This is a genomic window from Methylobacterium sp. 1973, from assembly GCF_040545035.1.
Lineage (GTDB): Bacteria > Pseudomonadota > Alphaproteobacteria > Rhizobiales > Beijerinckiaceae > Methylobacterium > Methylobacterium fujisawaense.
Genome location: NZ_JBEPLA010000020.1, coordinates 1 through 53,291 on the forward strand (window position 1 = coordinate 1; position 53,291 = coordinate 53,291).

General features: G+C 69.2%; 56 protein-coding genes and 2 pseudogenes (1 of these 58 running past the window's edge). 28 read left to right on the plus strand and 30 right to left on the minus strand.

The features are described from left to right. Positions 1-531: 531 nt before the first annotated feature. The 3 genes from ABIC70_RS25980 to ABIC70_RS25990 are packed head-to-tail and all read right to left on the minus strand — an operon-like array spanning position 532 to position 2,668. Positions 532-1,275: an SDR family oxidoreductase gene (locus ABIC70_RS25980; RefSeq protein WP_043384639.1), complete on the minus strand. Its 744-nt coding sequence runs from the start codon at positions 1,273-1,275 to the stop codon at positions 532-534. Further along, on the minus strand, positions 1,272-2,201 hold the full coding sequence (locus ABIC70_RS25985) for an NADP-dependent oxidoreductase (RefSeq protein ID WP_354441878.1): 930 nt from the start codon (positions 2,199-2,201) through the stop codon (positions 1,272-1,274). The genes ABIC70_RS25980 and ABIC70_RS25985 overlap by 4 nt, the downstream gene beginning before the upstream one ends. After that, positions 2,201-2,668: an ester cyclase gene (locus ABIC70_RS25990; RefSeq protein ID WP_051976139.1), complete on the minus strand. Its 468-nt coding sequence runs from the start codon at positions 2,666-2,668 to the stop codon at positions 2,201-2,203. Before ABIC70_RS25990 ends, ABIC70_RS25985 begins: the two co-directional genes overlap by 1 nt. Positions 2,669-2,739: 71 nt before the next feature. On the opposite strand from ABIC70_RS25990, the gene ABIC70_RS25995 reads away from it, so the two are divergent. Next, a complete protein-coding gene (locus ABIC70_RS25995) occupies positions 2,740-3,663 on the plus strand; it encodes a LysR family transcriptional regulator (protein WP_354441880.1) in 924 nt (307 codons plus the stop codon). Positions 3,664-3,672: 9 nt separating this feature from the next. Here ABIC70_RS25995 and ABIC70_RS26000 read toward each other — a convergent pair whose 3' ends face one another. Continuing rightward, on the minus strand, positions 3,673-4,563 hold the full coding sequence (locus ABIC70_RS26000; protein WP_043384636.1) for a LysR family transcriptional regulator: 891 nt from the start codon (positions 4,561-4,563) through the stop codon (positions 3,673-3,675). A gap of 91 nt (positions 4,564-4,654) precedes the next feature. On the opposite strand from ABIC70_RS26000, the gene ABIC70_RS26005 reads away from it, so the two are divergent. Further along, a complete protein-coding gene (locus ABIC70_RS26005; RefSeq protein ID WP_043384633.1) occupies positions 4,655-5,593 on the plus strand; it encodes an NAD(P)H-binding protein in 939 nt (312 codons plus the stop codon). Between the two features lie 465 nt (positions 5,594-6,058). On the opposite strand, the gene ABIC70_RS26010 is transcribed toward ABIC70_RS26005, so the two are convergent. Continuing rightward, positions 6,059-6,931 carry a methyltransferase domain-containing protein gene (locus ABIC70_RS26010; protein ID WP_354441883.1) on the minus strand — a complete coding sequence of 291 codons (873 nt, stop codon included), beginning with the start codon at positions 6,929-6,931 and terminating at the stop codon, positions 6,059-6,061. Positions 6,932-7,037: 106 nt separating this feature from the next. Next, entirely contained in the window at positions 7,038-8,651 is a 1,614-nt protein-coding gene (locus ABIC70_RS26015; RefSeq protein WP_354441885.1) for a GMC family oxidoreductase, read from the minus strand. Between the two features lie 641 nt (positions 8,652-9,292). Between ABIC70_RS26015 and ABIC70_RS26020 the strand changes: the two genes are divergently transcribed. From ABIC70_RS26020 to ABIC70_RS26045, 6 genes are all read left to right on the plus strand, one after another. Then, positions 9,293-9,973 carry a Crp/Fnr family transcriptional regulator gene (locus ABIC70_RS26020; protein ID WP_043352864.1) on the plus strand — a complete coding sequence of 227 codons (681 nt, stop codon included), beginning with the start codon at positions 9,293-9,295 and terminating at the stop codon, positions 9,971-9,973. 22 nt (positions 9,974-9,995) lie between these two features. Beyond that, a complete protein-coding gene (locus ABIC70_RS26025) occupies positions 9,996-10,517 on the plus strand; it encodes a FecR domain-containing protein (protein ID WP_043352866.1) in 522 nt (173 codons plus the stop codon). Positions 10,518-10,531: 14 nt separating this feature from the next. Next, a complete protein-coding gene (locus ABIC70_RS26030) occupies positions 10,532-12,403 on the plus strand; it encodes a CHASE2 domain-containing protein (protein ID WP_354441888.1) in 1,872 nt (623 codons plus the stop codon). A gap of 100 nt (positions 12,404-12,503) precedes the next feature. Continuing rightward, on the plus strand, positions 12,504-12,848 hold the full coding sequence (locus ABIC70_RS26035; protein ID WP_075381747.1) for a hypothetical protein: 345 nt from the start codon (positions 12,504-12,506) through the stop codon (positions 12,846-12,848). A gap of 408 nt (positions 12,849-13,256) precedes the next feature. Then, positions 13,257-14,441, plus strand: a complete 1,185-nt coding sequence (locus ABIC70_RS26040; protein ID WP_354441890.1) for a DUF3095 domain-containing protein — start codon at positions 13,257-13,259, stop codon at positions 14,439-14,441. Between the two features lie 80 nt (positions 14,442-14,521). Further along, positions 14,522-14,644, plus strand: coding sequence for a hypothetical protein (locus tag ABIC70_RS26045; protein ID WP_287090208.1), 123 nt, complete (start codon positions 14,522-14,524; stop codon positions 14,642-14,644). A 360-nt stretch (positions 14,645-15,004) separates the two neighbouring features. On the opposite strand, the gene ABIC70_RS26050 is transcribed toward ABIC70_RS26045, so the two are convergent. Then, the gene (locus ABIC70_RS26050) at positions 15,005-15,649 is read right to left on the minus strand and encodes a hypothetical protein (RefSeq protein ID WP_182592115.1); all 645 of its coding nucleotides are present in this window, start codon (positions 15,647-15,649) and stop codon (positions 15,005-15,007) included. A 4-nt stretch (positions 15,650-15,653) separates the two neighbouring features. After that, on the minus strand, positions 15,654-16,298 hold the full coding sequence (locus tag ABIC70_RS26055) for a hypothetical protein (protein ID WP_354441892.1): 645 nt from the start codon (positions 16,296-16,298) through the stop codon (positions 15,654-15,656). A gap of 92 nt (positions 16,299-16,390) precedes the next feature. Between ABIC70_RS26055 and ABIC70_RS26060 the strand changes: the two genes are divergently transcribed. Then, the gene (locus ABIC70_RS26060) at positions 16,391-17,374 is read left to right on the plus strand and encodes a glycosyltransferase family protein (RefSeq protein WP_354441894.1); all 984 of its coding nucleotides are present in this window, start codon (positions 16,391-16,393) and stop codon (positions 17,372-17,374) included. Between the two features lie 37 nt (positions 17,375-17,411). On the opposite strand, the gene ABIC70_RS26065 is transcribed toward ABIC70_RS26060, so the two are convergent. Both ABIC70_RS26065 and ABIC70_RS26070 read right to left on the minus strand, forming a co-directional pair. Then, positions 17,412-18,596 (minus strand): glycosyltransferase family 4 protein, encoded by a 1,185-nt coding sequence (locus tag ABIC70_RS26065; protein ID WP_354441896.1) that lies wholly within the window; start codon positions 18,594-18,596, stop codon positions 17,412-17,414. Next, complete coding sequence (locus ABIC70_RS26070) at positions 18,596-19,636, minus strand: glycosyltransferase family 4 protein (protein ID WP_354441898.1); 1,041 nt, start codon at positions 19,634-19,636, stop codon at positions 18,596-18,598. The genes ABIC70_RS26065 and ABIC70_RS26070 overlap by 1 nt, the downstream gene beginning before the upstream one ends. Positions 19,637-19,729: 93 nt before the next feature. On the opposite strand from ABIC70_RS26070, the gene ABIC70_RS26075 reads away from it, so the two are divergent. From ABIC70_RS26075 to ABIC70_RS26105, 7 genes are all read left to right on the plus strand, one after another. Then, positions 19,730-21,781 (plus strand): HAD-IIB family hydrolase, encoded by a 2,052-nt coding sequence (locus ABIC70_RS26075; RefSeq protein ID WP_354441900.1) that lies wholly within the window; start codon positions 19,730-19,732, stop codon positions 21,779-21,781. Continuing rightward, the gene (locus ABIC70_RS26080) at positions 21,771-22,655 is read left to right on the plus strand and encodes a glycosyltransferase family 2 protein (protein ID WP_354441902.1); all 885 of its coding nucleotides are present in this window, start codon (positions 21,771-21,773) and stop codon (positions 22,653-22,655) included. The genes ABIC70_RS26075 and ABIC70_RS26080 overlap by 11 nt, the downstream gene beginning before the upstream one ends. A 22-nt stretch (positions 22,656-22,677) precedes the next feature. After that, a complete protein-coding gene (locus ABIC70_RS26085; RefSeq protein WP_354441904.1) occupies positions 22,678-23,823 on the plus strand; it encodes a glycosyltransferase in 1,146 nt (381 codons plus the stop codon). A gap of 41 nt (positions 23,824-23,864) precedes the next feature. Continuing rightward, positions 23,865-24,806 carry a glycosyltransferase family 2 protein gene (locus tag ABIC70_RS26090; protein ID WP_354441906.1) on the plus strand — a complete coding sequence of 314 codons (942 nt, stop codon included), beginning with the start codon at positions 23,865-23,867 and terminating at the stop codon, positions 24,804-24,806. After that, positions 24,803-25,861: a glycosyltransferase gene (locus ABIC70_RS26095; protein ID WP_053608602.1), complete on the plus strand. Its 1,059-nt coding sequence runs from the start codon at positions 24,803-24,805 to the stop codon at positions 25,859-25,861. Before ABIC70_RS26090 ends, ABIC70_RS26095 begins: the two co-directional genes overlap by 4 nt. A gap of 64 nt (positions 25,862-25,925) precedes the next feature. After that, on the plus strand, positions 25,926-26,600 hold the full coding sequence (locus ABIC70_RS26100) for a class I SAM-dependent methyltransferase (protein WP_043352913.1): 675 nt from the start codon (positions 25,926-25,928) through the stop codon (positions 26,598-26,600). A gap of 137 nt (positions 26,601-26,737) precedes the next feature. Beyond that, the gene (locus ABIC70_RS26105; protein ID WP_354441909.1) at positions 26,738-27,160 is read left to right on the plus strand and encodes a response regulator; all 423 of its coding nucleotides are present in this window, start codon (positions 26,738-26,740) and stop codon (positions 27,158-27,160) included. A gap of 247 nt (positions 27,161-27,407) precedes the next feature. Here the strand turns inward: ABIC70_RS26105 and ABIC70_RS26110 are convergent, their stop codons facing one another. From ABIC70_RS26110 to ABIC70_RS26120, 3 genes are all read right to left on the minus strand, one after another. Beyond that, positions 27,408-27,713 carry a hypothetical protein gene (locus ABIC70_RS26110; protein ID WP_043384692.1) on the minus strand — a complete coding sequence of 102 codons (306 nt, stop codon included), beginning with the start codon at positions 27,711-27,713 and terminating at the stop codon, positions 27,408-27,410. A 267-nt stretch (positions 27,714-27,980) separates the two neighbouring features. Continuing rightward, on the minus strand, positions 27,981-28,544 hold the full coding sequence (locus ABIC70_RS26115; RefSeq protein WP_502916041.1) for a chlorite dismutase family protein: 564 nt from the start codon (positions 28,542-28,544) through the stop codon (positions 27,981-27,983). 210 nt (positions 28,545-28,754) lie between these two features. Next, positions 28,755-29,684, minus strand: a complete 930-nt coding sequence (locus ABIC70_RS26120) for an AraC family transcriptional regulator (RefSeq protein ID WP_354441911.1) — start codon at positions 29,682-29,684, stop codon at positions 28,755-28,757. Between the two features lie 93 nt (positions 29,685-29,777). Here ABIC70_RS26120 and ABIC70_RS26125 point away from each other — a divergent pair, with 93 nt between their 5' ends. Then, the gene (locus ABIC70_RS26125; protein WP_354441913.1) at positions 29,778-30,521 is read left to right on the plus strand and encodes an SDR family oxidoreductase; all 744 of its coding nucleotides are present in this window, start codon (positions 29,778-29,780) and stop codon (positions 30,519-30,521) included. Positions 30,522-30,874: 353 nt separating this feature from the next. Here ABIC70_RS26125 and ABIC70_RS26130 read toward each other — a convergent pair whose 3' ends face one another. The 8 genes and pseudogenes from ABIC70_RS26130 to ABIC70_RS26160 all read right to left on the minus strand — a co-directional run bounded on the left by ABIC70_RS26130 (position 30,875) and on the right by ABIC70_RS26160 (position 36,767). Then, entirely contained in the window at positions 30,875-32,116 is a 1,242-nt protein-coding gene (locus ABIC70_RS26130) for a cytochrome P450 (protein ID WP_354441915.1), read from the minus strand. Further along, positions 32,109-32,969: an FAD-dependent oxidoreductase gene (locus ABIC70_RS26135; RefSeq protein ID WP_502916042.1), complete on the minus strand. Its 861-nt coding sequence runs from the start codon at positions 32,967-32,969 to the stop codon at positions 32,109-32,111. Before ABIC70_RS26135 ends, ABIC70_RS26130 begins: the two co-directional genes overlap by 8 nt. Positions 32,970-33,287: 318 nt before the next feature. Then, complete coding sequence (locus tag ABIC70_RS26140; protein WP_179698969.1) at positions 33,288-33,503, minus strand: ferredoxin; 216 nt, start codon at positions 33,501-33,503, stop codon at positions 33,288-33,290. Positions 33,504-33,556: 53 nt separating this feature from the next. Then, positions 33,557-34,108: pseudogene (locus tag ABIC70_RS28410) on the minus strand (MptA/MptB family glycosyltransferase); the annotation flags it as partial. Beyond that, entirely contained in the window at positions 34,105-34,848 is a 744-nt protein-coding gene (locus tag ABIC70_RS26145) for a TIGR04282 family arsenosugar biosynthesis glycosyltransferase (protein WP_354441917.1), read from the minus strand. The pseudogene ABIC70_RS28410 and the gene ABIC70_RS26145, both read right to left, overlap by 4 nt. A 19-nt stretch (positions 34,849-34,867) precedes the next feature. Then, positions 34,868-35,398, minus strand: a complete 531-nt coding sequence (locus ABIC70_RS26150; RefSeq protein ID WP_354441919.1) for a hypothetical protein — start codon at positions 35,396-35,398, stop codon at positions 34,868-34,870. Beyond that, positions 35,395-36,168 (minus strand): molybdopterin-dependent oxidoreductase, encoded by a 774-nt coding sequence (locus tag ABIC70_RS26155; protein WP_354441921.1) that lies wholly within the window; start codon positions 36,166-36,168, stop codon positions 35,395-35,397. Before ABIC70_RS26155 ends, ABIC70_RS26150 begins: the two co-directional genes overlap by 4 nt. After that, positions 36,165-36,767: a cytochrome b/b6 domain-containing protein gene (locus ABIC70_RS26160; protein WP_354441923.1), complete on the minus strand. Its 603-nt coding sequence runs from the start codon at positions 36,765-36,767 to the stop codon at positions 36,165-36,167. Before ABIC70_RS26160 ends, ABIC70_RS26155 begins: the two co-directional genes overlap by 4 nt. Before the next feature lie 230 nt (positions 36,768-36,997). Between ABIC70_RS26160 and ABIC70_RS26165 the strand changes: the two genes are divergently transcribed. Both ABIC70_RS26165 and ABIC70_RS26170 read left to right on the plus strand, forming a co-directional pair. Then, positions 36,998-37,984 (plus strand): AraC family transcriptional regulator, encoded by a 987-nt coding sequence (locus ABIC70_RS26165; protein WP_354441925.1) that lies wholly within the window; start codon positions 36,998-37,000, stop codon positions 37,982-37,984. A gap of 358 nt (positions 37,985-38,342) precedes the next feature. After that, complete coding sequence (locus ABIC70_RS26170; protein ID WP_354441927.1) at positions 38,343-39,461, plus strand: alpha/beta fold hydrolase; 1,119 nt, start codon at positions 38,343-38,345, stop codon at positions 39,459-39,461. A gap of 60 nt (positions 39,462-39,521) precedes the next feature. On the opposite strand, the gene ABIC70_RS26175 is transcribed toward ABIC70_RS26170, so the two are convergent. From ABIC70_RS26175 to ABIC70_RS26185, 3 genes are all read right to left on the minus strand, one after another. Continuing rightward, positions 39,522-40,292 (minus strand): SDR family NAD(P)-dependent oxidoreductase, encoded by a 771-nt coding sequence (locus ABIC70_RS26175; RefSeq protein WP_043755458.1) that lies wholly within the window; start codon positions 40,290-40,292, stop codon positions 39,522-39,524. Between the two features lie 2 nt (positions 40,293-40,294). Further along, positions 40,295-40,453, minus strand: coding sequence for a hypothetical protein (locus tag ABIC70_RS26180; protein WP_354441929.1), 159 nt, complete (start codon positions 40,451-40,453; stop codon positions 40,295-40,297). 77 nt (positions 40,454-40,530) lie between these two features. Then, positions 40,531-41,220 carry an SDR family NAD(P)-dependent oxidoreductase gene (locus tag ABIC70_RS26185; protein ID WP_354441931.1) on the minus strand — a complete coding sequence of 230 codons (690 nt, stop codon included), beginning with the start codon at positions 41,218-41,220 and terminating at the stop codon, positions 40,531-40,533. Between the two features lie 100 nt (positions 41,221-41,320). Between ABIC70_RS26185 and ABIC70_RS26190 the strand changes: the two genes are divergently transcribed. Continuing rightward, on the plus strand, positions 41,321-42,253 hold the full coding sequence (locus tag ABIC70_RS26190) for a LysR family transcriptional regulator (RefSeq protein WP_354441933.1): 933 nt from the start codon (positions 41,321-41,323) through the stop codon (positions 42,251-42,253). Between the two features lie 13 nt (positions 42,254-42,266). Here the strand turns inward: ABIC70_RS26190 and ABIC70_RS26195 are convergent, their stop codons facing one another. From ABIC70_RS26195 to ABIC70_RS26205, 3 genes are all read right to left on the minus strand, one after another. After that, a complete protein-coding gene (locus tag ABIC70_RS26195) occupies positions 42,267-42,983 on the minus strand; it encodes an SDR family oxidoreductase (protein WP_354441935.1) in 717 nt (238 codons plus the stop codon). Between the two features lie 27 nt (positions 42,984-43,010). Beyond that, positions 43,011-43,685, minus strand: a complete 675-nt coding sequence (locus tag ABIC70_RS26200) for a peroxiredoxin-like family protein (RefSeq protein ID WP_354441937.1) — start codon at positions 43,683-43,685, stop codon at positions 43,011-43,013. Positions 43,686-43,781: 96 nt separating this feature from the next. Then, positions 43,782-44,417, minus strand: a complete 636-nt coding sequence (locus ABIC70_RS26205) for a glutathione S-transferase family protein (protein ID WP_354441939.1) — start codon at positions 44,415-44,417, stop codon at positions 43,782-43,784. A gap of 122 nt (positions 44,418-44,539) precedes the next feature. Between ABIC70_RS26205 and ABIC70_RS26210 the strand changes: the two genes are divergently transcribed. Continuing rightward, entirely contained in the window at positions 44,540-45,445 is a 906-nt protein-coding gene (locus tag ABIC70_RS26210; RefSeq protein ID WP_274925848.1) for a LysR family transcriptional regulator, read from the plus strand. A 96-nt stretch (positions 45,446-45,541) separates the two neighbouring features. After that, the gene (locus ABIC70_RS26215) at positions 45,542-46,312 is read left to right on the plus strand and encodes an enoyl-CoA hydratase/isomerase family protein (protein ID WP_179698093.1); all 771 of its coding nucleotides are present in this window, start codon (positions 45,542-45,544) and stop codon (positions 46,310-46,312) included. Positions 46,313-46,380: 68 nt separating this feature from the next. On the opposite strand, the gene ABIC70_RS26220 is transcribed toward ABIC70_RS26215, so the two are convergent. Further along, positions 46,381-47,361: an alpha/beta fold hydrolase gene (locus tag ABIC70_RS26220; protein WP_354441942.1), complete on the minus strand. Its 981-nt coding sequence runs from the start codon at positions 47,359-47,361 to the stop codon at positions 46,381-46,383. Positions 47,362-47,645: 284 nt separating this feature from the next. Further along, positions 47,646-48,563, minus strand: a complete 918-nt coding sequence (locus ABIC70_RS26225; protein WP_354441944.1) for a LysR family transcriptional regulator — start codon at positions 48,561-48,563, stop codon at positions 47,646-47,648. A gap of 129 nt (positions 48,564-48,692) precedes the next feature. Here ABIC70_RS26225 and ABIC70_RS26230 point away from each other — a divergent pair, with 129 nt between their 5' ends. The 6 genes and pseudogenes from ABIC70_RS26230 to ABIC70_RS26255 all read left to right on the plus strand — a co-directional run bounded on the left by ABIC70_RS26230 (position 48,693) and on the right by ABIC70_RS26255 (position 52,428). Then, complete coding sequence (locus ABIC70_RS26230) at positions 48,693-49,547, plus strand: alpha/beta fold hydrolase (RefSeq protein ID WP_354441946.1); 855 nt, start codon at positions 48,693-48,695, stop codon at positions 49,545-49,547. 332 nt (positions 49,548-49,879) lie between these two features. Beyond that, positions 49,880-50,361: pseudogene (locus tag ABIC70_RS26235) on the plus strand (transposase); the annotation flags it as partial. Positions 50,362-50,577: 216 nt separating this feature from the next. Further along, entirely contained in the window at positions 50,578-50,880 is a 303-nt protein-coding gene (locus ABIC70_RS26240; RefSeq protein ID WP_354441948.1) for a hypothetical protein, read from the plus strand. Positions 50,881-50,916: 36 nt separating this feature from the next. After that, positions 50,917-51,582 carry a glycoside hydrolase family 19 protein gene (locus ABIC70_RS26245; RefSeq protein WP_354441950.1) on the plus strand — a complete coding sequence of 222 codons (666 nt, stop codon included), beginning with the start codon at positions 50,917-50,919 and terminating at the stop codon, positions 51,580-51,582. Positions 51,583-51,584: 2 nt separating this feature from the next. After that, on the plus strand, positions 51,585-51,995 hold the full coding sequence (locus ABIC70_RS26250) for a 3TM-type holin (RefSeq protein ID WP_354441952.1): 411 nt from the start codon (positions 51,585-51,587) through the stop codon (positions 51,993-51,995). A 94-nt stretch (positions 51,996-52,089) separates the two neighbouring features. Continuing rightward, positions 52,090-52,428, plus strand: a complete 339-nt coding sequence (locus ABIC70_RS26255) for a hypothetical protein (RefSeq protein ID WP_043351545.1) — start codon at positions 52,090-52,092, stop codon at positions 52,426-52,428. A 652-nt stretch (positions 52,429-53,080) separates the two neighbouring features. On the opposite strand, the gene ABIC70_RS26265 is transcribed toward ABIC70_RS26255, so the two are convergent. After that, positions 53,081-53,291 carry the 3' portion of a hypothetical protein gene (locus tag ABIC70_RS26265; RefSeq protein WP_274925853.1) on the minus strand. 155 nt of this gene lie beyond the right edge of the window, so the window shows 211 of its 366 coding nt (coding positions 156-366); its start codon lies beyond the right edge, outside the window; the stop codon is at positions 53,081-53,083.

A 53,291-nucleotide genomic window follows, 5' to 3' on the forward strand; every position in this document is an offset into this window, starting at 1 on the left:
TCACCCCGAACGCATTTGCAACCCGGTCCCAACAGGACCAGAACCAGAACGGACTCTGGTTATGAACGGGGGCAAACACGGGGCAAGGTCACGCGGGTTACATCCTCGCGGCACCCGTGAGGGCCCCCCCTTGATGGCCCGCGTTGGCCTGCTCGGGCGGATCATGCTGGTCTTGCTGGGCGCGCTCTCGCTGCTGGTCGTGGCAACTTTCGGCATCGACCAGTGGCAGCGCGGCCAGGAACGGTCGCCCTACGCCACCCGGTTCCCCCGCCTCGACCAGGCCGGCGGCATCATGGGCCTCCTGGGGGACGCCGACCCGGCGCAGAGGCCCGCCATCCTGCGCGCCATCAACGGCGAGGCGCTGCGGGCCGACATCGTGGATGCCCCGCCGGACGAGACAGCTGGCACCGCGGCTTCGCCTGGCATGGCGACCACCGTTGGGGCGGCTTCCGGCATGGCGGTTGGCACCGGCGCTTCTGAAGTTTCAGGGCACGCCCCGGCGCGAACGACGGCCGTGGTCCTGCAACGCGGTCAGGCCATGCCTCCGTTCGCGCGGATCACCTGTCCCGTAACCCAGGACGCCTCGGGCCCGGCAAGAAAAGCCGCGACGCCCGCAATGTCGTCCGGCTGCCCCAGCCGCCCGAGCGGCGTCATCCGGGCATAGCCTTCCAGGCGGTCCGCGCCGTTGGCCGCCGTGAGCAAATCCGTCTCGGTCGGTCCCGGTGCGACGGCGTTGACCGTGATCGAGCGAGCCGCGAGTTCCTTGGCGAGGCAACGGGTCAGGGCCTCGACCGCCGCTTTGCTGGCGCAGTACGGTCCGTATCCGGCCGGGGCCATAGCCAGGACGCTGGTCGACAGGTTGACGATCCGGCCCCCGTCCCGGAGCCGCGCGCAAGCCTGCCGGCAGCCATTCACGACGCCACGGACGTTGACGGCCATGAGACGGTCGAAGGCAGCCCCGTCCAGCCCAGCCAGCGGCATCGGCGACATCACCCCGGCGTTGTTGATCAGTACGTCCAGGCCGCCGAAGCGTGCCGCGGCCTCGTCGAAGAGGCGCGCGACGTCCTCTTCACGCGTGACGTCGCCTTCCACCGCGACCGCATCGCCGCCGCGGCCGCGGATCTCGGCCACGACGGAATGGGCGGCGCCGGCATCGGAGCCGAAGCCGACGGTCACGCCGAAGCCCTCGGCGGCGAGACGCCGGGCGATGGCCGCGCCGATGCCGCGGGATGCGCCCGTCACGATGGCCCCGCGCCCGTGTCCGAACCCGCTCATCGCCCGCCTCCGGTCGTCATCACGAGCTTGCCGATCGTGCGGCCGGCGACGTAGTCGCGGTAGGTCGCCGCCGATTCCTCGAAGCCGAAGACGGCCGGAGCCTCCGGATGCAGGACACCCCGTGCCGCGGCATCGGCGATGGCGGCGAGCGTATCCCGGCGCGTCTCCAGGACGAGGAAGGCAGCGTCGATGCCCCGAGCGACAACGGCCGCCTCGTCCGCAGGCGCCACGATGGCCGCGAGCTTGGCCCCCGGATGCATCGCCGCGATGACCCGGTGCTGGATTTCCCCACCGGCGCAATCGAGGACGCAATCGGCCTTGGCCGCCACACGAAGGAAATCGGGTTCGTCGGGGCGGACCCAGCGTGCGGGGGAGGCCGGGTCGGTTCCGCGCGGTTGGCCGGCGCAGGCGACGACCTCCACCCCCGCGGGAGCCAGCTGGATCGCGGCGCGCCCGACTGCGCCTCCCGCCCCGAGGATCAGCAGCACCGCCCCTTCCGGGACGCGGAGGTGATCGAACAGAGCTTGGTACGCGATGCCGGCCGGGGTCGGAAGGCAAGCGGCGATGCTCGCGTCCAGTCCCTCAGGGCGGCGGGTCACGCAGCGGGCAGGGACGATGATGGCTTCAGCCAGGGCACCGCCCGCCACCGGGTCGCTGCGTCCGAGGACGGCATCACCCAGTCGGAGATCCGTGACCGCCTCACCGAGTGCGTCCACGACACCGGCGAAGTCCGTGCCTGGCACGTAGGGGAATGCCAGCGGGAACCAGCCCGTCATGTCGCCGTGCGCCAGCTTGGCGTCGAGCGGGTTGAGGGCCGCGGCCTCCACCCGGATGCGGACCTCCCCGGGCCCGGGCCGGACATCCGCGGCGGTGCCGAGGTGCGCGGACGGGACCGGCGCGTAGCCGTCGATCAGAAGGGCGCGCATCAGCCTTGCCTTCCGGGAAGCGCCGGGAAGGCCCCGGCTTGCGAGAACAGGCCGAACAGGTCCTCCAAGTGCCATGTGCGGCGGAGCCGGTCGCCTTCGAAGTCGTGGAACTCGTGCAGCACGAACGCGACGCGGCGGCCGCTTGCCGGAACCCCGAAGAGGGGGCCGGCATGGGTGGCGGACACGCGCGCGCGGACCGCAGCCCGGTCCCGCTCGGCCAAGACGTCGACGATCTCGACGACGAGGTCGGGGAACGCGGTGAGAAGCATCCGGAAAACCGGCTTTGCGCCCTCCGGCCCGGGGCCTTGGCCCGGTGCGAGCGGGATATCTTCCCAGTCCGGCGTCGTGGCCCCGTCAAGCAGGTTGACGTCGCGGCGCCCAAGAGCGCCGTAAAAGGCTTCAAGCGCCGTGCGCTGTCCGTGGGTGAGCACAAGGGCCGCGCCATCGGGAATGCGGGGGTGGGGCATCTTTGATCTCCGTTCCAATCCCGGAGACGTAAGATGGTGTAGGTCATCATTGAAACGCATGGTGTTGATGTGTGAACATCCACGCCATGGATTTCCGTGGGCTCGACCTGAACCTGATCGTGGCGTTCGATGCACTGATGGAGGAGCGTCACGTGACGCGCGCGGCGCGTCGCATCGGTCTGACCCAGCCCGCCATGAGCGCGGCGCTTGCCCGGCTGAGGAAGGCGACGGGCGACGAGTTGTTCGTGCGCGGCCCCAAGGGCCTGGCCCCCACCTCCCGGGCGCAGGATCTCGCCGCCCCGTTGAAGGGTGCGCTGCGGACGGTCGGTGAGGCTCTGGCGCTGCGCGACGACTTCCGTCCGGCCGAGGCGTCCGTCGTCTTCACCTTGGCGCTCTCCGAGCATCCCGCCCACGTCCTGTTGCCGCCGCTCGCGGAGGCGTTGGCGGCCGCGGCGCCGGGAGTGGACCTGCGCATCCGGGGCTTCACGGACAGGAACGAGGCGGTCCGCCTGCTGGACGAGGGGTTGGCCGATGTGGCGGTTGGCGTACCTCCCGGCACCGAGGCGCGTATCCTGGCGCGGCCCCTGTTCCGCGAGCGATTCGTGTCCGTCGCCAGGGCCGGCTCGCCGGCCGCCGAATGCCTCGGCGACGCGGCGGCCTTCGCTGCCGCCCGGCATGTCCTGGTTTCCCCCGAGGGCGACGGGTTCGGCGCCGTCGACGAGGCCCTTTCCGAACGCGGCCTTCGCCGGCGGCTCGGGGTGGTGCTCCCCCAGATGTACGCGGCACCGGCGCTCGTGGCGCGCACGGATCTCGTCGCGACGCTGATGGAAGGCGTCGTGACCGGCTCGGGCATGGCACCTCTCCTCACGGTCAGGCCCTGCCCCGTCGAACTCGCCCCAGTAGAGTTCCACCTGCTCTGGCACAGGCGCTCGGACCGGCACCCGGCCCAGGCATGGCTGCGGGATCTCCTGGTGTCGTCGGCGCCCAGCGGCTGAGGGCGGCCTCTACCGGGAGCAGTAGGCTTGAAAAGACTCCACGAGGTGGTTGAACAGGGCGTCGATGCGGGCGCTGCGCCGGACGTCCTCGTGCGCCACGATCCAGGTGTCGAGGTCGAACACGACGCGGTCCGGTAGGACGCGCACGAGATCGCGCTCGCCGACCGGCACCTGCACCACGCCGATGCCGAGGCCGGCGCGGATCGCGGCGAGTTGTGCGGGATGGCTGTCGCTGCGCAGGGCGACGTGCAGCGGCCCGCCCGCCTCGCGTCCCAGGGCGTCCAGGATCGCGAGGTAGGCCGGCATGCGGTCGGGCCCGACCATGGCGTGCCGGGTAAGGTCCGTGACGGTCTCGGGAATGCCGTTCCGGTCGAGGTAGGCCGGCGACGCGAAGAGCCCGAGCGGGATGCTGCCGACGTGGCGCGCCACGAGCGAGTTCTGGCTCGGCCGCGCCATGCGAACCGCCACGTCCGCCTCCTGGCCGGGTAGGTCGGTGTTGGTGTTGGTGAGGAGGAGTTCGACCGCGAGGCGCGGGTGGCGCTCTCGCAAAGCCGCCAGCATCGGCGGCACGACCTCGATGCCGACGAAGTCCGAGACGCTGAGTCGGACCGGGCCGGCCACCTCGGACGCCGCTCCCTTCGCCTCGCGCCGGAACGCTTCGGACGCGTGAGCCATGCGCCGGACGTGCCCAACCAAGCCGAGCGCCTCGGGCGTCGGCGCCAGCCCGTTCACGCCGCGGACGAAGAGCGGTTGCCCGACGGCCCGCTCCAGCGCCTCGATCCGGTGCCGGACAGTGGGCTGGGTGAGGCCGAGGGCTCGCGCCGCGGCCGAAAGGCTACCGGTGTCGAGCACCGTTAGGAAGGCGCGTTGATCGTCCCAGTCGCAATCCGCATTGCTCATCGAAATTCGATAGGCTGACCATCGAAGCTCGTCAATTTACCGGACCTCTCGTTCGACGCATCAACGCGGGGACGAACGGAGGAACAGGACGATGAGAACGGCTCTGGTGTTGGGGGCGACGGGCGGCGTCGGCGGTGCGGTGACCCGAGCGATGCTGGCGCGTGGGTGGCACGTCACTGCCTTGGTACGTGATCCGAGCCGAGCGGCGGCTGCCTGGAGCGCCCCGGTCGCACCGGGTTGGCAAGCTGGCGACGCCATGAACCGGGCGGACGTGGTTCGCGCCGCGGAAAGGACGAGCGTCATCGTCCACGCGGTGAACCCGCCCGGCTATCGCGGGTGGGATCGGCTAGTCCTGCCGATGCTCGACAACACGCTCGCGGCGGCGCAGGAGGCTGGCGCCCGGATCGTCCTGCCGGGCACAATCTACAACTACGACCCGACCCTCGCCCCGGTGATCGACGAGACGACCACGCAGCATCCGCGAGGGCGCAAGGGCGCGATCCGCGTCGAGATGGAGAAGCGCTTGGCGGAGGCCGCCCCGGAGGTGAGGAGTCTCGTCGTGCGAGCGGGCGATTTCTTCGGACCGGGGGCGGGCCAGAGTTGGTTCGCGCAGACCCTGGCGAAGCCGCCGCTCACGCGCATCGTCAATCCCGCAACGCGGGACGTTGGCCATGCCTGGGCGTACCTGCCCGACCTCGCTGAGACCATCATTCACCTGCTGGAACTGCCTGCAGATCGCCTGCTGCCATGCGAGCGGCTCCAGTTTCCCGGCCACTACGATGCCGATGGTCGCGCGATGGTTGCTGCGGTCCGCCGGGCTTCGGGTCGCACCGACCTGCCCGAGCGCCGATTCCCCTGGGCGCTGATGCGCGCGCTCGCACCGTTCGGTGGGTTCCCCCGAGAAGTCATGGAGGTCCGTCCGTTCTGGGCGCACGCGATGCGCCTCGACGGAAGTCGATTGATGGAACTCCTCGGCGACGTGCCGTGCACTTCGCTGGATACTGCGGTTGTCGACGCATTGAGAATTTGAGAGCTTCAGGATGACCGCCTCACCTTCACCTTAGTCAGTTCGTTTCAATGTCGTTCGATCTGGCGGCGAACAATCTCCGCTGGGGCCCCTTACTTTCGGTGAGCTTGAGCGCAATCGCCGGACGTCCGCTTTCTCCGGTCTGCACTATAAAGCGGAAGGGCGGCAAACCACCCAACCCAGTCATTCAGGGGCGCCCGCCACCACGACGGGATTTGGCCGAGACCCGCCGGTCCGCTCTGGGGGGCCAACTGCACCGGAGCGGACACTCGAAGCGGTTCAGGCAGAGGCCTCAGGGTGCGCCCCATCAACCGGATCGCGCCTTCGAAAGTCATTCGCAGGCGCGACGCGGCAGCGGCTCTCGAGCCGCCCGATCGTCGGTCCTGATCGCGCTGCCTTGGACCCGGTCGGTACTGGCCGGCTTGATGCGCCCCGTCGCGGCAGGCCACCGCCTCGACGGAAAGCGTTCTACGCGCGTCGTCCCATCATGAGCGTGACCGGCTGTCCCGCAGAAGTCTCGATGGCGGTGAATTTACGGGAGCGAAGTTCAGCCTCCATCGCAGCACACGACCATAGGTGGCCGCCGCTTCGGGCCAGCCGCAGGGCTGCAAGCGCGGCGCCGACCGGATCCGGAGGCGGAGCGTAGAGACCGACAACAAGGTATCCCTTCGGCTCAAGGGCAACCGTTAGCCGGTCGAGCGCTGTCCGAGCCGCGTCCTGGGAGAGGAAGGGTGCCGGAAGCCACGTCAGCGCGTAGCCGGCTGGATCATCGAACTGGGTCACATCCTGCAGGCGGAGATCGATACGGCTGCGGAATGGGCTTGCCGCCACGTTCGCACGGGCCAGTTCGAGGGCCGGCTCCCAGATGTCCAGGCCCACGACACGCAGCGAGGGCCACTGCGCTGCGGCTTCGAGAGCAATGCCGCCCACACCCGTGCCGACATCCAGGAAGCGCCCGGTGAGGGCGGCCGCGAGCGCCGGGCGGTCGGCCGCCAGGGCCGCCAAGCGCCGTACGACGACCCGCGAGGCTTGGCCCTGAGCCTGCAACATCGCAGGATCGCGGACCTGCCAGACGGGCGGTCGCTCGGGACACTCCAACAGATCCCGCGCCTCCTGCAGGGCGTGCGTGACGGAGGCCAGGGACGCGGAGACCTGCGCCTGATCAAGGTCACCGAGGCCGCCCGGCACCACGGCGGCGACCACGTCGTGCAACCGGCGCGCGACCTCGGGATGAATATCCGGCGCCTCCTGCCGCACGCGTAGGGCTGCACCGATCGCGGCAAGGCCTCTTGCCGCATCGCCCATCTGCCGCAGCGTGTGTTGAACGTCTTGGAAAGTCATCGGCGACCGCCAGAATGATGTTCACCACGACGCGGCATGGCGCCCGAAGCAGAAGAGCCGGACCCGTCAGCCGCAGAACCCGGCCGGGCCGCGACCCGCAGGGTGATCACAGGCCGTGCGCCTGAGCGATCATCTGTGCCGCCCGCTCTCCGATGATGGCGCAGGGGGCCTGCGTGTTTCCCGCCGTCACACGCGGCATGATCGAAGCATCCGCGATGCGCAGAGCGTCGATCCCGTAGACGTTCAGCGATGCATCGACCACCGACATGGCATCGCGGCCCATCTTGGCCGTGCAGCTCTGGTGCCAGTAGGTCACGGCGGCATCACGGATGAAGTCTTCGAGTGCGTCTCCCCGGATGTCGCCCGGCATGGCCTCTCCGCGGACATGCGGACGAAACGCCTGGGCGTTGCCCAGCGCGCGGCACAGATCCACGCAGGCGACGGCCGTCGTCAGATCCGCGGGATCGGACATCATGTTGGCCTCGATCGCCAACGGCACTCCGGGATCGGCACTCGTCAGCCGAAGCCGGCCGCGGCTCGCCGGGCGCGCCAGACCGGCGAACATCGTCCAGCCCTGCGCCGGCACACCGCGCGCCGCGGTCCGATCGCTCGGCACGGGAAATTCGACCTGGCAGAAGAGCACGTCCGGCGCATCGAGCCCGGGGCGGCTCGTCCAATACAGGGTTGCCTCGCTGCCGCTGTTACGGGGGGCGATGGGTTCGGCATACTCCCAGATGCATCCGAACGAGACATGGTCCTGAAAGTTCTGGCCGACGCCCGGCAGGTGCTGCACCACCGGGATGCCGAAGCGCGTCAGCTCCGCATGGTCCCCGATGCCGGAATGCATCAGAACCTTGGGCGTCTGGATGGCGCCCAGGGACAGCACCACCTCGGCCCGGGCTCTGATCTCCAGGACCTGCCCGGCGCGGACCACTTCGACGCCGACCGCGCGCCGCTGCTCGATCAGGACGCGCCGCACGGTCGTGTCGGTGAGGACCGTCAGGTTGGGGCGGTCGAGCCAAGGATGGACATAGGCCCGGTAAAGCGATTGGCGCCGGCCGTCGCGAACCAGCATGTCCGAAATCGAGGCGCCGCCCGGCCCCTCCATCATCTGGCCATTCGGATGCGCGAAGGTCGGGATGCCGACCTCGCGGGCCGCATCGAGCATCGCGTGTGCGATGGGGCTGGGATCCGAGGCGGGCTGGACCCAGACCGGCCCGGACTCGCCGCGATACCGCGGATCCGGTGAACCCTGCCAGTTCTCGATTCGACGATAGATCTGGAGGACGTTGTCGTAACTCCACTCGGCATCGCCCGCCTCCGCAGCGAAGTAATCCCAGTCACTGCGATGCCCGCGCGCCCAGACCATCACGTTGATGCTGGAGCCGCCCCCGAGACCTTTGCCCATCGACATCGATAGGGCACGACCGTTCAGGTGCGGGTTCGGCTGCGCCTCAAATCCCCAATCCCGCTCGCTGCCCAAGTTGGCCGGCCATTGTGCGGGGTCGAGCACCGTCTCGGCATCGTCGCTGCCTCCGCCTTCGATCAGCAGCACGCGCAGGTCGGGATTTTCCGCGAGGCGCCGCGCCACGACCGAGCCCGAGGATCCGGCGCCGCAAATGATGACATCGTATTGCGAGCGCAGGTCGGCGACCAGGCGCTGCTGGTTCTCCTGCGCGCGCCGGGATGAATCGCGGTCCTCGCGACGAGACTGGCTCATGATAGGCAACATCCTTCTAATGCTGCGCTGCCGTTGCTGAGGAACGGAGCGTTTTGTCCCGCCAACACGGCGGGTCCCGCGAAAATGATCCTGAGCCGCAGGAATTCGGGTCGTATTCTATGCCTTCGACCCCCGCGACTGTGATCGACGTCACACTGGAAGCGCGGGATGAAGTTCACGAGGGCCTGTTCGCTTCGACTCCCGAATGCGTTACGGAGATCTTCGCAGATCTGCATGTCGCGCTTCGCGTGATAGGCTCGGTTCGCCCTCACGCCATTGTCGTCGATCTTGCCGACGGAGATGCGTTTTGGTCCGGCCTTCTGAAAAGCCTCGGGGCGAACCGATCCTTCGGTCACAGCCGCATCCCGGCTGCGGGAACCTCCGACATAGCAGCGCCGTCCGAAGGTTCGGCGGGCAGCCCGGATCGCGTCTCCCCGAGATGCGGTGGCGGCCATACGCGATCGCTGGCCGATAGCCGGTCCTCGTGGAACGGCGTGGCCAGCCGGGCTGTGAGTTTTGTCACGGACCCGCCCGCCGGTCAGAGGCGACACGGTGCGGCATCATGCTGACACCAGGCTGCGCCGCGGAGAACTTTGCGGAGCGCACACGAGCCTGGGTCGGCACAGTCGAGAGAGGATGTCGTGAGCGCGCCGAACAGGCTTGTCGGGCTCTTGGCCGCCAACGCGTTCTTCGCCGAGCTGGGCCAAGACGCTCTACAAGCCATCGCCGGCCTTTGCCGGATGCGCAGCGTTGCGCGTCACGAGATCCTCTTCCAGAAGGGGGACCCAGGCGATGCCCTCTACGCGATCCGTCGCGGGCAGATCCGCATCGCCACCGGCACCGAGGACGGCCGGTCCGTGACGCTCAACCTCCTCGGCCCCGGCGATGTCTTCGGCGAGATCGCCCTGCTCGATGGCCATGCCCGCACCGCAGAGGCCATCGCGCTCGAGACGACGGATCTCTTCGTCATCGACCGGCGGGACTTCCTCGAACTCCTGGCGCACGACGCGGCCCTGGCGGCGCGGATCATCGGCTTCCTGTGCCGACGGTTGCGCTGGATGAGCGAGCGCATGGAGGAGGCGACGCTCCTTCCCCTCGATGCCCGGCTGGCGCGGCGTCTGGTTATGCTGTCCGAGGATTACGGCGCAGAAATCCAGGTGACACAGCAAGAACTCGCCGCTTACGTTGGCGCGGCGCGGGAAAGCGTCAATCGCGTCCTTCAGGATTGGCGTCGATCCGGCATCATCGATCTTGGGCGCTCACGCGTGCATGTGAAGGTCGCGCCGCGTCTGGCGGCCCTCGGCGCGCCCTCACGGCTCTGAGGCGGCAGAAGGGATCCACCCCATGAGGAATCTCGCGCGCGTCGTGACCGCATTCGCGGCCGTCGTCGTCCCTGTCACCGTCCATGCCCAGACGCGCTGCACGGAAACGACCCGCTTCGACCCGCCTCTGCGGATCCTGCGATGCACCGACGGGCTCACGCTCGAAGCCGAGCGAGCGGCCACGTTACGGCCGGTGGATCGGGACGGCGACGGGCAGCTCGAGGGAGCGGAGATCGGCGGCAGCGCCGTACTCGTGACCCTGCCGACGCGCTCGAAGACGCGCCGGGGCGGCTTCCAGATCCTCACCCCCCACGCGATTGCCTCCGTGCGCGGCACGATCTACGCCGTCGATGTGACCACCGCCAAGACGGCGGTTTTCGTGGCTCGCGGCCGCGTCGCCGTCGCGCGCCGGAACACCCCGGCCGTGTTCGTCACGCTCGGCCCGGGTGAGGGCGTCGATGTCGGTGAGGATCAGGCCCCCCTGGACGTGCGACGGTGGCCGCAGGAGCGCGTCAGAAGCCTGCTCGAGCGCTTCGGGCGGTGAGAGCCGCGGGTCCGGTGCCGCGGCTTGAGTCGATCTCGCGCCCCGGGCGGACCAAGCGACGCTTCGCCCTCCTCATGTTCGTGGCCGCGCTGGGGTGGAGCGGCTGGCTCGCGCACCTGCACATCGCCGGACGGGCAACGCCCCTCGATTACCTGGAGGCGGCGGCGACGGACCTGCGCATGCGCCTGGCCGGTCCACGCATGCCGCCCAAAGATGTCGCGATCGTCGCCATCGACGACGAAATCGTCCGCCGGGAAGGAGGCTTTCCCATCTCGCGCACGACGATGGCGCGGCTGATCGAAACGATCGCCGCGGCCCACCCCCGTGCGCTCGCCGTCGATGTCCTGTTCCTCGAAGACGGGCGCCAGCCCGAGGCGGATCATGCCCTCGCCGCCGCCCTCCGCAAGGTGCCCGCCGTCCTGTCGGCGGCAGCCGTCTTCGACGAGGCCACGAACGAAGGGGGCATCCCGGTCGCCACCGCCGTGCATCGCCCGATCCCGGTGATCGGCGCGGCCGCGCTGACGGGACTCGTCAACCTGTCCGAGGACGCCGCCGGCGTTCCGCGGCACCTTCCTCTCGTTGCCAGGGCGGACAACGGCGTTGCGGCCCATTTCGTCCTGCGCACAGCGGCCCTGGCGGCCCGGAGCGATCCGGTCCTGACCGAGGGACAGGTCCGGATCGGGCCTGCCGTCATCCGGCTCGACCTCGGCTATCATCTTCCTCTCCGTCCCTACGGGCCGCGACGCACGATCCAGACCTTGAGCGCCGCCGCACTTCTCGATGGAACGGCACCCGTCGCCGCTCTGGCGGACCGTGTCGTGGTGATCGGCGCGACGGCACTCGGGGGCAGCGACACCTTTGCGACGGCGTTCGATCCCGTGATGCCCGGCGTCGAACTGCTGGCGACCGGCATCGCCCATCTGACCACGGGCGACGGACTCGTGCGCGATGCGCGCGTTCGGCGGCTCGACGGGGTGGCGGCCGGGATTCTCGCGGGCGCCGCCGTGCTCCTGATCGCGCTGGCCCCACCGCTCCCAGCGGCCATCCTCGTACTCCTCCTCCTGGCCGCCTGGTTCGCTCTGGGCACCGTCGCCTTCAGCCAGGGCATCTGGATGAGCGCCGCCCTGCCGCTCGCAGCCGCTGGCCTGCCGACGCTCCTGTGCGCGGTGGCGCGCCAGACGCTGGATCGCCGCCAGGGCCTGAGGCTCGCGCGATCGGAGCAGGCCCTGCGCCGACTTCAACCCGCCGCGCTCGCGGAACGGCTCGCCTGGGACCCGACCTATCTGGCCGCACCCCTCACGCGCGAGATCCCGGTGCTCTTCATCGATCTGACCGGCTTCACCGGCCAGAGTGAGCGCCTGGGCCCGGTCCGCACCCGCGCCCTCCTCAAGACGTTCCACGATCTCGTGGACGAGACCGCCTCGTCGCACAAAGGCCTCGTCGTCAACTTCATGGGCGACGGCGCGATGGTCGTGTTCGGCGCCCTGGACCCCGATCCCGCGAAGGCGGAAAACGCCGTGCGGGCGGCCAGCGATCTCATCGTCCGGACCCGCGACTGGATCGCGCGCGATCCCGAACTGGCAGGCGCCGGACGGGCGCTCGACGTGCGGATCGGCGCGCATTCCGGACCGGCGATCCTCTCGCGCCTCGGCAGCGACACCAATCAGCAGGTCACGGCGACGGGTGATACCGTCAACGTCGCGAGCCGCCTGCTGGCCGTGGCGTCGGAGGCCAAGGCCCGCCTCGCCGTCAGCGCCGATCTCCTGACGGCTGCCGGCATCGTTGAGCCGGCCGGCCTCTTCGACGAGCGGCGGACGGCTTCCATCCGCGGACGGTCCCAACCCATCGCGGTTTGGTTGACGCGCGAACCTGCGCGGCTGCCATAGATCCCGCGCCACGCCGCGTTTCCGGGCCTCTGTGACCGCGGTCACAGCGGCCGGCCATCGTCGGGCGCAGAGTGCTGTCACCCCAACAGGGAGAAGCACGATGAAGACGACTTCGACGAAGACGATGATGGTCGCAGGTCTCGCGCTGGCGACACTGGCCGGCGGTGCCGCCAGCGCCGATGCCCGCGGGTTCGGTCACGGCGGATTTGGTCACGGCAACTTCGGCCATCACGGCGGCTTCGGCCATCGCGGATTCGGGTACGGTCGCTTCGGAAACGGCGGGTTCGGCCACCATCGATACTTCCACCACCGTGGCTACCGTCGGCACTTCGGCGGGTTCGACTGGAATTATCCCACGGGTGGCTACTTCCTGAGCTCGGATTTCAGGGATTGCCGCGTCGTCTACAACCCCTTGTTCTTCGGACATGAGCGCGTCTGCAGCTGACGGAGCATCCGTCTTCGGCTGATTGAGGCCCCGGTGCGCGATCGGCCGCCGCTGCACCCGCAGCGGCGGCCGGTTGGCCGACGTCGTCACACCACCGCTTGCCGTGACGACGGGATGGGAGCCGGCACCCCGGACCCATTCGTCCCGAAGACGCCGCTCGAATATCGAAAGTCAAACCGCAACCGCATTAGACATGAGCCGAGCGGCAGCGCGGAGCGGTCGTGGGTTTGTCGCCGCCGTAGCGCGTTCGCTTGAAGGCGTGCACGCGACCGTGGTGATGGTGGTCCCACCAAGGAAGATGTCGGTGCCGCGTTCCGGGCGCGCCGCGCGTCCGAGGCTGTGCCGGGGAGCAGGGCGATGACGGCGACGAGGACATCGGGACGTGCAGAGGAGCCAATCGAACCCGCAATGGGCCGCACGACCCCTGATTTCTACGCGAGCCTGCCCCGGTTTACCGCTTTCTCCAGCCTCATGGATCCAGGCCTCTATCGGCCGCTTCCCACGACCTGGTGGCTGGGTGTGACCGATGTCGTCGGCTCTCAGCAGCAGATCGGGCTCGGCCGCTACAAGGCGGTCAATGCGGCCGGCGCAGCCATCATCGCGGCCGTTTCGAATGCCCTCGGCCGGCGCGCGTTCCCGTTCGTCTTCGCCGGCGACGGGGCAAGCTTCGCGATTGCCCCGGAAGACGTAAACGCCGCCAGAGAAGCATTGGCCGCAACGGCCGTCTGGGTCCGCGAGGCGCTGCAGCTCGAGTTGCGCACCGCTCTGGTACCGGTCTCCGCCGTACGCGATCGCGGGCTCGACGTGCGCGTCGCGCGCTACGCGCCCAGTGCTCACGTTTCCTATGCCATGTTCAGCGGAGGCGGCCTGCCCTGGGCAGAGGCCGCCATGAAGGCCGGCGACTATGCCGTCGCACCGGCTGAGCCCGGCAGCCAGCCCGACCTGACCGGCCTCTCCTGCCGATGGCAGTCAATCCGTCCCCGCCACGCGTTGATTCTCTCGCTCATGCTCGTGCCGCAGCACAGCGGCGACGCGCCGGCCTTCCGGCAACTCGTGCAAGAAATCCTGCACAGTGTGGAGATCAGTGCCGAGGTCGCACATCCGATGCAGGATGAGGGACCGCAGATGCACGGACCGTGGGCGGGCCTGGATCTTGAGCTGCGCGCCATGCCGGGCTCCCGTCGGAGCCGCCTCTGGCGCAAGCTTCGCCTCGTGGCACGATCGATCCCCGAATACCTGATCTACCGCATGGGCTTGCGGGTGGGAGGGTTCGATCCGGCCGCGCTTCGGCACGAGATCGTCGGGAATACGGACTTCCGCAAATACGATGATGCGCTGCGGATGACGCTGGACTGCACAGAGGCCTTCGCGGATCAGCTGGAGGCGCAACTCGCCGGTGCAGAGGCGCGGGGGATCTGCCATTTCGGGCTGGAACGGCAATTGGCTGCGCAGTTGACCTGCATCAGCCCTCCGGTGCCCGGCCGCGGGCACATGCACTTCATCGATGGCGCTGGCGGAGGCTACGCCGCGGCCGCCGCAAGGCTGAAGGGTCGGGCGGCAAGCGTCGGGGCCGTGGTGCCGACCAGCCCGTGAGGGGGCTGTGAAGCGTGGCTGCTGCCGGATGAAGCGCGGGCGCTCGGGACGACCTACCTCGAGCGGCGTTCAGGATCACTGTGCAGCACCGCATCGGCGAGCGTTTGGTCGATGACGGGACCTTCGCGGTCGGCGCCAGCCTGATCGGTGCCGCTGCCTGCGAGCGGCGACCGGTGGAAGGCGCGAAAATCTTCACCGTGTAGGAGCTTCTCCGGCCTGGGATCTTTGCGGAAGGGATGTCCGCTTCGGAGCGTCCTCGAAACACGCTGAATGACCGGGATGGACGCGAAGCCGAATGTCCGCTCCTGCGCGCATTTGTGGGTCGGCGTGACGTGGTCTGGCCGAAACCTGCCATTCCGCTTCGGAATGCCGCCGCCCGAAATGCGGACATTCTCCTTGCCCGACTGCGACCCACTGGCACGCGTAGGATCATGCGAGAACGTAGCCCGTAGGCAAAGGGCAGCTTCGGAGCTTCTGTCCAGATAGGTCGTCTTTACCCGCGGCCGACCTGATCACGATAACGCTTCAGAAGTTGTAGCCGAGACGACGTCGGGAATCCTCCATCAGCTACGCGTCCACGCAGCATGCACGGCTCCAGTCGCCGTATCCGGCTTCGCCGCTCCGATGAAGATCACGACCGGGCCATGGGAATCGCGCCGGGGGTCATAGAAATCGAGCAGGCCGGGATGGAGGCGCTGGATGAAATCCGGTTGCCGCCCGCTCCGACGCAGCAGGTGGTCGATGACGACCTGATCGCCATGCACCGCGTTCGGCACGGGGCCGCAGGATCCTGGGCTCATCCAGCGGTCGGGGTCGGCCGCGAAGGTCGTGTAAAGCGATGCGAGCTCGTCCCCGGACCAGCGCAGCAGCGCACTGGAGAGGCGCCCCGCGTGGAAAAAGTCCTCCATCGCAGCGAGGCCGGGCTCGGCGAGGGCATCGGCTGGGCCGGTCAGCACCGTATCAAGGTCGCACAGGAGGGTCGGACCCGTGCTGAGACCGGGCCGGAACGCTTCCATCTTCGCCCACCAGGCCGACCAAGCGTGCCGGAGCGGGATCGTCTCCACGCCCGCGACGGCCACTGGCAGGTCCGTAAGACAGACGATCCGTTCGAAAGCCGGGGCATGGCGGCGGATGCCGCCTGCGAGGCGGGCGACCCAGGTGGCGTCGTAGCGCCCGCCGCCCTTCAGGACGGTGATCAGCGTGGTCATAAAGCTATTGCTCGGTCAGAGATGGTGGATGCACTCGGATGCGTCCGGCCGCCTCGCCCTCGGCGAACCATGCGCGCTCGGCCGCCCAGGGATGACCGGGCCAGCCGTCGAAACCAAAGCCGAAGACCTGCGCCGGTCCTGCACCCGCCGGGCGGCCGAGCAGCAGCGCGAGCGTCACGAGGAAGCCGGTGCTCGGGTTCGGGTGTCCCGCCGTGCGCGGGCCGAGCAGGGCGTGAGCCTGCTGGTGCAGCGTCTCGGGCAGGAGGAAGACCGGGCGGCCCAACGGTTGCAGCCGCGCCAGAAGCTCGCGGGTCCAGCAGATCGGCTCGGGGACGTTGTGCTCCGCCGGCAGCATCGGGAAGGGCAGGATGAAGGCCTGCGCGGCGCGGACCACCGGGCGCTCGAGGAAGCGCCGGTCCGCCAGCCATTCCCGCGGCTGGCCGCCGCGGTTGACCAGGGCGAGATGCGTGACGCGGTGGCCGGTGCCGCCGCCGAAGCCGAGCGCGTTGTTGAAGCGGACCACGCTGTCCGCCGCATCGATCGCGGCTGCGCACGCACCCGCTCCGGGCGCGTTGCCCACGATGGCGAGGGACCCGTCGGCGGGCAGGCCGGCGCGTCCGGCAGGGAGGGAGTCGACGTCCGGGTTCACGTGCGGCAGGGGTTATGGGAACCGCGGAGGTAAGGCGCGGGCCCGACGCATCCAGGCCCCTCTGTTGGATCGCGGGCGTGGGAGATGGGATCATGCGCCGGTGTTTCGTCTGTGCCGCCGCCATGATCGGGCCGAGCGACCGGACCCTGTCCTATCCGGGCGGCGCGCGCCGCGCCTTCCCGCTGGCCTGCAACGCCTGCGGGGTTCTGCTCGCGCACGGCGCGGCCCCGAAGGCCTGCCGCGCGCATCTGGCCCGAAGCCTCGCCGGTTCCGTCTTCGCGCCCGACCCGGAGGCGCCCTACGGCCTCGACCTCTATACCCTGCGTAGCGCCGCGACCCGTTGGCGGCTCGGCGTCCGTCCCCGCGACGCGGCCGGCCGCGCGGAACTCCGACACCCCCACGGTACCCGGGCGGCCGACGCTGAGCTGTTCGCCCTCGAAGCCGCCGACGGGCGCCCGGTGTCCCTCGGTCTCCTCTGCCGTCCGGCGGACCGGGACGCCGTCCTGGCCTCGCTGCCGGCGCAGGCTGCCTGGACGGACGACGTCGCGATCCTGATCGACGGGCCGGCGCGGGCGGCGGTGCCGGTCCCGGTCGCGGGCTTCGCCGCGGGAGCGGTGCGCGTGGCCGCCCGCCCCCTGGACGGGGATTTCGCCGCGCAGCGCAATGCCCTCCAGGGCCTCGCCCGCCACGGCTGGATGCTGCAGCTCGACGCCGACGAGGCGCTCGGCCCGGCGACCGGCCGCTTGCTGCCCGCCCTGGCGGCCCTGGCCGAGGCGGAGGCTGTCGCCTCGATCGGCCTCGCCCGGGCGAACCGGGTCGACGGCGTCCTCTCGGACGTGTTCCCGGATGTCCAGTATCGGTTGAACCGCACCCATCTTGTCTACGCCGGCCGCGTCCATGAGCGCCCGGTTCTCGACCGCGGCTGGCCCGGGAGCCTCATCGCCCTGCATGGCGGCATCGAGCATCGCCTGAGCGCGGCCCATGTCCGGGCACGGTCGCGGCGCTACGAGGCGCTCGATCCCGGGCGCGGACGCCCGGAGGAAGAGGCCGCGTTGCTGCGCCCCTACGCAGACTGACGGGTCGGAGCGGACCGGATCTGCTGCGGCTGCACGATCAGCCGCCCCGCGCCGCCGTGATCGCCCGTTCGTAGAGCGCCAGTGTCTCGCGCCCGAGGCTCGCCCGGCTGAAGCGCCCGGCCGCCGCCAGGGCGCGGGCGCGATAGGCGCGGCGCAGGTCCGGATCGGTGAGGAGCGGACGCAGGGCGTCGGCGAGGGCCGGCCCGGTCGCGGCCGCGGCCAGGGGGCCGGCGCCGGGCACGCCGACGAAGGCGCGGGCGCTCGCATCCTCGGCGCAGGCCACGACCGGCCGGCCGTAGGCGAGCGCTTCCTGGTAGACGAGGCCGAAACTCTCGTAGCGCGAGGGCGCCAGCACCGCGTGAGACTCGGCGTAGGCCGCCGACAGCGCCCGGCCGTCGATCCGGCCCCGGGCCCGGATGTGCGGCCGCGCCACATCGGGCAGATCGGCCGGGAGATCGTCCGGCGGCACTCCAACGAGGTCGAGCCGGAAGGCGGGCAGCGCGCCCCTCGCCCACTCGGCGCCGAGGATCGCGACCGCGCCGAGAAGGGCATCGAACCCCTTCCGCGCCTCCGCCCGCCCGACGAAGAGCAGGCGGATCGGTTCCGCCGCCTCCGGATAGGGGGCGCCACTCGCGGCCTCGGCGACCTCGGGGGGCAGGCTGAGACCGATCACCGCCTCGGGCTGCCGCCCGGTCAGCCCGTAGCAACGGGCGATCACCCCCGCATGCGTCGCGGTGTTTGCGATGAGCCCAGCGCTCGCCTGAGCCTGCCGACGCTCCAGGCGGTCAGCCGTCCAGCCGTCGAGGCGGTTCCGCAGGCTGCCGGCCGGGTCACGGGTGAAGGCGGCCGGCGTGGAGCTGCGGGTCACCAGCGGCAGATCCCGCCGGCCGGCGAGCAGGGCAGCCGGCGCATACCAATTGGTCGCCTCGATCACGGCGAAGGGCCCTCGGCGATGCGCCTCGAGCACGGCACGCCGGAAGGCGAGCGGGGCGGCGAGATGGCCGGCGGAGCCCCAGAGGCGCAGGCGCGCGAGGGAGCTGCCAGGCGCCAGGGCGAGGCCCGACACGGTGACGCCGCCGATCCGTTCGTGTCCGGTCCGGTCGAGGGTGAACACCGTCACCTCCGCGCCCGCCTGCGCAAGGCTCTCGGCGATCTCTCGGGCCGCGGTGGAGAGCCCGCTCGGCGATGGCGGGTAGTCCCAGGCCAGGAAGGCGGTGCGCATCAGGCGGCGTGCAGGCGGTGGTAGAGGGCGAGGTAATCCCGGGCCATGCGTTCGGCGGTGAAGCGCTCCTCGAACCGGCGGCGGATCGCGGCGCGGTCGAGCTGCCCGATCCGGGCGAGGGCCGCGACCGCCTCGGCTTCGCTGGAGACGATGAAGCCCGTCACCCCGTCCTCGACGATTTCGGGAACCGAGCCGCGGTTCCAGGCGACCACCGGAGTGCCGCAGGCCATCGCCTCGATCATCACGAGGCCGAAGGGTTCGGGCCAGTCGATCGGGAACAGGAGCGCCCGGGCGCCGCCCAGGAGCTCGCCCTTCCGGGTATCGTCGACGGGCCCGAGATAGGTCGCGTCGACGCTCAGCAGGGGACGCACGCAGCGGTCGAAATAGTCCGGGTTGCCGACATCGATCGTGCCGCCGAGCCGGATCGGCAGACCGGCGGCGCGGGCGACCCGGATCGCCACGTCGGGCCGCTTCTGGTCGGTCATGCGACCTACGAAGGCGACATGGTCGTCCGGCGCGGCGCGGAAGGCGTAGCGCGCCCGGTCAATGCCGTGATGGACGATGCCGGTCAGGTTCACGGCCGGGATGCCGGTCGCCTGCGCGGCCGAGATCGCCGCGACGGGCAGGTCGGGAAAACCCTGGAAGAACAAGGCCCGGTCGAGCTCGTCGACCCGCCAGTGGATGGTGGTCAGGCTGCGTCGGCGCCGCGCGCCCAGCAGCGCCGCGTGGGCGAATTCGCCGTGGCAATGGACGATGTCGAAATCGTCGAGCCGCTGCCGCAGGTCCTCCAGCTGCAGAGCCTCCAGGGCGGCGGGCACCCCGGGTGCGACGCGCCCGTGTTGCCGTTCCAGCGCCGCGAGACTCGGGTAATTGCCGACGCGCGGTAAGTCTGTCGCACTGTCCGAGGGGGCGAATAATGTTAGTTCCACACCCAAGCTTCGTAGCGCCGTGCTGAGATCGTGCACAACCCGCTCGGTGCCGCCGTGATGGTCTGGGGGAACGGGAAAAATGTTCGGAGCGACCTGCGCGACGCGAAGCACGGCAACCTCTTTACATATGTTAAGCCGGGGCGCGGCGTTCGCTTTACATAAGTTAAGCGTTCTGCGGCGCGCGAGAGCCGCAGCGCACGCCTGATGTTTGTCCTGCATATCGCCCTGCAGGGCTGCCTGCGCGGCGACGGCGTCGTCTACGGGCTCACCGCCGACACGGGCGGCCATATCCGCTACCTGCTCGATCTGGTCTCGGCCTCGGTGCAGGACCGCGATCTCACGCGGATCGTGGTGGCGACCCGTCTGTTTCGCGGCTCCCTCGGGGCCGCCTACGCCGTGCCCGAAGAGCCGATCGCCGACAAGGTCACGCTCGTGCGGCTCGCGAGCGCGTCCCCGGACTACCGCGCCAAGGAGGCGATGCACGCCGAGGTCGCGTCCTTCGCCGAAAACCTCATCACCTGGATCGCCGCCCAGGCCCGGGCGCCGGATCTCATTCACGCGCATTACGCGGACGCGGCGACGGTGGCGGCCCTGGTGGAAGATCGCCTGGGCATCCCCTTCGTCTTCACGGCCCATTCCCTCGGACGCGTGAAGGCAACGATGCTGGGCACGGCCCCCGTCCGGCCTGATCTCGCCCGCCGGATCGCCGCCGAGGAGGAGGCTGTGGCGCGAGCCCAGCTCGTGATCGCCTCCTCGCGGGACGAGGCGGAGGTGCAATACGCCGGCTATGCGGCCTACGATCCCGGACGCGTCCGCGTCCTGCCTCCGGGCAGCGACCTCGCCCGCTTCGCCGCGGCCCAGACCCATCCCCGGGTCGACGCGGCGATCGACCGCTTCCTCGACGATCCGGACAGGCCGGCAATCCTGGCGCTCGCCCGGCCGGTGGCGCGCAAGAATCTCGCTGCGCTGGTGCGTGCCTACGGCGAGAGTCGTGCGCTCCAGGCCCACGCCAACCTCGTGATCATCGCCGGGACCCGTGACGACATCGATACCCTCGACGGCGACATGGCCGCGACCATGCGCGACCTCCTCGTCCTGATCGATCGCTACGATCTCTACGGGCGCGTCGCCTACCCGAAGACGCACCGTCCGGAGGACGTTCCGGCGATCTACGCCCATGCCCGGACGCGCGGCGGCCTGTTCGTCAACCCGGCCCTCAACGAGCCCTTCGGCCTGACGCTACTTGAGGCCTCTGCCGCCGGCCTGCCGCTGGTCGCCACCGACAGCGGCGGCCCCAACGACATCGTCGAGACCTGCGGCAACGGGCTCTTGGTCGATCCACGCACCCACGGGGCGATCGCGGAAGCGTGCCTGCGGATCCTGGGCGATCCGGTCCTCTACGCACGCTGCGTGGCTGGCGGCGCCCGGGCGGCTGCAGCCTACGACTGGGACCGGCACGCCGCCCGCTATCACGTCCTGCTGCGCGCGCTGCTGTCCCCGGAGCCGCCCACCCAGACACCCCGGCAACTGCTCGTCTGCGACATCGATAACACGCTGGTCGGCTGCGATGCGGCCATGGGAATCTTCCGCCGGTGGCGCAGCCGGCAGGCGGGGCTCGCCTTCGGCGTCGCAACCGGCCGGTCCTTCCACAGCGCGATGGCCGTGCTGGAGCAACAGGACAGCCCCCGGCCCCAGGTAATGATCACCTCGGTGGGATCCGAAATTTACCACCTCGACGCCAACGGCGTGACATACACGGCAGACGCCGCGTGGCGCCGGATCATAGAGCCCGGCTGGGATCGGCCCACCGTGCAGGCAGCGCTCGACAGGCTTGATGGGCTGAGCCCCCAGGGTCCTCTGGAGCAGCGCGCCCTGAAGCTGAGCTATTTCGGTGACACCGAGACCGAACGGCGCGTGCGCGCGCGTCTGGCAGAGGCCGGTATCGCCGCGCGTGTGATTCACAGTCATGGACGGTATCTCGACGTCCTGCCCGAGGCCGCCTCGAAGGGCACTGCCGTGGACCACGTCCGGGCCCTGTACGACCTGCCGGAGCACGCCGTGTTCGTGGCCGGCGATTCCGGCAACGACATCGAGATGCTCGGCGCCCGCGTGCAGGCGATCATCGTGGCGAACTATTCCGACGACCTCGCAAGCCATGCCGCCCTGAAGCACTCCTACGTGTCCCGCCGGACCCACGCCCGGGGCATCATTGAAGGGGTCTCGCACTTCCGCCGGATGCTCGCCGATGCCGGCTGAGCACGAGGGGGGGCCGGCTCCCAGCGTCCTGACCCTGGTCCGCGGCCGGGCCGACCGCCTCCGTAACCTGATGCAGGGTCTCGCCCGCCAGACGCTGCCCCCGCGAGAGCTGGTGATCGCCTGGATGCAGTCGGAGCGTGCGCCGGACCTGCCCGATCCCGGCTGCCCGATCCGGCACCTCCACGTGCCGGGCGAGCCGATGTCGCTGGCCGCCGCGCGCAACCGGGCCGCCGAGGCAGCGTGCGCTGAACTCCTCGTCTTCCTCGACGTGGATTGCATCCCGTCGCCGACTTTGACGGACGCCTATGCGCGGGCCGGCGCTACGGCGCAGGGGCTGTTGCTCGGCGAGGTCCTCTACCTTCCGCCGGGCGCGGGCACCGGCGATTGCACGCCGGCGGTACTCGACCGCCTCGGCCGAGCCCATCCGGCCCGGCCCGCCCTGCCCGAAAACGGCCTGCGGCCGGAACCCGATGCAGGCCAGCTCTGGGGCTTGTCCTTCGCCCTACCGGCCGCGGTTTGGCGCATGGCCGGCGGCATGGACGAGGCCTTCGTGGGCTACGGCGGTGAGGAGACGGACCTCGCCGCCCGGCTTGCCGCCGCCGGGCTGCCGGTCTTCTGGGTCGCGGGGGCTCGCGCCTATCACCAGCACCATCCGGTCCACGTGCCGCCGCTGCAGCATTTCGCGTCGATCCTCGCCAACGCGGCGCGTTTCCGGGCGCGGCACGGGCGCTGGTGCATGACCTACTGGCTCGACCAGTTCCGCGCGGCCGGGCTGATCGACTGGGACGTCGCCGCCCCCGCGATCCGCCTGATCCGCCCGCCGACCGAACCCGAGATCGCCGCGGCCCTGCGGCCCGACGCCCTTTTCTCTTGAGAGCGAGCCCGAACCCACCGCTATGAAGAAGCCGATCGCGTTCTTCGTTCATCATCAGGGCCGCGGCCACGCCAACCGCACGATGGCGGTGGCTGCCGAGTTTGCTCGTGACCGGGCCGTCTCGGTGCTGACCGCCGATCCACGCCTGTTCGACGGCTTCGGCCGCGACATCGAGATCGTGGCGCTGCCCAACATGATCGGCGCCGCGGTGCCGACGGCGCGCCTCTACGCCGAGCCGACGCCCCAGGTGATGCACTGCGTTCCCCTGGGTCTCGACGCGATGCGCCGGACCATGCGGTCGATCCTCGACCATCTCGACGAGCGTGGAATCGGCCTGTTCGTGGTCGATGTCTCGGCGGAGATCGCGCTGCTCGCGCGTATCGCCAGCGTGCCGGCGGTGCAGATCCGCATGCACGGCGACCGGTCCGATATCGGCCATGTCGGCGCCTACGAGGCCTGCGTCGGAATGCTCGCCCCCTTCGACGAGCGCTTGGAGCAAGACGATTACCCGGCACCCCTGCGCGCCAAGACCTTTTACAGCGGCGGCCTGTGCACCAGCGTCGACCGGGTGCCGGAGCGCGCGGAGGCCCGCGCCAAGCTCGGCCTCGATCCTGCACGGGAGATCGTCGTGGCGGTGACCGGCGGCGGCGGCAGCGGCACGCCCTACGCGCCCCTCACGGTCGCGGCCCGCGCCGAACCCGACGCCCTGTGGCTCACCCTCGGGCCGACCCACCGCGAGGGCCACGAGACCGACTTTTCGAATCTGCGCGAACTCGGCTGGGTGTCCTCGGTCACCGACTACCTCGCCGCCGCCGACATCGTGATCGCCTCGGCGGGCGACAACACGGTCCACGAGGTCGCCCGGGTCGGCGGTCGCCTGATCGTGATGCCGGAATGGCGCTACTTCGCCGAGCAGACCCGCAAGGCCGAGGCCCTGGTCCGGCTCGGCGCTGCCGTGCAGGCGCCCGCCTGGCCGGGTGATCTCCGGGGCTGGCGGGACCTCCTCGCCCGCGCCCGCGCCCTCGACGGGGCTCCCCTGCGGAGCCTCTACGCCCCCGACGCCGCTGCCCGCGCCGCCGGCTGGCTCGAAGGGCTGACCGACGCGCTCTGGGATTGCGGACCGGCCGGCGCCGAAACCGTCCCGCTTCCAGGCATCGCCGCCGAGTGACCGCCGCCGTCTCCCCAACCCAACCGGAGCCCGATCGCCTTATGTCCACCGTCTCCGTGGTGACCCTCGCGAAGGGCCGGCCGGCGCATCTGCGCAACGTGCTCCGCGGCCTGGAGCGCCAGACGCAGCCCCCCGCCGCCTTCATCGTCGCGGTGATGCAGGAGACGCCCTACGACCTGCCCGAGGTCGGCTTCCCGGTGCATCAGATTCCGGTGCGGGGCCGCGAGTTGCCGCTGGCGGCGGCGCGCAACCGCGGCGTGGCGGCGGTCGACAGCGACGCCGTGGTCTTCCTCGACGTCGATTGCATCCCGGCGCCCGACCTCATCGCCGACTACGCGCGGGGGCTCTCCGAACTCGACGGGCTGCTGATGGGCGAGGTGCTGCATCTGCCCGAGCGCGCCACGCAGGGGACCTGGGACTATGCCGGCCTCGATGCCGTGGCGGAGCGGCATTCCGACCGCCGCGGGCCCCCGGCCTCCGGCATCGAGATCTGCAACGATTACCGCTGCTTCTGGTCGCTCAACTTCGCGATCCGGCGGGCCACCTTCCTGGCGACCGGCGGCTTCGACGAGCGCTACACCGGCTACGGCGGCGAGGACACCGACTTCGGCAAGCTCCTCGACCGAAGCGGCATCCCGATCGCCTGGATCAAGGGCGCGCGCGCCTATCACCAGTACCACCCGCACCACATGCCGCCGGTCCATCACCTCGAGAGTGTGGTGCGCAACGCCGAATTGTTCGAGGCCAAGTGGGGCTACCGCACCATGGGCCACTGGCTCTACGCCTTCAAAGTGATGGGCCTGATCGACGACACGCCCGACCGGCCGATCCGCATCCTGCGCCGGCCCGACGCCGCCGACCTCGCGCTGACTGGTCAGCTGGGCCACCAGCCCTACACCAACTCGGCGTCGGTGATCCGCGCCATCGAGGCCCGGACGGATGCCGGGGCCGCCGCGAATGCGCCGGCGCCGGTGACGGCGTGAGGATCGCGCTCCTTGCCCATCTCCGCCATCCGATCGCCCCGCCCTTCGCGGGGGGCCTCGAAGCCTATACGTGGAGCCTCGCGGACGGTCTCGCCGCCCGGGGCCACAGCGTCGCCCTGTTCGCCTCCGGCGACAGCGACGCGCGCTTCGCCCTGGATCCTGTGATCCCGGTCCATCACGAGCGGAGCCATGCCGGCCTGGAGCACCGGGGCGATGCGGGCCTGAAGGCTCATCTCGACGACGGCTACGCTTCCGCCTGCGACCGGATCGCTGCCGGGGGCTTCGATGTGCTCCACAACAACAGCCTGAGCCGTCTGCCCCTGGAGAAACGGCGCACCGCCGCGACGCCCACCGTCACGTCGCTGCACGTACCGCCCTACGACGCCCTGCGCTGGTTCGTGCAGGCGAGCCCCGCCCCGGGACACCGGATCACCGCGCCCTCCCGGGCGCATCTCGACGCGTGGTGGCCGGACGGGGCGCCCGCGGAGGCCTCGGTGCTTCACAACGGCATCGATCCCGCCGCCTGGCCGTATCGTCCGGACGGCGACGGCAGCGCCGTCTGGTGCGCGCGGATCACGCCCGACAAGGGCGCGCAGCACGCGATCGGCGCGGCGCGCCAAGCCGGCCTGCCCCTGACCCTGTTCGGCCCGATCGAAGAGCCGGATTACTGGGCGGCCCAGGTCGCGCCGTTGCTCGGCGGCTCGATCCGCTACGGCGGCCAGCTCAGCGGGACGGCCCTGGCCGCGGAGGTCGGCCGCGCCTCCGTGTTCCTGGCCACACCGTGCTGGGACGAGCCGTTCGGGCTGGCGGCGATCGAGGCGATGGCCTGCGGCCTGCCGGTCGCCGGCTTCGCCCGGGGCGCCGTTTCGGAGGTCGTCGGCGAAGCCGGGTCCCTCGCGGCACCAGGGGACCAGGCGGGTCTTGCCCGTGCCATCGGCGCGGCGCTCGTGATCCCGCGGCCGATCCCGCGCGCGCGTGTCCTGCGCCTGTTCACCCGCGCATGCTGGCTCGACCGATGCGAGGCACTCTACGCGCAGGCCCGCGCCGTTCGATGACCCCACTGCTCTTCCTGGATGTCTGCCCCTCCTGGGCCTTCCAACACCCTCAAATCAGAGTGCCATGACCCGTCAGGACCTGATCGCCGCCCTGTGGCACGGCCGCGACCCCTTCGCGGATCCCCCGGCGGACCTACGCGCCGGCGACCTTCAAGGCTGGCGCAGCATCCACCCCTATCTCGAAGAGGCGGTGATCGAATTCCAACCCCGCGTCACCGTCGAAATCGGGACATGGAAGGGAGCCAGCGCCCTTTTTCTCGCGCGATCCATGGTCGAGCACAACGTCACCGGCACCGTGATCGCGGTCGATACGTGGCTCGGAGCCGTCGATCACTGGGCGGACGAGGCGCTGTTCGCGGAACTCGCCACCGAGCATGGCTATCCGAGCCTCTACCGGACCTTCCTGGCCAATGTGGTGCGTGAAGGCATGACGGACCACATCGTGCCGTTGCCGCTCGACTCGGTGAATGCCGCGGAACTCCTGCGTCTGCGCGGTGTGACCGCCGACGTCATTCATCTCGATGCCGGGCACGAGGAGACGTCTGTCGCGGCGGACCTGCGCGCCTGGTGGCCGGTCCTGCGGCCTGGAGGCCTCCTGATCGCCGACGATTACGACCGCTTGGGCGGCCGCTTCCCGGGTGTGACCCGGGCGGTCGATGCGTTCTGCGCCGAGGTCGGGGCGCGGGGGCCGTGGTCGCTGCAGGGCAAGTGCAAGTTCACCAAGCCGAATGAGGGCTGATCAAGTGCTTCGCCTGTGCGCCGGCGATGAAGATCTGGTCGGCACGCTGACGACCTCGGGCGTCCATCTCATGGCAGGCGGCTGAACTTGGCGTCTTTCCACCCGGACCTTTCCATGAAACGCGGCATTGAGGGGAGATGACCCATGCCTCCTCGAACGCTGCGCCCTGTGCTCTCGTCGTCGACGACGACGGCATGGTCCGCATCGCTGCAATCGACATCTTGGAGGAAGCGGGGTTTGCGACCTTTGCGGCCGCATCCGGTGATAAGGCGTTGCTCGTGCTCGAAGAACACCACGCGTGCATCGTGCTGCTGTTCACCGACGTGCAGATGCCGGGCGTACACGATGGCTTCGCTCTCGCTCGCAAGGTTGCGCGCGCCTATCCTTACATCTCGATCGTCGTTGCGTCGGGGCAGGCCAAGCCCGGACCGAACGATCTGCCGGACGGAGCGCGCTTCATCGGAAAGCCGTTCAGCGTGGACATCGTGCATCACCACCTGCGCGAGGTTCTGCCGGACGAGCAGAAGCCCGAGCCGCTGCGCAACGAGAACCGCGCCTGAGAGGCGCGATCATATCTTTGGTCAGCACTCGCAGCTACGCAAGCATGCAAGCAAAATGACTGTCAGCACCCCAAACGGACCCGGCGGCGCTGTCTGCTTCGATGCATTCGCCGTCCAGAAGCGGACGGGCCGGACACCACTCCGAGCGGACAGTCTGATAGCGACCCAACTCGGTCGCAAGCGCGCATCTAAGCTTTTCTTCGAAGCGGACGTTCGAGTGCATAAGTCAGAAGCGGCTCCCCCGGCATCAGTGCGCCGGCGACCGCTCCAATGCGTCCGACGAGCGCTTCTTCTTTTTGCGTTTGCTCACCTTCAACACCACGTCCAAGTTGTCCTCGGCGATGCGCTCAGCCAACACGAAGTCATGGAGTTCAGCGGTCGCTCCGTCTGAAGCAGCCGACGCTTCCGTCACAGCATAAAACGCCGCGCGAACGATCTCCTTCTTGCTCGCCTCCGGGTGCCGTTCGCGGATGGCAGAACGGATCGCCTTCGGCTTCATCCCAGGGGCGGCAATCTCCTTCAGCGTGTCTGCGATCTCTCTGATCGATGCCATATTGCTCACCTGCACCTCACCCGCTCGGCTGGGCCACAATCCCGTCGGCCAATGCGACGTTCCGATGACGCGGCCACACAGCCAGCTTCTTACGCGAGACGCATTGTTCACGCGAGCGTGAGGCCTTACCGAGCGGGCACGTTCTTCATGAGACCGGAACGCACTTGGGGCGCGTCTGCAATGCGGCGCGCCCCTCTTTCGCCTCCTGCATGAAGGCTGGCGAGGTATGGCCCCGACAGCATCAAAGGCGGTTCTCGCCTAAATGGGTCAATCGCGCGTGAGGCGTATATCGACCTCTCGCTCCACGAAGGTCCATTCCCGCGTGGCCCTGAGGTTAGAGAGGAGAGTTTCGAAATCCGCCTCATGCTCTGGCGCAAACTCGAACCAAGTCAGAAAGTCAAACGGCTCACGAAGATCCCTGCTGTGATGAAGCTTTCTGGCAATGGCAGGAAGATAGTTCATACCAATCGTGGTGTGCTTGGAAGTCTCCTCGAATATTTCACGGCGCTCGTCTTGAGCCAAATCCCACCACTGCTGAGATTTTTTGATCGGGATCAGAGCGGCATGAGTTGCTGTCGGCCGATCAAGAGCAGCTTGTAAGCTCCGTAGCCTATTGGCTTCATCGCGTGTGGTGTAGCGGAGGTTGCTAATAGCTCCGCGTAGACGCCATGCCATGTCGGAAGACGCCAAGTGTCCCGGATCTTCACTTTCACTCACCAAGCCAACTGACACAAATGCCACCTCTTCAAGGCGGGCTCCGGTCGTTGCCTCCGCGCGCGTAACCCGCCACGGGCCTCTGTCGCCGCCTGTGAACTCGATCACACAAGGCATGCCGTCGATCTCCTTGCCACGAGCCTAGTTCGTCGAAGCTCGCCTCGGGTTACACGCCAATACGAGGCGCACTATTGCCAGAGAACCTTCTGTCTTTTTCGGCGAACCTGTCGTGAAGCGGACGTTTCACTTTGGGCATTTCACCAGCTTGTGAAAGTCCGTATTCTCGGGTTCAATACTCGAAAGCCGCCAGTCCGTTTTCCACCCGTCTCAGACGGGCAGAGGCGCAGGGCTACGTTGTTGGGCGCGCTGCTCGCGGGCGTAGTGAATTGGCGGTCTGCCGACATGACGGGCGAAGGCGGTGCTGAAGGTGCTGGCAGACCCGTAGCCCACGCGCTCGGCAACCTCCGCTACGCCGGCTCCCTCGCGACCGAGCAGATCCTTCGCCAGCGCCATACGCCACGCCAGGAGATACGCCATCGGCGCGACGCCGACCTCGCGCCGGAACCGTTCGAAGAATGTCGAGCGCGACAGTCCCGCCTCTCGGGCCAGGGCCGCGACCGTCCAGGGAACGGTCGGTCGCTCGTGCATCCGGCGCAACGCGGCGGCCACGCGCTCGTCGGCAAGCCCGCGCAGGAGGCCTGAGGGCGCCGTCGGACCCGTGGTGGACCGAAGCGCCTCGATCAGAAGCACCTCCAGAAGCCGCGCCAGGACCACCTCGCGACCGGGCCTGTCGCCCCGCGTCTCCTCGTTCACCAAGCCGAGCAGCATCGCCAGTCGTCCGACGCCGCGTACATGGACGAACCGTGGCAGGAGCGACAGCAGCAGTTCCGTATCGTCGGAGGCGAAGGTGCAGTGCCCCACCAGCATGCGCAGGTCGGGCGGCACCTCGGCAGGACCGAGCCGGAACACGCCGGGGCCAATCTCGACGGGCGGCGGCGGCCGCCCCGCCGAAGGCGCGACGAGGCTGGAGGCGGCGAAGGCGCTGGCGGCGGGGATCAGTACGAAGTCGCCGGCCGCGAGGACGATCTCCGCCTCGCCGTCGATCGCAAGGCGGCACGCCCCCTCCAGCACGGCGGCGTAGAACGGCTGGCCGTGGTCGTCGCGGCGCACGGTCCAGGCGCCGCCGGCCAGGACCAGCTTGGAGAACGAGGCGCTGGGCTGAAGCAGCCCGACCACCTGGGTGAGCGGATCGACCATTTCGGACGCTCGCCAATGAAATATGGAATTGCGCCCGTATCACGTCCGGCGAAGCGCTCCTATCACCCCGTGGTGCGTCACACGGGAGGCTCCATGAACACGATCCTTATCACCGGCTGCTCATCCGGCTTCGGCCTGGAGACGGCGCGCCTGTTCCTCGACCGTGGCTGGCGGGTCGTCGCCACGATGCGCACGCCCCGGGCCGCCCTGCTCCCGGAGTCCGACCACCTCACCGTCTTGCCGCTCGACGTGACCGACGCCGACAGCATCGCCCGGACGGTCGCGGAGGCCGGGCCGCTCGATGTCCTGGTGAACAACGCGGGCGTCGGGCTGCTGAACGCCCTGGAAGGCCTGTCGATGGAGTCCGCCCGGGAGGTGTTCGAGACGAACACCCTCGGCGCCATCGCCATGACCCAGGCCGTGCTGCCGCAGTTCCGGGAACGGGGCGCGGGGGTGATCGTCAACGTGACGTCGAGCGTGACCCTCCGGCCGCTGCCGCTGCTGGCGGTCTATACCGCGAGCAAGGCCGCGGTGAATGCCTTCACCGAGTCCCTCGCCCACGAACTCGTGCCATTCGGGGTGCGCGCCCATCTCGTCATTCCCGGCCGATCGCCGGAGACCGCGTTCGGGACCAACGCCCGCACCCGAATGGGGATGGATGTGCCCGAGGCCTATGGCGAACTGGCGGGTCAGGTCTTCGCGAACTTCCAGCAGGCGACGGAAGAGCTGACCCGGGCCTCGGACGTGGCCGAGGCGGTCTGGCGCGCCGCGACCGACCCGGCATGCCCGATGCGCCTGCCGGCCGGCGCTGACGCGGTCGCCTGGGCGGCGGCCTGAACCGACCCCTCGAACGTCCGCTTCCGCCCCATGTTCGAGCGGAAGCGGACGAGCCGAGATCCACCCACCCCGGTCATTCAGAAGACCATGCCAGCGACTCGGGACTTGGCCGATAGCAGAACGACCGCTCCGGAAAAGGCTTGCCGCAGAAGCGGACGAGATCATGCGAACCCGGTCAAATATCCCGATGAGTCACCGTTTTGAAGGTCAGTCGCACAATGAGAGATTTCAATCCCTGGTGCGATGCGCATGACTGGACAAGCTTGTACAACAGGGTGAGTTGACGCGCGCCTTCGACAGACAATAGCGCGTGGCGCCTAGCAGCTTCCCAGACCCCTTTCGGGCCCGGAGGGTCAGGCGATCCCTGCGATGGCGATGCCGAGGTTCTTCGGACCGCGCAGGGAAGCGCCGGCCCGGTAGGGCGGTGGATCGTCGAGGAGCCGCGGCGCGACGAGGCGTTGGCACAGGGTGACCAGGGCGATCTCGGCTTCGACACGCGCCAGCGGCGCGCCTACGCAGTGATGGAGGCCGCCGCCGAACCCGAAATGCTGGTTGTCGTTCCGGTCGGGATCGAACCGGTCCGGCTGCGTGAACCGCGCCGGATCGCGGTTTCCGGCCGCGAGCATCAGGACCACAGAGGATCCGGCCGGGATCGTCGTGCCCTCCACGTCGATGTCGTCGAGCGCCTTGCGGGTGCGGAAATGGACGGGGGGCTCGTGACGCAGGATCTCCTCGATCACGCGGGGCGCCCGCTCGGGGTCGGCCTTCAGCTTCTCGAGCTCGTCCGGATGTCGGAGCAGGGTGAGCATCCCGTTGGTAATGAAGTTCACGGTCGTCTCATGGCCCGCGACGAGGAGCAGGATCGCCGTGGACATCAGGTCGATGTCGCCCATGGCCGGCCTGCCCCGGCCGCCGCGGGCGGCGAGGCCGCGGAGCATGTCGTCGGCCGGATGGCGGCGCTTCTCGCGGATCAGCCGGCGCATGTAGTCCGAGATCGCGTCGAAGGTGGCGGCGATCTCGCGCCGTCCCGCCTCGTCGTGGCGCGCGTCGGGCTCCAGGGCCGTCGCGCGGCGTGTCGCCCAGGCATGGAATTGCCGCTCGTCGGCCTCGGGCACGCCGAGGAGCTCGCAGATGACGGCGACGGGCAGCGGACAGGACAGGTCGTCCACGAGGCAGACCGTGTCGCGGCCCCGGCACTTGTCGATCAAGGCATCCACGAGCGTCGCGACCTTGGCGTGGGAGTCGCGCACCCGGGCGATCGTGAACTCCTTCATCACGATGCCGCGCAGGGTGTCGTGGTCGGGCGGATCGCGGAAGATCAGCGGGCGGTGGGCATTGACCACGCGGTTCCGGATCGGGTTGAGGATCCAGTCCTTCGGGAGGTTGCCCGTGGCGGGCCGGCGCGACGGAGGTAGATCCTCGGAGCTGAGGCGCGGATCGAAGATCAGGCTCCGCAACGCCGCCTGGGTGCTGACGAGGTAGCTGCCATCCGCCTGCCGAGACACAGGTGTCTCGCGCATCCTGGCGTAGAGGGGATAGGGATCCGCCCGGTTCTTCGGGGCCAGCACCTGCGCGAAGAGCGTCTCGTCAGACATGGCTAGCCTCCGGCGCCGGCGCGGCGCGATGGGCAGGGGGCCGCGCCGCGGGGAAGCCCGGCTTCAGCCGCTCGATTCGTGGCTGGTCGATGGCATCGGGAAACGGAGGAAAGCGCGCCCCGGCGGCGACGGCCTCGGCATAGGCGGGCAGCCAGCGCGCCTCGTCGAAGGAGACGGCGGCGATGCTGCGACCGGCCCTGACATGCACGGCCAGGAACCGGTGCGAGGCCCGCGATCCCTGGACGAGCGCGAGTGCATCCGCCCCCGCGGTGTGGCCTGCGAGCTTGATGTTCAGGCCGAACTGGCTCGACCAGAAAGCCGGTAGATGCCGGTAGGGCTGCTGGGCGGAGGGGGCGGCCATCATGTTGGCTGCCGCGTGCCGGGCCTGGTCGACAGCGTTGCCCCAATGCTCCACCGTCATCGGACGATCATTGTAGAGCGGGTTCGGCCAGCGCGCGACGTCGCCGGCCGCGTAGATGTTGGGGTCGGGCTCTCCCGCGATAGAGATCGCGCGGCAGGCTCCGTCGCAGGTCAGGCCGCCCGCATCGGCGGCGAGGCCCGCCGCAGCGAGCCAGCCGGTGTCGCGTGTGGCGCCGAGGGCGACGATGACGAGATCCGTCTCGAGAACCTCTCCCCCGGCGAGGTGCGCGCGGCGGACCTGCCCGGCCTCGCCCGTGAGCGCGCGGACCATCGTCTTCGGGCGGAAATCGACCCCGGCGCCGCGCATCCATTCGGCGAGGGTGGCACCGATCGTGGTTCCGAGCAGGCGGGCAAGCGGCGTCGGGTTGGGATCGACCAAAGTCACCGCCAGGCCGAGGTCGGCACCGTCTCCGGGCCATGTCCTCGCCCTCACACCGGTGGCGATGAGAAGCTTCTCCTAGGGAAGCGTCGCGCCGTCGGCGAGGTGCAGCATCCGGCGCTCCCGGTCCAGCGCGACGGCGGCCCGGCCGAGCCGCCACTGCGCCTGCAACCGGGTGAGCTGTGGCAGCGCGGTCGCGTGGCGGGAAGCTCGCCCGCAAGGACGTGCTTGGACAGGGGCGGCCTGTCGTAGGGCCGATGCGGCTCGGCCCCGACCAGGATCAGGGGCCCATCATCGCCGCCGTCCCGCAACGCCTCCGCCACTCGGCGAGGGAGGCGCCCACGACGACGATGCCCGGTCGCTGTGCGCCGATCACGGTTCGCCCTCCTCGGAGAGGCCGGCGCGCTCGCTCTCAATGGCTCGGACGGGGCAGGCCTGCTGCGCCCGCTCGATCTGCGACCGCTTCGCGTCCGGTGGCGCGGAATCGTAGAACAGGATCTCGTGACCGCGCAGCTCGAAATGCTCAGGGGCGGCGTAGCAGCACTGGGCGTAGCCCTGGCAGCGATTGAGATCGACGACGACACGCATTCAGGGCCTCCAAAAAACTGTGCGGATGACCGGCCGGCGCCGCGCAGGATCGCGAGCATGGCGAGCACGCCCAGGGCCTCGAAGCCCAGCATCGCGAGCTTCATGCCGGTGACGCCGTGCGAGACTTGGCCCACGGCGGCGAAGACCATCTGCGCCGCGGGCGGGTAGATCGTGGGCGCGTAGTCCTTGCGGTTGATCAGCGGGTAGACCGCCGCATCGCGCAGCCGTTCGAGAGCCGGATCGGCCGGGATGTAGCGGTAGGGGTTGATCCCGGCGGCCTGGACCTGCCCGTCCCAGACGTAGCGGTAGATGTCGCTCGACAGGAACGGCGGCGCCGGCAGCAGCGCGGCCCGCATCACCACGGCGAAGCCGGGGATCGTCCACAGGGCCGCGGGCGGCAGCCGCTCCCGCAGCACCAAGCGCACGGCGAGGAGGTAGATTCCGAGACCAACCGCGACCACGCCGACGAAGACGTTGGCGCGGGCCACGGAGCCGACCGTGTCGGCGCCCGGCACGTGGATCGCGAGCGCGCCGACATTCACGACGAGCAGCCCGAGGCCGAGAGCCGCGAGCCGGTGCGCGGGGCTGGCGAGAAGCCGGGTCATGCCGGGACGGCTTCCGAGGTCTCCGTGAGCCCCGCCAGGACCGCGCGCGTCGCCGGGGCCGCGTAGCCGGACGTATCGGCGGAGAGCTGCGCCAGCGAGGCCGCGTCGTCGACGTCGTACCAGGGGTCCAGCTCGACGAGAGCGAGGCCGATCTCGTGCGCCCGGGCGCGGGTGGCGGCCGCGACGGTGTCGGTGCTCCAGGCGATGTCGGCGAAGAGGCGGGCATGGGCCTGCTTGAGGCCTAAGATGTAGTAGCCGCCGTCTCTGCAGGCGCCGAGCACGGCCCTGTCCCCCGGCGCCAGCAGGATCCGGGCGGCCTGGACGAGGAGGCGCGTCGGCAGCGTCGGGATGTCGGCGCTGAGCACGCAAGCCGCTGCATGGCCCTCCGCGAGCATGCCTCTGACGGCCTGCAGCAGGCAGCGGCCGAAACCCTCGACTGCCGCCGGGGCCGGGATGTCGCCGTCCGCCGGGACGAGCTGTGTTCCGATGACCAGATGGGGGCTGACCAGCGCCTTGGCGCCGCGCGGCGCGTAGGCCGCGTAGGCGGCGATCGGCGCGGAGCGGGCCGCCTCCAGGATGTTGGTGGTCGTATCGCGCAGGAAGGCACCGCTCAGGAGTGCGGCCTGGTCGGGCGTCAGCGGCGGGCACAGCCGCGTCTTGGAGCGGCCGCTGCGCGGCGCCTTGGCCATCACGCCGATCGCGCAGGTGGCGGACGATCCGGACGTCGGTCCTGGTGCCATCTCCAAGATTCCTCCGTGATCAATGGAAGGGCCGGACGATCCCGAGGCGGAGCGTCTGGTTCGGTTGAACAGCGATGGCCGAGCCCGGCGCGAAGGCCGGCAGCGCGCGCAGGCGCTCCGGCGTCAGGCCCATGAGGGCTACGTGCTCGCCGAGCAGCGCCACCGCTTCGACCGGCACGGCCACGAGCCGGGATCCGACCCCGCTCCAGGCGACCGGCTGGAGTCTGAGCCAGGTCAGCCCGAGGACGCCGTCGAGGCGCACGATCACATCGGCGCCGCCGTCGTTGCGGCGGACGAGCCCCGTCACGCGGCCGAGCACGGGCTGTGATTCCTCCGGCTGAAACAGGAGGCGGCCGGGGAGATCGCCGACGCGCACAGGCTGGGGAAACCGGCCGGCCGCGCGACCCGCCATCTCGGGGGCGGTCATGCCGGGCTTCGGCATGTGGTCGGGGGCCGGCAAGGGACCGGCCGTCTGCGCCTGCGCCGGCCCGGTGAGGGCCAGCGTCAGCAGGACGACGCCCCGGGCGCACCGGATCGCGCGGGCACTCATAGGCCCGCGAACCAGTTGAAGCCGCGATTCTCCCAGTAGCCGCCGGGATAGGTGTTGGTCACCTCGATGGCCGTGATCCATTTGGGATTCTTGAAGCCGAGCTTGACCGCGGTGCGCAGGCGCAGCGGGTACCCGTAGGGGTCCGGCAGCTCCGCGCCGGCATAGCGGGTGGCGAGCAGCGTCTGCGGGTGCAGTGCGCTGGCCATGTCGATGCTGCTCGGATAGTTGTTGGCCGTCTTGAAGGCGACGTACTTGGCGGTGAGGTCGGCGCCGACGCGCTCCAAGAAGGCGCGGAGCGGCACGCCCGACCACTGCCCGATATAGTCCCAGCCCTCCACGCAGACGTGGCGGATGATGATCTCGCGCTCGGGCAATTCCGCGATCTGCCGACGCGTCCAGGGCCGCTTGTCGGAGATCAGCCCGGCGAGTTCGAGCCGCCACGCCGTGCCGTCGATCGGCTTCACGTCCTCGACGTCGTAGTAGGCGTTGAAGCGCGGCGGCTTCAGGACCTGGGAGGCGGGATATTCCGGCGCGAGCTTGCGGGGATCGAACAGGGCGGCCTGGACGCCGTCGTTGAAGTCGGAGACCGCGCGCAGCGCCCGGCCGACCGCGGTCGTGTCGGTCACGTCGCAGCCGGTGAGCATGGTGAGCGCGCCCAGCGTCAGGCCGCCGCGCAGGAGACCGCGCCGCTCGATCTGGCGGACCAGGGGGCGGTGGTCGTCGAGGATGCCGGGATCCGGCACCGTGCGGGGGCGGAACGGCGACCTCATCGCGCCGCCTCCCGGGCCATGGCCGGGAGGGCCGGCTGGCGGACCGGGCCGCCAGTCAGCATCGCCCTCAGCGTGCGCGGCACGAGCAGGGCGAGCACGACGTGGATGGCAAGGAAGCCCGCCAGCACCGCCATGCCGGCGAAGAGGACGAGGCGCGCGCCCTGGAAGCCGCCGAGCAGTGCGACGAGGCCGGAGAATTGGACCGGCTTCCAGATGGCCAGCCCGCTGACGACCTGGCTGATGCCGGCCAGGATGGCGACGATGTAGAGGATCTCCTGGACGGCGTTGTAGGTCGTCAGGTCCTCGTGCGCGAGCTTGAGCCGCAGCGTGTCGCGGACCGTCTGCACGATGTCGCTCGGGCGGATCGGCAGGAGGCGCTCGCGCAGGCGCCCGGTCGCGACGCCGTAGACGAGATAAGCGCCGCCATTGGCAACCAGCAGCCACATCGCGGCGAAGTGCCAAAGCAGGCTCTCGGCGGCCCAGGACCCAAGGCGGATCGCCTTGGGAAAGTACACGCCGTGAATAATGACGGAATCGTCGTAGATGCCCCAGCCGGAGCCGATCAGCACCACCATCGCCACGGCGTTCGTCCAGTGCATGATCCGCACCGGCTATGGGTGCAAGCGACGCCTGGATCTGATCGCGTTCATCTTCATGATAGCGGGCGCCCTTCGTGTTTTTTGATCCAATACGTGGTCGCAAATTGATGAATTATGGGATCGACAAGCCATATGGGAAAAGTCAACCGCCAAGTTGCCTGTCGTGATGACCTGGACCTTCCACAAAAGACGCTGAGATTAGTTCACCAGTAAGAGCGCACGGAGTGCCCATGTCCTGCGATATCCTTCCGCGTCTGTTCTCGACTTTGTCTGTGCAGGTCCATGCGTTCGCGTTCTGTGAGATCCAGACCGGGTGGCAGCTGGCGAAGAACGGCATGGCGGACGCGATTCTTGTCCATTACGTTCTTGCGGGCTCAGGAACGATCGTGGTCGAAGGTCAAGAACCTCTACGTTTCGGGCCGAATTGCATGGTGATCCCACCGCGCGGCACGCGGCACTCAATTGGTTTCGCGGGAGCTGCCCGAACGGTTACGGCCGAAGACGCACGCAGAGTTCTTCCGGATGGCCTTATTGCGTTGACGGCGGGTGATGGAAGACGGGACATTTTACTGGCCTGCGGCTCTATCGCGGCGCGATATGCCGGCGCGCTCGGTCTTTTCGACCGTCTGCACAACGCCTTGATTGAAGATTTATCCGGCAGCGACAGGCTGCGCCACGCCTTCGCTTTCATGATCGAGGAACTGGTCAATCCAAGTCTTGGTACGCAGGAAGTGACGAGTGCGCTGATGAAGCAGTGCCTGACAATCCTGCTTCGGATCCATCTGAAGGAGAAAGGCGCTGAATCGCCGATCTTCGAAGCGCTGCGCGATCCGAGGCTGGTCCCGGCGATCGCGGCTGTCCTCGACGCGCCTGGGGCGCAGCATACGGTCGATAGCTTGGCTGCGCTCTGTGGGATGAGCCGCTCCGGTTTCGCCGAGCGCTTCTCCGCCACATTCGGCGAGGGTCCGATCGAGTATCTGCAGCGGGCGCGACTGCAACTGGCAGCCAAGCTGCTGACGTCCTCGCCCATGCCCGTGAAGGTCATCTCTGAGAGCGTCGGGTACGCCAGCCGCAGTTACTTCTCGCACGCCTTCAAGATCGCTTACGGGTGCGATCCGAGCGCCTACCGCGCTCAAGCCACGAGCCTGGTCAGATCCCTGGAGCCACAATCCGACCTCGGGATCGACGGCGCACGGCGGAAGTCCGAAAGACCCTGAGCGTGCATGCGGGTGGATGTCTTCCGCGTTGAACACGAGCACCGAGGGTATTGCCATCATCAACGCCGGATAGTCTCGCCAAAAACTTGCGATGGCGGAACCCGCACGGCGTGCGTTATCGTTCAAATCAGGTGCTGTGGCTCGAACTTGGTGGTTTCTGAAATTAAATCTGCATATAAGCGGCGCGTCGAAAAGACGGCCCAGATTTCCTCAGGGGCCTTCATTCGTAAAACGAAGGGCGGCCTTTCGGGGATGAGGACTCTTAAAAATCCTGCTCTTCAGTATGCACGGCGCGACCCGAGAAGCGGCGCCCATCAAGGCTGAGAAATCTTGAAATCAGGATCTGCCACGCCGATCGATGCTGCTCTTCGTCAACGTGGCACAGACGCTTGGCCTAGTTGGGTCGATGACCAGCCCCGATGAAAGAATGGTCTGCTCGGCGAAGACCAGCAAAGAGCGCGTCCGCGTACGGCTTGAGGCCTGCTGCCGAGTCGAGAACGGAGTCGCGCAGTCACTCCTGGCAACATCGAAACATCAGAGACGTGGATCTGCGGGTGCCATGTCCCGCCATTTAAGATGCGAAAGGATGTTCATGCCGTCGGTCCTAGCGCCTGGCACGCACAGCATCGCCGTGAACGGCGTAGTTCAACATTATCACGTCTCCGGCATGGGACCCTATTGCATCGCGCATGCCGGTGGCCCCGGCATAGACGCCAGCTACTTGCGATTGCCTCTGCTCGAAGAGAGCCTGACCATGGTGTATCTGGACCCGATCGGCACAGGATCGTCCGGACGCCTCGCGACCCATCCCCAGGGGTACAGCGTAGACCGCTTCTCCGAACAGCTGCTCGCGTTCATCGACGCGGCCGGTATCCCCGAACCTTACCTCCTCGGCCATTCGCACGGTGCCTTTGTGGTGCTGGAGGCAGCGCTCAAGCGGCCAGGAGGACTCAAAGGCCTGATCGTGTATGCGGGCGCTGCCTACACAGGCGGCGCCTTCATGGCCGATGCGAGCGCTGAGATCGCCGCCTTCGTGGCACGCCACGCGGGGACGGCGGAAGCCAAAGCGGTCGAGAGGGCCTGGGCCTCGATCCCCACCATCCGCACAGACGCGGCCTATACCGCGGCGCTGCGCGACCTCCTTCCGGCCTATATGTCGGACTTCCGGCGCTGGCCAGACATGCTCGCGACCCTGCAACGGCGGCTCCAGGCGACCCTGTTGGTCGGCGATGGCCAAGTCTTCGACGTTCGCGACCGTCTCGCCACCGTGCAGGTTCCGGCGCTCGTCGTCACCGGAACCGACGACTTCATTCTCGGCCCGCGCCACGCGGCGTTGCTGGCCGATCTGCTACCACAGGCGCAAATGAGAATCTTCGAGCAGAGCGGCCACTTCGCCCATATCGAGGAGGCCTGCGCCTTCGCGGAGGCCGTCCTTCGCTTCACGGGACGTCCGGGCCGAGCGTTGTCCGGTATATGACGGCCGTGCGCGCCTAAGATCCTCGACCTCAGGCGCTCCACCGAGGGGCTGCGTGGCTGTCTAGGGCAGCGGCACACCGGACAGCGTCGCGCACCGGTCCAGCAGAGCCTCCTGCAGCCCGACGCGACGGGTGCTGGGCTCCGGCGATTTTTCGCGCTGGTGATAGAAGTACCGGCCCGTGACACGGGTCGCTGGGTCGTCCCCGACCGCCAGCCATGCCTGGGTCACGGGCGCGGCGGCCATATCATCCGGCGCACCGGGGCCGCCCATACGGGTGGGTACCCAGCCCGGTTCGAGGGCGTTCGATCGCACCGCGGGCCAGTGTCGTGCCACGCCGAAAGCCAGCAGGACATTCAGGAACTTCGTTTCCGCGTAAGCCTGCGATCCGCTCCAGCGCCGTCTGGTCCATTGCAGATCGTCCATGTCCGGAATACCGCCTGGGTGCATGCCCGAGCTCAGGTAAACGAGGCGGTCTGGCCTCTCCATCAAAGCGGTGAGCAAGTAAGGCGCCAAGACGTTGATCGCGAAGAGATGGCTCAGACCATCCCGGGTCTCCAGCCGGCGCGCTTCGCGATAGCCGATGCCGACATTATGGATGACGGCGTCGAAGTGCCCGATCGCGTTGGCCTGCTCGGCCACGGATCGCATGCCGGCGATCGTGACGACATCGCCGATGTCGATCTGGGCCGCGTTCGGAAGCGCCCGTCGCGCGACCTCGCCACGATCGGTGTTCCGCGCATGCAGCACGACTTCATGGCCCTCGCGAGCCAGGCGCTGGCCCGCCATGAGCCCGAGGCCATCCGACGATCCGGTGATGAAGATACGGGCCATCGTCAGTCTTTCAGCAATGCTTCGGTCACGATCGCCGTTTGAGAGCGCTGCAACGCCGCGGCCGCCCGTAGATCGTGCGTCGCGAATCCCTGCTCGGGCAGCACCGCTCCAGGCGATGACGGGCTGCTCTGCGCGGCAACCGGAGCCGTTCCGGTCACCATCGCCGATATCCTCGGGTGGACGCTGCCTGCCGTGGTACGTGGGTGGCGCATGTCCGGTTCGCCTGGCAGTCAGTCGGTCACCAGGGAAGCGGATTGTTGAACCGGTCGACGTAGCGCAGACCGGCCAAGCCGCGGTTCGCCTCGATCATGTCGACCACGCGCGGGATGCTCTCCGCGACGGACAGAGCCGCATCGCCGCCGCCCATCTCGGTCCGCACCCAGCCGGGAGCGACGAGGAGCAAGGCGTGCCCGTCATCGAAGTGCTTCGCCGCATAGCCCTTCATGAGCATGTTGAGCGCGGCTTTGCTGGACGCGTAGAGCTGCCAGCCGCCGGTCGCGTGCGCGATGCTGCCGAGCTCGGAACTCATGATCCCGATGGTGCCGCCGGCCGGCACCAGATCCCGCAGGAGCTCGACCGCGCGCACGGGCGAGAAGGCGTTAGTCAGCATCATGTCGAGAAAGTCCGTCTCATGCGCGCTGACCGGGCTCGCCTCGATTTCGCGGGCGATGCCGGCATTGATGAACAGGACGTCGACGCGTCGACCGCTCAAGCGCTCGCGCAGCGCGCGGACCGAGCTTCCATCGTTGATGTCGACCGGCTGGATCTCGAGGCTGTCGGGAAAGCGGTTCGCGAGCGTCTCAAGTTGGTCGGAGCGGCCGCGTGCCGTTGCGATCACGCGCCACCCGCGCCCGAGCCACTCCTCCGCGAGGGCGAAGTCCAGTCCGCGCGAAGCGCCGACGACGAGCGCCGTGGATTGCCCTGTCATGAGAGCCTCCTCTGAATTGCCACGGCTCTAGGTGGCGTAGAGTCGGGACAGGAATTTGCGTCGTTCTGTCAGATCATTCCGGACTCGGAGTCATGGAACGATGCCTTGCGATGGCCGACTGCTCGCCGGCGTGACGGTTCTGATAGCCGTGGTCGAGGCCGGAACCATGACCCGAGCGGCCGAGGCCCTCGGGCTCACCCAGTCGGGTGTGGGACGCGCCATCCAGCGTCTGGAGACCCGCGTCGGTGTGCGGTTGCTCGATCGCACGACCCGGACCTTGCGGCTCACCGACGAGGGACGTCGCTTCTGGGAGCGGGTCGGCCCGCATCTCGACGGGATCGAGGAAGCCGCCCTGGAGGCGGCGGGCAGTGCGTCGACGGTGCGCGGGCGCCTGCGGGTGAATGTCGATCCGATTTTCTCGCGCCTCGTCGTGTCGCGCGAGCTGACGCGCTTCCTCGCGCTCCATCGCGAGTTGCGGCTCGAACTGATCATGCGCGATCAGATCGGCGACCTCGTTGCCGACGGGTTCGATATGGCGCTGCGGTTCGGGGATCCGCCGGTGGCGGGCTTCACCGCGCGCAAGCTCCTGGAGGCGCGGATCCTGACAGTCGCGGCGCCGGCGTACCTGGCTGCGCACGGCCGCCCCGCGCACCCGCGCGACCTTCGGGACCACGCCTGCATCGACTTTCAGGATCCGCTGACGGGCCGCCCCTTCGCGTGGGAGTTCCGCCGCGGCGACGAGGTCGTGCCGGTGCGGCAGCCGGCGCGCCTGATGGTGTCGGACGTCGAGACGATGATCGGCGCCTGTTGCGAGGGCGCCGGGATCGCGCAGGTCATGCAGCTCGGCAGCCGGAACTTCGTCGCGAGCCGCAAGCTCGTCGAGATCTTCCCGGATTGGCCCGACGAGACCTTCCCCCTGTACGCGATCTACCCGTCGCGCCAGCATCGCGCCGCGAAGGTCCGCGCCTTCACCGAATGGTGCCTGCAGCTGGTCGGCGGCGACAACGAGCTCGATGCCGCCGCGACACGGTGAGCCGCGTCCGGGGCTACAGCGCCGCCCGACCGATCGAGGCACCGCCGTCGACGTAGAGTGTCTGCCCCGTCATGAACGCCGCCCCGTCCGACATCAAGAACGCGATGGCTGCCGCAATCTCCTCAGGCCGTCCGAAGCGGCCCATCGGCACCCCGGCGAGATAGCGCGTCTCGCCCGGGCTGCCCGGGGGGTTGTTGGCCCGGAACAGCTCGGTCTCGGTCGGGCCCGGCGCCACCGCGTTGACGGTGATCCCGGTCGTTGCGAGCTCGAGCGCCCAGGAGCGGGTGAAGCTGACCAGCGCCGCCTTCGCGGCCGCGTAGGCCGTGCGCTCGACGCTGCCGAGGATGGTCAGGCTGGCGATGTTGACGACCCGGCCCCAGCCGCGCCGGCGCATGCCGGGCAGGGTCGCCTGCACGGCCTGAAGCGCCGGATGGAGGTTGACGCGCAGGACCTCGTCCAGCGCGGACATCTCAACGGCCTCAAGTCGCTGTGGCCGCACCAAGCCCACATTGTTGACCACGCCATCGAAGGTGAAGCGTCCGGTCAGGTCTGCAAGAACCGCGTCGGTCGCCGGACCGTCAGCGAGGTCCACCGGCACGAGCGTGCCGGGGAAATCGTCGAGGCCTCCGCGCGCAAGGCCGACGACGTGGTGGCCGTCGCCGGCGAGACGGTGGGCCAGCGCCAGCCCGATGCCCTTGCTGGCACCGGTCACGAGAAAGGTTCGGGACATCCTGGATCTCCTTGCGGCCGTGTCTTGTCAGGCGGGAATGGAGGCGGCGCGGCGGAGCGCCGGCAGCATGTCTTCGGGCTCGGGGCGGCGGGTGTAGTCGGGGTTTACCTCGGCGTAGAGGATCACGCCGTCCTGCCCGACGACGAAGCGTCCGGGCATCGGCAGGGTCCAGCTCGCGTCGCCGTTGAACGCCGGCAGGTCGTTCTTCAGGCTCTTGTAGAGATCGACCAGGTAATCGGGCAGCGCGAAGCGCAGGCCGAACGCGGCCGCGACGGCGTTGTGCGGGTCCGACAGGATCGGGAATTCAAGGGCATTCTGGCGGACCGACTTCCGGCTGTTGGCCGCCGTCTGCGGCGAGAGGGCAACGAGGCTCGCCCCGAGCTTCTCGAATTGTGACAGCGCCTCCTGAAGCGCCCGGAGCTCCGTGTTGCAGTAGGGGCACCACACGCCGCGGTAAAAGCTGATCACGAGCGGCCCGCGCGCCAGCAGGGCGTCGGAGGAGACGGGCTGCCCCTCCGAGTCGTTGAGCGCGAACGCCGGCGCCCGGTCGCCGGCCCGGAGGGCACGGGTCGCGGCGCCGGTGGCGATCAGTTCCGCGGTGGCCCGGTGCATCGTCCGGATCACCGAGGGCGGGACGTTGTAGGGGGGCTTGCCGTCCTCGAAATCGGCTTTGAACGCGTCGAGCTTGGATTGCAGGGTCATGGGTTTGTGCCTCGTGCGACAGGCTGGCGAGCTGGCTTGCGCTGCTGGCTTGCGGGAAAGGACCGGCCCGGGGCGAGTCCGGTGGCGTGCGACCGGTCAGGCCTGCGGCACGAGCGCGTTCACCCGCTCGACCGCGCGTTGGACAGCGGGACGCGCGGCCATCGCGTCGTACCAGCGGGCGACATGCGGCGTGTTCTCGAAGCTCACGCCCGCGAACTCGCGTCGCCAGAGCCAGCCGAAATGGGCGATGTCGGCCACCGTGAAGGCGTCGCCGGCGACGTAGCGGCGTTCGGCCAGCACCCCGTCGAGTACACCGAGCGTCCGGTTCGCCTCCGCCGAGAAGCGGGCGATGGCGAGCGGCAACGGCTCGGCGGCCTGGCGTTGGAAGAAGCCCGCCTGCCCGAAGGCCGGGCCGAGCCCGGAGGCGTGGAAGAACAGCTGCTCGAACATGCGCGCCCGGCCTTCGCCGTGCGGCGGCATCAGGCGGCCGCTCGTCTCGGCGAGGTAGACCAGGATCGCAGCGGACTCGGTCAGGACCAGCCGGCCATCGGCCGCCGCCGGATCGATCAGTACCGGCACCTTCGCGTTCGCGTTCAGCGCCAGGAATTCGGGCGCCTTCTGCTCGCCCTGACGCACGTTCACGCCGTGGAGGCGGTACGGGAGGCCGAGTTCCTCCAGCGCGATGAGGACCTTGATGCTGTTGGGCGTGGCGAAAGCGTAGACCTCGAACATGTTCACTTGGCTCCGGCGGGACCACTGCGCCGATGCGGTGGTGACGGCCGGATTGATGCCCCTCCCCCGATGGACAGGGCAGAAGGCCCGAGGCGATAACGCTCATTCCAGGGAGGCATGGCGTGGACCGGTATCAGGCGATGGCCACCTTCGTGCAGGTCGTGGAATCGGGCTCCTTCTCGGGGGCCGCCCGACTCCTGAATGTCGGCCAGCCCGCCGTCTCCAAGACGATCGCGCAGTTGGAGAACCGGCTGCAGGTCAGCCTGCTCGTCCGCTCGACGCACGGCCTGAGCCCCACGGAGGCGGGCCTGCGCTTCTACGAGCGGGCGCGGGCGGCCATCGCGGAGGCGGACGAGGCCGAGCGCGCCGCCCGAGGCGCGGGGGCCGGTCTCTCGGGACGGCTGCGCGTCTCGGCGGCGACCACCTTCGCCCGGCTCCACGTGGTGCCGATGCTGCCGCGCTTCCTCGCCGAGCACCCGGACCTCGACATCGAGATCGTCCTCGACGACCGGGTAATCGACCTCGTCGGCGAGGGGATCGACCTGTCCCTGCGCATGGGGACTTTGCCGGACTCGGCCGCCGTCGCACGCAAGCTCGCCACCGGGGGCCGTTCGGTGCTCGCCACGCCCGCCTATCTTGCCCGCGCGGGCGAACCGCGCAGTCCCGCGGACCTCGCCGGGCACGAGGCGGTGGTCTACAGCCGGCAGCCCGATGCCTGGTCCTTCACCCGGGACGGCGCCGAGATCTCGGTTGCGGTGCATGGCCGCGTCCGGGTCAGCGCGGCCGAAGGCCTGCGTGCGGCCGTGCTGGCCGATATCGGGCTCACCATCGCGTCGGACTGGATGTTCGTCCCCGAACTGGCGAGCGGCGCGGTCCGGCGGCTGCTGCAGCCCTGGGCGTTGCCTATGATCGATCTCTGGGCGGTCTTCCCCACCGGCCGCATGGCCAGCGCCAAGGCGCGGCTCTTCGCCGGCTTCGTCGAGGCGGTGATGGCCGAGATGCGGGAGCCCCATTCCGCGACGGCATAAGTCTTATCGCTGCGCGCCGTCATCCGTCGCCGGGCGGTGCCGTCTACCTCGTCCTCATGCCGACCAACGGGGCCGGCCACCACGAGGACAGCACCGATGGCCCGTTTCGAGACCTACCGCGACGCGTTCCCGAACGCCCGCCTGACCCGGAAGCCGAACGGCGTGCTGGAGGTCATGCTCCACACCGAGGGCGGCAAGCTCGTCTTCAACGGTCACACCCACGAGCAGTTCGTCGACCTGTTCCACGCGATCGGCGAGGACCGCGACAACCGGGCGGTGATCCTGACGGGGGCGGGCGACGCCTTCATGGACGCGATCAGCCCCGAGGGCTTCGATTTCTTCACGCCGCAGGGCTACGACAAGATCCTGCGCGAGGGCCGCAAGGTGCTCAGCAACATCCTCGACGTCGAGGTGCCGATGATCACCGCGCTCAACGGCCCGGTCCTGCTTCACAGCGAATACGCGCTGCTCACCGACATCGTGCTGGCCACGCCCGAGACGGTGTTCCAGGACAAGCCGCATTTCGAGTTCGGGATCGTGCCGGGCGACGGCATGCACATCCTGTGGCCTGAGGTGATCGGTTCGATCCGCGGGCGATACTTCCTGCTGACGCGGCAGGTGCTGGATGCCCAGACGGCCAAGGATTGGGGCGTCATCAACGAGATCGTGCCGCAAGACCGGCTGCTGGCCAGGGCGCACGAGATCGCGGACGGGATCGCAGCTCTGCCGCCGCTCACCGGCCGGTACACGCGGATCGCGCTCACGCAGCGCCTGCGCCGGCTCGTCGAGGAGGGCACCGGCTACGGCCTCGCCCTGGAGGGCATCAGCGCCGCCGACGTGGCCCGGACCATGGCCGCCCAGAACTAAGTGAGCGCCCGATCCGAACCATCGCACGGCGTGTCGGGCCCGCGAGGATGGCCCGGCACGCCGGAGGCTCAGAAGTAGGCCCGGATCTCTCGAGCGATGTCGTCCCCGTTCGTTTCGAGGGCGAAGTGGCCGGTGTCGAGGAAGCGGACCCGTGCGTCCGGGATATCGCGCTTGAACGCCTCGGCTCCGGGCGGGATGAAGAAGGGGTCGTTTCGGCCCCAGACAGCGAGGAGCTTCGGGCGGTGCTCTCGGAAGAAGGCCTGGACCAGCGGGTAGCGTTCCAGGTTGCGCTTGTAGTCGAGCTTGAGCTTGACTTGGCGGTCCGCATTGCCCGGTCGCGCCAGAATGGCGGCGTCGAGCGTGTACGACTCGGGCTCAATGACCGACGGGTCGGGCACCCCGTGGAAGTAGGGTGCCTTGACGCCGTCGAGGGTCATGCGGGCGCGGATGGCCTCCACGGCGGCCTCGTTCGGCTTTTCCCAATAGGCTCTGAGGGGCGCCCAGGCCGCCTCGCCGAGCCCCTCCAGATAGGCGTTGCCGTTCTGGGACACGATGCCGGCGATGCGGTCGGGATGCGCGAGCGCCAGGTCCCAACCCACCGGAGCCCCGTAGTCGAAAGTGTAGAGGCGGTAGCGCCGGAGGCCGAGGACGTCGACGAAGGCCTCGATCGTTCGCGACAGCGCCGCGAAGTCGTAGACGTAGCCGCGGTCCTCCGGGACCACCGTGAAACCGAAGGACGGGAGATCCGGCGCGATCAGGCGAAACCGGTCCGCGAGCCTCGGCATGAGATGGCGGAAGTAGAAGGACGAATTCGCGAAGCCGTGCAGCAGCAGGAATACCGGGGCGTCGGGCCGGCCGGCCTCGCGATAGAAGACGTCCACGCCGTCGGCCCGGACCGTGCCGTGGCGGACCTCTGCGACCTCGGCGGGCCGCGTTTCCGCCGCGACGGCGCCGACCGGGCCTAAGCCTGCCGCCATGACGCTGCCGGCGAGAAGACTCCGCCGCGTCGCCCTGGCAGGCCCGTCTTGGAATGCCGTGTCCTGTCTCATCGCTCCACTCGCATCTGTGCGGGCCGGGGAACGTCCGGATTGCGCGCCTCGCGACCGCGAATGTCGCGCACGTCGAGGCGGATGCACCGGCCTTCGCCGCGAGCCCTCCGACCGTGCCGCGGCGTTCAGGCTCGGGACCGGACAGTGTGATCACGATGAACTCTCTCGGCACTCACTAGAACACAGAGTTTGCGAAACTCAGCCTTACGGATTTCGAGAGGGAGATGGCCCGGCCTTTTCTTACCCGGCGGACGCTCGTCCCAAGCCGGCGGGCGCATCGGCCTTCATGGGGGTGGGATAACGGCACCCAGGGACGCGCGAATGCGCGGCGTCGCGAAGTCGAGGAATGCCCGCAGCTTGAGCGGGAGGCGTCCGTGGCCGACATGGACGACGCTGACCGGGACCGGATCAAGCTCGAACGACCGCAGGACGAGAACTTGGCTCCCGGCGGCGACCAGAGGGGCCGCCTGGTACGACAGCACCTGCGTGAGGCCGACGCCGGCCGCCGCGGCGTCGAGAGCGGCCTCGGCCGTGTTGACCTGCAGACGCGACCGCACCCGGACCACTTGGACGGCCTTCCGGTCGGACGTGGCGAAGTGCCAGGCCGGGCCGGCGGCCAGGTCGCTGAAGGTCACGCACGGGATCTCGGCGAGGTCGGATAGCGTGTGGGGCGTCCCGTGGGCGGCGAGGAAGTCCGGACTGCCGCAGACCACGCGTGTGACCGTGCCCAGCCGCGCCGTTACCAAGTCGCTGTCCGGCAGGTGCGAGATGCAGACCGCCAGGTCCACGTGATCCTCCACGAGGTCCAGGGCCCGGTCGGTGAGGATCAGGCGCACGGTGATGTCCGGGAACCGGGACAGGAACGCCGAGACCACCGGCAGGACGTGCAGCCGCCCGAAAACCAGCGGGGCCGTCATCGTCAACGCGCCGCGGGGCTCGGTGTACTCGCCCCTGACCGCCCGCTCGGTCTCCTCGACCTCGCCGAGCAAGCGTCGGCACGCCTCGATGTAGGCGGCTCCCGCGTCGGTCGGGATGAGCTTGCGCGTCGTGCGGACCAGGAGCCTCGCGCCGAGATGGGCTTCCAGGTCCGCGATCTTGCGGCTGACGCTCGGCAGGGGGATGCCGAGCCGGCGTCCGGCGGCCGACAGGCTCCCGGCCTCCACGGCAGCGACCAGCAGGCTCATGGCCTCCAACCGGTCCATCGCACCCTCTCGTTTTCGGCAACGGTCACTCTCGGAGTGGTCAGATTATCCCGCAGAGTGCAAGTCGGTACCCATGCCTCACCGACGGCGTGCAGCACGGGCTGCATCGCCGGCACCGGAGGGCGAACGATGACTCAGACCACCTACCGCACCGTCGACGTCGACGGCCTCAAGGTCTTCTACCGGGAGGCCGGCGACTCTGCGAAGCCGACGCTCCTGCTGCTGCACGGCTTCCCCTCGTCCGGCCACATGTTCCGCAACCTGATCCCGCTGCTCGCGGACCGCTTCCACCTCGTCGCCCCCGACCTGCCGGGCTTCGGACTGTCCGAGATCAAGCCGCGCGCCGCCTTCATTTACACCTTCGACGCGCTGGCGAAGGTCATCGGCCGCTTCACGGAGGTCATCGGATTGAAGACCTACGCGCTCTACGTCTTCGACTACGGCGCGCCCACCGGCTTCCGGGTCGCAATGGCGCATCCCGAGCGAGTGACCGCCATCGTCTCGCAGAACGGCAACGCCTATGAGGAAGGACTGAGCGAGGGCTGGAACCCGATTCAGCGTTACTGGCGGGATCAAAGCGACGCCAACCGGCAGGCGCTGCGCGAATTGCTGACCCCGGCCTCGATCCGCTGGCAATACGAGCACGGCGTTCCGGACACCTCGCTGGTCTCGCCCGACGGGAGCGCCCTCGACGCGTGGTACATCCAGCGGCCGGAGGTCGACGAGATTCAGCTCGACCTGTTCGGCAACTATGCCAGCAACGTGGCGCTTTACCCCGATTTCCAAGCCTATTTCCGCACGCACCGCCCGCGGCTTCTGGCGATCTGGGGGCGGAACGACCCGTTCTTCCTGCCAGCCGGTGCGGAGGCGTTCCGACGCGACATACCGGATGCGCAGGTGCGCTTCCTCGATACGGGGCATTTCGCCCTGGAGACGCATGCCAAGGACATCGCCGAGGCTGTCACGGAATTCCTCAAGGCCTGAAGCGGAGATTGCTAAGGGCCCGCGACAGCCTGAATGACGGAAGGTACAGAAGGGCCGGCCGACCCTGACGGGGCGGCCGCTCTTTCAAAACCTGCTTGATGCAGCAGGAAGCCATGAGAGACTTCCGCTTTCAAGCGACGTCCGATGGCCGGGGAATGACCGGTTTGGGTGCCAAGCCGAACGTCCGGTTCTGTGCGCGCTGGCGATCCGGCGTGGCGTAGTCTGGCCGTAAGCGGCTGGTCCACTTTGGAGAAGCTTGCAGAGGATGATCCGCCCCCAATGAAGTGGTCCGCCCTGAGGTATGGCTTTCGGGCCAGTGCGAGGACGGACAGATGGGAACGAAGCGGCACAAGCCGGAGGACGTTGTCGCCGAGCTGCGGCAGATGGATGTGCTGGTCTCGCAGGGCCAGAGCGTCGGGGACGCGATCCGCACGACCGGCGTGACGGAGGTGACGTACTATCGCTGGCGCAAGGAGTACGGCGGCCTGAAGAGCGACCAGGTCCGGCGCATGAAGGACTTGGAGACCGAGAACCAGGGGCTCCGGAAAGTGATCGCGGATCTCAGGCTCGACACGCTGATCCTGCAGGAGGCTGTCCGGGGAAACTGACCAGCCCCGCGCGCCGACGCGCCTGCATTGAGCTTGTGATGGACGTCCTGTACGTCTCCGAGCGCCGCGCGTGCCGTGCGCTCGGTCAGCATCGTTCGACGCAGCGCAAGGTGCCGCGGGGCAGAGACGATGAGGCGGCGCTGACCGCCGATCTCGTGGAGCTGGCGCGCCGGTACGGGCGCTACGGCTACGAGAGCGTCCATGCACGCCAAACCCGCTCGCTGCGGTTTTGTCCCGCGCTCTAAGAGCCGGTCTCGTTCGCCCAGCTACGCCGGATCGCCGACGGCGACGACCTGCTGCGGCTCATGATCGAGACGCGGAAGGATCAAGCCGCGCGGATGAAGTAGGCCACCACCGCCTTCTTCGCCAAACCGGACAGCGTCCTCCCCTGGACCGACTGGCTGCGCATAGGCCTGGAGGACGTGCTCGTCCTCGACGCCTGGACCACCTTCAAGCAGCGCTCCCGCGCGGGCGACCTCCTGGCCCTGAAGCCGATCGACGGCGCCCCCATCAAGCCGATCCTCGGCGAGGACGGCCGCCTGCCGATGCCCTGGGTGCAGGGCGGCGAGATTGTCTGGCCCGAGGCCTACCAGCAGATCCTCAAGGGTCTCGGCCTGTCCTTCGGCGCCGGCATCGCGGTCGGCTTCTCCGGGGCGCAGGGCCGCACCGACGCCACCGCCCTCAAGGCCGCGAACAAGGCGGGCGTCAGCCTCGCCCTAACGTAGCCGCTTCCCCTCCACCCGGACCCTTGTGAGGCCGACATGACCGCTCCCCTCGTGCGGGCGACCTTCTTCGCGCGGCTGCGCGCGACGGGGTTGCTCGGCGCCACCCTCGCGCGGACCGAGGTCGACGGGCTGACCGGCCTCCTCGACGCCTGGGAGCGCCTGGGCTGGCCCGCCGATCTCCGCCACGTCGCCTACACCCTGGCCACCGCCTGGCACGAATGCCGGCTGAACCTGTCGATCCGCGAGGCCGGTCTCGGGCGCGGGCATCCCTACGGCGTGCCGGTGGACGGCCGGGTCTATTACGGCCGCGGCGCCAGCCAGCTCACTTGGCTCGACAATTACCGGCGGTTCGGCCGGCGGCTCGGCCTCGATCTCATCGGCGATCCGGACCTGGCGCTCGTGCCGGAGACGAGCGCGGCGATCCTGATCGTCGGCGCGCGCGACGGCCTGTTCCGCCCCGGCCATGCCCTCGCGCGCTACTTCGACGGCGGCACCGACGATCCGGAGGGTGCGCGGGCCATCGTCAACGGCGACGGCGCGCGGAACGGCGCGCGGATCGCGGGCCATCACGCCGTCTTCCTCGCCTGCCTCCGGGCGGCGTGCGCCGCCGCGCCGCCGCCGGCCGCCCCGCCGCCGCCATCGACCGCTTGGTGGCCGCGCCTGCGCGAAGCCGTCCGCCGCAACATGCAGAAGGGGGCCTGACCATGGGGTTCCTCGCCCTCCTGCCGGCGCTGCTCGGCGCGCTCGGTCCGATCCTCCAGAAGGTGCTGCCCGACGAAGGCCAGCGGCTCCAGGTCCAGCTGGAGTTGCAGAAGGCCCTGATCGAGCAGCAGGACGATCTCGGCCGGGCCATGGCCGAGGTGATGAAGGCCGATGCGGGATCCGAGAGCCCGCTCGCCCGCAACGCCCGGCCGATCACCGTGCTGTGGGCGCTGGCGATGATCACCTGGGTGGGCGTGGTGGCGCCGATGCTCGGCCTGCAGGTCGAGGTTGTGGCGGCGCTCAAGGGCGTGCCGGCGGAGCTGTGGTCTCTGCTCACCGTCGGGATCGGCGCCTACATGCTGGCCCGCTTGGTGGACAAGATCGTGCCGCAGGTGCTCGGGCCGAAGGGCTGAGCCTCGCGGCCGCGGGCGCACCCCGATGACGGACGAGACCCCGCCCCGGGCCCGGACGGCGCGACCGGGCCGCGGCGAGCGAAGGACCGGACCCATGGCCGACCATCTGCCCGAATGGATCGGGCGCCTGATCGAGCGCGTCGAGGCCACCGGCCGGCAGATGGATGCGCTCGGGGGCAAGCTCGACCGGATGGACGAGAAGCTGGAGGGCGTGGCCTACCGGCGCGACATCGAGCACTTCGTGGCGCGCGACGAGATCGAGCGGCGGATCGACAAGGCGGTGGACGGCGCAAAGGCGGAGGCCGCCAAGGGGCTGGCCGAGGTCGCCGGGCAAGTGCGGGATCTGCGCAAGATCGGCTGGGGGCTGGCCTCGGCGGCGCTGCTGGCCTTCGGGGGGATCGTGCTGGCGAAGATCGGGCTGGCGGGGCGGTGAGCCGGATCGGTGACCGGAACCGCGCCGCCATCACCGCGTCGAGCCGGCCTCCACATTCGCCAAGCGTAGACCCTCTCAAACCGCTCGGCTCCGATCGCGGCGGTTTTCTCGTACTGGTGGCCCGCCGCTTGCCTGAGCTCAGCTTCCTCCCAGGATCCACTCAGCCCCGCCGGCACCGCCGCGCGGGGCTTTTTCGAGCCCCCCTGGCTTCGTCAGTATCGAACTATCTCTCGAGCGAGCGCGTTTCTCAGCCTTCAGTGCAAAGGAAGGTTCTCATGCGCCATCGCGTTCTCGCAGCCGCCGCTGCTTTCAGCCTCCTCGCAGGCGGGGCCTCTGCGCAGGCTCCCGCGGCGACTCCCGTGGCGCCCTCCGCTCCTGGCACTTCGGGCGTGGTTGCGCCGCAGAACAGCACGACCGGTAGCACGGGCGCCGTGACGACTTCGCCGACCGGGCAGCCGGCCGACACGATGTCGAACAGCTCGTCCTCCGCCGGGAATGCCAATCAGCCAGAGCGCGCCGTTCCTCAGGGCGGCGGCGGTGGCGGCAGCAGCAGGTAGCCGCTCATCGCCATCATCTGCGTGCGTTTTCTTCAGCCCCGCCGGCATTGCCGCGCGGGGCGTTCTCACAGTCTGCTCTGCTCTTCGAATGCGCCCTAATTGCAGGTCAACTTCCGGCCCTCGGCCATCCCGACCTTGCGGTAGTGTTCCAGACCCGACTTGATCGCTCGGCCAATGACCGCTCGGCGCACGTCCGGATTGCAGCGCAGATACTCTTCCTCGTTGAACGCGTAGTCGCCACGCCCGCCCCGGGAGCCTCGGTCGTAATCCCGATCGTAATCGCGGCGGTCACGGTCGCCGTAGCCG

Excerpts from the sequence above, each read along its gene's own strand:
- ABIC70_RS26245 (WP_354441950.1), top strand. The coding sequence starts at position 50,917 with ATGACCGCTCCCCTCGTGCGGGCGACCTTCTTCGCGCGGCTGCGCGCG.
- ABIC70_RS26065 (WP_354441896.1), bottom strand. The coding sequence starts at position 18,596 with ATGCGCACCGCCTTCCTGGCCTGGGACTACCCGCCATCGCCGAGCGGG.
- ABIC70_RS26005 (WP_043384633.1), top strand. The coding sequence starts at position 4,655 with ATGAGAACGGCTCTGGTGTTGGGGGCGACGGGCGGCGTCGGCGGTGCG.
- ABIC70_RS26115 (WP_502916041.1), bottom strand. The coding sequence starts at position 28,544 with ATGCCTTGTGTGATCGAGTTCACAGGCGGCGACAGAGGCCCGTGGCGG.
- ABIC70_RS26050 (WP_182592115.1), bottom strand. The coding sequence starts at position 15,649 with ATGACCACGCTGATCACCGTCCTGAAGGGCGGCGGGCGCTACGACGCC.
- ABIC70_RS26185 (WP_354441931.1), bottom strand. The coding sequence starts at position 41,220 with ATGACAGGGCAATCCACGGCGCTCGTCGTCGGCGCTTCGCGCGGACTG.
- ABIC70_RS26165 (WP_354441925.1), top strand. The coding sequence starts at position 36,998 with ATGTCCTGCGATATCCTTCCGCGTCTGTTCTCGACTTTGTCTGTGCAG.
- ABIC70_RS26085 (WP_354441904.1), top strand. The coding sequence starts at position 22,678 with ATGAAGAAGCCGATCGCGTTCTTCGTTCATCATCAGGGCCGCGGCCAC.
- ABIC70_RS26110 (WP_043384692.1), bottom strand. The coding sequence starts at position 27,713 with ATGGCATCGATCAGAGAGATCGCAGACACGCTGAAGGAGATTGCCGCC.
- ABIC70_RS26040 (WP_354441890.1), top strand. The coding sequence starts at position 13,257 with ATGGGCCGCACGACCCCTGATTTCTACGCGAGCCTGCCCCGGTTTACC.
- ABIC70_RS26150 (WP_354441919.1), bottom strand. The coding sequence starts at position 35,398 with ATGAGTGCCCGCGCGATCCGGTGCGCCCGGGGCGTCGTCCTGCTGACG.
- ABIC70_RS26120 (WP_354441911.1), bottom strand. The coding sequence starts at position 29,684 with ATGGTCGATCCGCTCACCCAGGTGGTCGGGCTGCTTCAGCCCAGCGCC.
- ABIC70_RS25985 (WP_354441878.1), bottom strand. The coding sequence starts at position 2,201 with ATGCGCGCCCTTCTGATCGACGGCTACGCGCCGGTCCCGTCCGCGCAC.
- ABIC70_RS26000 (WP_043384636.1), bottom strand. The coding sequence starts at position 4,563 with ATGAGCAATGCGGATTGCGACTGGGACGATCAACGCGCCTTCCTAACG.
- ABIC70_RS26100 (WP_043352913.1), top strand. The coding sequence starts at position 25,926 with ATGACCCGTCAGGACCTGATCGCCGCCCTGTGGCACGGCCGCGACCCC.
- ABIC70_RS26195 (WP_354441935.1), bottom strand. The coding sequence starts at position 42,983 with ATGTCCCGAACCTTTCTCGTGACCGGTGCCAGCAAGGGCATCGGGCTG.
- ABIC70_RS26215 (WP_179698093.1), top strand. The coding sequence starts at position 45,542 with ATGGCCCGTTTCGAGACCTACCGCGACGCGTTCCCGAACGCCCGCCTG.
- ABIC70_RS25980 (WP_043384639.1), bottom strand. The coding sequence starts at position 1,275 with ATGAGCGGGTTCGGACACGGGCGCGGGGCCATCGTGACGGGCGCATCC.
- ABIC70_RS26200 (WP_354441937.1), bottom strand. The coding sequence starts at position 43,685 with ATGACCCTGCAATCCAAGCTCGACGCGTTCAAAGCCGATTTCGAGGAC.
- ABIC70_RS26105 (WP_354441909.1), top strand. The coding sequence starts at position 26,738 with ATGACCCATGCCTCCTCGAACGCTGCGCCCTGTGCTCTCGTCGTCGAC.
- ABIC70_RS25990 (WP_051976139.1), bottom strand. The coding sequence starts at position 2,668 with ATGCCCCACCCCCGCATTCCCGATGGCGCGGCCCTTGTGCTCACCCAC.
- ABIC70_RS26125 (WP_354441913.1), top strand. The coding sequence starts at position 29,778 with ATGAACACGATCCTTATCACCGGCTGCTCATCCGGCTTCGGCCTGGAG.
- ABIC70_RS26160 (WP_354441923.1), bottom strand. The coding sequence starts at position 36,767 with ATGCACTGGACGAACGCCGTGGCGATGGTGGTGCTGATCGGCTCCGGC.
- ABIC70_RS26010 (WP_354441883.1), bottom strand. The coding sequence starts at position 6,931 with ATGACTTTCCAAGACGTTCAACACACGCTGCGGCAGATGGGCGATGCG.
- ABIC70_RS26155 (WP_354441921.1), bottom strand. The coding sequence starts at position 36,168 with ATGAGGTCGCCGTTCCGCCCCCGCACGGTGCCGGATCCCGGCATCCTC.
- ABIC70_RS26080 (WP_354441902.1), top strand. The coding sequence starts at position 21,771 with ATGCCGGCTGAGCACGAGGGGGGGCCGGCTCCCAGCGTCCTGACCCTG.
- ABIC70_RS26035 (WP_075381747.1), top strand. The coding sequence starts at position 12,504 with ATGAAGACGACTTCGACGAAGACGATGATGGTCGCAGGTCTCGCGCTG.
- ABIC70_RS26130 (WP_354441915.1), bottom strand. The coding sequence starts at position 32,116 with ATGTCTGACGAGACGCTCTTCGCGCAGGTGCTGGCCCCGAAGAACCGG.
- ABIC70_RS26145 (WP_354441917.1), bottom strand. The coding sequence starts at position 34,848 with ATGGCACCAGGACCGACGTCCGGATCGTCCGCCACCTGCGCGATCGGC.
- ABIC70_RS26220 (WP_354441942.1), bottom strand. The coding sequence starts at position 47,361 with ATGAGACAGGACACGGCATTCCAAGACGGGCCTGCCAGGGCGACGCGG.
- ABIC70_RS26090 (WP_354441906.1), top strand. The coding sequence starts at position 23,865 with ATGTCCACCGTCTCCGTGGTGACCCTCGCGAAGGGCCGGCCGGCGCAT.
- ABIC70_RS26225 (WP_354441944.1), bottom strand. The coding sequence starts at position 48,563 with ATGGACCGGTTGGAGGCCATGAGCCTGCTGGTCGCTGCCGTGGAGGCC.
- ABIC70_RS26250 (WP_354441952.1), top strand. The coding sequence starts at position 51,585 with ATGGGGTTCCTCGCCCTCCTGCCGGCGCTGCTCGGCGCGCTCGGTCCG.
- ABIC70_RS26060 (WP_354441894.1), top strand. The coding sequence starts at position 16,391 with ATGCGCCGGTGTTTCGTCTGTGCCGCCGCCATGATCGGGCCGAGCGAC.
- ABIC70_RS26190 (WP_354441933.1), top strand. The coding sequence starts at position 41,321 with ATGCCTTGCGATGGCCGACTGCTCGCCGGCGTGACGGTTCTGATAGCC.
- ABIC70_RS26025 (WP_043352866.1), top strand. The coding sequence starts at position 9,996 with ATGAGGAATCTCGCGCGCGTCGTGACCGCATTCGCGGCCGTCGTCGTC.
- ABIC70_RS26140 (WP_179698969.1), bottom strand. The coding sequence starts at position 33,503 with ATGCGTGTCGTCGTCGATCTCAATCGCTGCCAGGGCTACGCCCAGTGC.
- ABIC70_RS26170 (WP_354441927.1), top strand. The coding sequence starts at position 38,343 with ATGCTGCTCTTCGTCAACGTGGCACAGACGCTTGGCCTAGTTGGGTCG.
- ABIC70_RS26015 (WP_354441885.1), bottom strand. The coding sequence starts at position 8,651 with ATGAGCCAGTCTCGTCGCGAGGACCGCGATTCATCCCGGCGCGCGCAG.
- ABIC70_RS26075 (WP_354441900.1), top strand. The coding sequence starts at position 19,730 with ATGTTTGTCCTGCATATCGCCCTGCAGGGCTGCCTGCGCGGCGACGGC.
- ABIC70_RS26180 (WP_354441929.1), bottom strand. The coding sequence starts at position 40,453 with ATGGTGACCGGAACGGCTCCGGTTGCCGCGCAGAGCAGCCCGTCATCG.
- ABIC70_RS26205 (WP_354441939.1), bottom strand. The coding sequence starts at position 44,417 with ATGTTCGAGGTCTACGCTTTCGCCACGCCCAACAGCATCAAGGTCCTC.
- ABIC70_RS26175 (WP_043755458.1), bottom strand. The coding sequence starts at position 40,292 with ATGGCCCGTATCTTCATCACCGGATCGTCGGATGGCCTCGGGCTCATG.
- ABIC70_RS26230 (WP_354441946.1), top strand. The coding sequence starts at position 48,693 with ATGACTCAGACCACCTACCGCACCGTCGACGTCGACGGCCTCAAGGTC.
- ABIC70_RS26255 (WP_043351545.1), top strand. The coding sequence starts at position 52,090 with ATGGCCGACCATCTGCCCGAATGGATCGGGCGCCTGATCGAGCGCGTC.